The sequence below is a fragment of the Mesorhizobium sp. WSM4816 genome (assembly GCF_055811535.1).
The window spans coordinates 394,754-441,408 of sequence record NZ_JBVVQR010000002.1; the positions used below are offsets into that span (position 1 = coordinate 394,754).

A 46,655-nucleotide genomic window follows, 5' to 3' on the forward strand; every position below is an offset into this window, starting at 1 on the left:
TGACGCATCTCAAATCAGCAAAGCTCACGCCTCAGCATAAACGCCTAGCCCGGCCAATCGAACGTCTGGGCAGCTCGGACCATTGCCGCAGTCGCCGGGCTATAGGGCCGGCCGGGAATGCTAGCCAGGGACACCGTGCGTGCCACCGCGGGTTCGATCAGCGGACGCTGCAAAAGTTCAGGCGATGTCACCGAATATTCAGGCATGAAGGCGAAGCCGATCCGCGCCAGCACCATTGATTGGATCCAATCCTCGCGCTCGGAACGAAAGCGGGCATAAAGGCTGACGTTTCTTTCCCGGCACGCACCCATTACCAGGTCCCGCATTTCGCAGGACAGACGATCGACATAGGGTTCTTGAGAGAGATCGACCAACTTGATTGCATTGAGGCTCGCAAGCCGATGATCCGGCGCGAATACGACGACGTAACGCTCACTGTAGAGATCATGGACGCGGAACGCCGCTCCCAATCCCTCCAGCGGATTGAGAACGGCAACATCGAGATCGCCTTGCTCGAGCCTGTTTTTCAGTTCCTGGACGCTCGCCTCGCTAACTTCAAGCTCGACGCCATGATAGTCGCGCTGGAACTTTGCGAGGAACCGGGCGAGTTTCCCATGGCCGATGGTCGACATGACGCCGAGGCGGATCGGCACCTGGTTGAGCAGCCTGAAATTGTCGGCAAGCGTTCTGGTTGCGTGGGCCTCCTGCATGATCTGCTGAAGATGCGGCAGAATGGAGCGCCCGAACTCACTCAGGAGGACGCGCTTTCCCTCGCGGTGGAACAAAGGCGCGCCAAGCTCATCCTCGAGCGTCTTGACCGCTTTGGTGAGCGCCGGTTGAGAGACATTGCAATCGGTGGCGGCCTTGGTGAAGTTCAGCATCTTCGCGGCGGCAAGCACGTAGCGGACCTGAAACATCTCCATGGCGAGCCCTCCCGAGGCGGTTCCACGAAACGACATTGTAATCCTTTCATCGATAACTGTCGGCTATCGATCGATAGAAAAAATGTCGTTCTCTTTCGCCCGCAGCTGCGTTCAACTCCTGTGGTCACTTTTCACAGGAGGAGATCTGGAAATGACTGTCTACATGGTGGAACGCGACCTCAAGGGCATCAGCATGGAAACTCTGGGAGATGCGCAGAAGGCGGCGATCAGCAAAGCCGCTGAGATGACCTCCAACGGCACCGACATCAGCTATCTGCGCTCGACCTTCGCACCGGAGGACGGGCGCTGCATGTGCCTGTTTGACGCTGCCTCTGATGTCGACGTGAAGCGTCTAAACGACGATGCGGGGCTGCCCTATCACAGAATCGTGCCGGCGCTCGATCTTACCCCATAGGGCCGGCGCGACCGGGCTCGTGGTGGCTATCCGGGCCGGTGTTCTTGCGGAGTTATGCAGCGCGTCAGTTTGAATCTTTGGAACGACGGAAGGGCCAAGTCGTTCGTGCTGCATCCGCCAGCCACACGCGTTGCCAGGAGAGTCGGAGCATGTTTGGCAATTCGGGCACCCTTCCTCTGCCTCGCCCGCTTGGGCGTCGTGTGGACAATCTTGCGCAGTCGTTCATGCGCCAGCGGCTCGGATCGCAGATGGACTTCTCGACCCCGCAGGGCGAGCCGGCGCTGTTGCCGCCCAACTCGGTGTCGTGGCGTATTTTCAAGAACCCGGTTGCACTGTTCATCGGCGGGGTTACGGCGGTGCTGCTCGAATTGGCAGAGCCGCGGGTTCGCGACGCCATTTGGCAGCACAGCACATTCCGCTCCGACGCGCTCCGACGATTACGGCGCACTGGCCTCGCCGCCTTGGTCACGGTCTACGGTCCCCGCACCAAGGCCAAGGCCATGATTGAAGGTGTGGTCAGGATGCATGGGCGCGTTTCAGGCCGAACCAGCGAAGGTGAGCCATACGACGCCACCGACCCGGAGTTGCTGGACTGGGTGCAAGCGACGGCCGGGTTTGGTTTCATGGAGGCCTATCACGTCTATGTGCATCGACTGCATTTTTTCGAACGGGATGCGATGTCCGCCGAGGCTCGCCCCGTCGCGCTTCTCTATGGTGCGGTTGACGCGCCCACGTCGCAGGCCGAGCTTTACGCGCTGTTCGACGCGATGAGGCAAAGACTCGTCGCATCGCCGATCGTCCTGGAATTCCTGCAGATCATGGAAGACGTTCCCGTCTTGCCGGGAATGGCTCAACCGCTTCAGCGGCCATTTCTGAAGGCGGCTGTCGAGATCCTGCCCCGCTGGGTCCGCAAGCGGTTGGCACTCGGCGACAACTGGACGTTGAAGCCGTGGGAGCGTGCTCTTGTGAAGACGACGGCTGCAATCTGCGAGCGCATCGTGCTCCCTTCATCTCCGGCCGTCCAGTCGTGCCGTCGCCTCGGTCTTCCCGAGAACTATCTCTATCGCCGACAGAAGGCACCTAGACACGAGCAACACGGTCGCGATCATGCGGGATTTGATGCCCGCATAAGGGAAAGCGACGGGTTAAAAGTGCGGCAATGGCCGCCCTAAGGGCGCGTATCTCGCGTCGGGGAATGTCCAGCAAAGGGCCCGAAAGCGACGATCAGCGGAGCCGGAACTTCCGATCATTTCGACCTGGCAGGCTGTCGGACATGCTCCGCTGGTAGCCGCCCAGCAAGTTCCCTCGCGATCCTGTTCAGGGCGTCGCGAGGCCGGTCCCGCGACGGGCCGCATCGACGCTCCACGCGCCGCCTCCCGCGAAAAAGAAGTACAGGAAAATGAAGCAGTAGAGGATCGACGAGTCGCCCTCGTTGACAACCGGAAAGAAGTTTTGCGGCGCATGCGCCATGAAATAGGCGACCGCCATGTTGCCGGACAGAATGAACGCGACGGGCCGGGTGAAGAGTCCGAGGGCAAGCAGCGCGCCTCCGATCAGCTCGATCAATGCCTGGGCCACAATAAGCCCCGACAGTTGCATCGGCTCGGGAGCGGGCGGAAAATTGAAGAGCTTTTGAGTTCCGTGCTCCAGAAACAGCAGCGCCGACATGATCCTCACGACGCTTAACCACACTGGAGCCCAGGCAGAAATCTTGTCGAAATTCATCAGCTGGGCCTCCATCATGACCCGGTGATTCCGGCCAGCAGGCTGAATATCAGCGGGTCAGCTCTTCGCACCGATTTCGCGAAGTCGGTATGATGCACAGCGCGAGCCGTAAACCAATACTCCCAGTTCACAGTCGCGTGACCGCCGGTCGTACTTTTGATGGAGTGCCGAGCCGCGGGAGCTGAGACCTTCGATGTGCTCCAGCGGGTGCCAATCGCCAGGCTCATGCCGCCCAAAAAGGGCAGCGGTTTTGGGACAACGACATGAATAAGATCAAGCCCGGGTCAGCGGATACTGTTCCTTCAGCGTCCTCAGCACCTGATCGCCGGGCATCGGCGCGCCGAACATGAAGCTCTGCACATATTCGCAGCCCATCTGGCGCAGTTCGAGCGCATCGCTTTCGTCCGAAATGCCCTCGGCCACGACCGAAAGGCCGAGTTCATGCGCCATGTTGACCATCGATTTGAGCAGCACCGCGCGCTTCGGTGTCTTGTCGTCGACAAAGCTCTTGTCGATCTTGATCGTGTCGAAGGGAAAGCGCGTCAGATAGGCCAGCGATGAGTAGCCGGTGCCGAAATCGTCCAGCGACAGGCCGATGCCAAGCTTCTTCAGCTTGTTCAGCACATGGGCTGTCTGCTCGGGATTGTCCATCACCAGCGATTCGGTGAGCTCGAGCCGGAAACAGCGCGGCTTCAGATTGGCCCGCGCGATCACCGAGCGGACGTCGCTGACCAGATCGCGGCGGATGAGCTGTCGGCTGGACAGGTTGACCGAAACCGACAGCGGCGCGTCGCCGATCTGCTTTTGCCAGCCCGCCAGATCTTCGGCGGCCTGTTGCATGGCGAACAAGCCAAGCTGCACGATCAGGCCGCAGCTTTCGGCGACCGGGATGAAATCGCCTGGCGGGATCATGCCGCGACGCGGATGATCCCAGCGCAAAAGCGCCTCGAAGCCGGCAACACTGCCGTCTTCCAGCCGCACGATGGGCTGGTAGGCGAGTGTGAATTCGCGCCGTTCGATGGCGCGGCGCAGGTCGGACTCGAACTGCAGCCGGTCGGTGCCGACGGTCCGGAAGGCGGGTCGGAACGGTTCGATCCTGTCGCCGCCAAAACGCTTGGCCTGGTGCATGGCAAGCTCGGCGTCCTTGACCATGTCCTCGGCCGAACTCTGCGCCGAGGTCCAGGTGACCAGACCGATCGAGGCGGTCAGCACGATCTCGCGCTTGGCAAAGGTAATCGGATTGTTGATCGCATGCTTGATGGCGTCGGCAACGGCTGCGATGCGGGCCGGGTCCTGCTCGGAAAGCAGCATCAGCGCGAACTGGTCGCCAGCAAAGCGCGACAGCGAATCCTTCGGCTTGAGCAGCCGGTGCAGCCGGCGCGCAACAGTGAGCAGGATGGTATCTCCGGCCGAGATGCCGAGCCCGTCATTGACCTGCTTGAACCGGTCGATGTCGATGACGAAGACGGTGGGACGGACCTTCTCTTCGGTGCGCGCGATCGAGATGATCGCCTCCAGCCGGTTCATAAGCAATTCGCGGTTCGGCAGGCCGGTCAGATTGTCGTGCACGGCATCGTGCAACAGCCTCTCCTCGGACTTCTTCTGCTCCGTCACGTCGACCATGGTGCCGACGCAGCGGATGACCTCGCCGTCCGATCCGATCACCGGCCGGGCGCGCAGCGAAAACCAGTGATAGTGCCCGTCGGCGCCGCGCAGGCGGAAATTCTGCGACACCCGGCCGCGCCGGTGTTCGAGCACCACGTCGAGCGTCGTACGGAAGGTGTCGCGGTCGTCGGCATGGAGTACCGGCAGCCAGTTGCGGGCAGCGCCGCCCAGGCTGTCGGGCGCAAGACCCAGCTGGATGCTGACATCCGGCCTGGTGACGACGCGGTCGCGCATCACGTCCCAGTCCCACACCGTGTCGCCCGATCCGGCCACGGCCAGCGCCTGCCGTTCGAGATCGGAGAAAAGGCCCTGATGCAGCGCACCGCCGGCAAAGGCGTGCTGCATGACGGTGAAGCCGATGAGCAGGATGATGAGGATCAGCCCGCCGCCCAGTGCCGGCTGGGCCATATCGTTGTCGAGCATGCCGGTGATCGCCATCCACGACCCGCATAGCCACAACAGGACCATGACCCAACTGGGCACCAGCATGATGGCACGGTCGTAGCCGCGTATGCCGAGGAAGATGATCAGGCCGAGGCCGGTCAGCGCGGTGGCGGCGAAGGACAGCCTGGCGATGCCGGCGGCGACCGCCGGGTCGACGATTGCAACGCCGGCGATCAGCAGCAGCCCCAGAATCCAGACCAGAGCGCCGTAGCTGAAATGGCCGTGCCATCGGTTAAGGTTGAGATAGGCGAACAGGAACACCACGAAGGTCGCTGCAAGCGCCACCTCCGTTCCGGCCCGCCACATCTGCTCGTTGCCGGGCGATATTTCCAGGACCTTGTTGAGAAAGCCGAAATCGATGCAGATATAGGCGAGCACCGCCCAGGCGAGCGCTGCGGTTGCCGGGAACATCGAGGTTCCCTTGACGACGAAAAGGATGGTCAGGAACAGCGCCAGGAGGCCGGCGATGCCGATGACGATGCCGCGAAACAGCGTGTAGGAATTGACCGAATCCTTGTAGGATTCCGGCTCCCAAAGATAGACCTGCGGCAGTTTGGGCGACGCCAGTTCGGCAATGAAGGTGATCACCGTTCCGGGGTTCAGCGTCACCCGGAACACATCAGCGTCGGGGCTGCTCTGGCGGTCGAGCGCGAAGCCCTCGCTGGGCGTGATCGCGGCAATGCGCGTCGAGCCGAGATCCGGCCAAAAGATACCGGAATTCACCAGCCGGAAATGCGGTGCGACGATCAGCCTGTCGAGCTGCTGGTCGGTGGTGTTGGCAAGCGCGAACACCGCCCAGTCGCCGGTCGAGCGCGCATCATTGGCCTCGACCTCGATGCGCCGCACGATGCCGTCCGGTCCCGGAGCAGTCGACACCTGAAAATTCTCGCCCTGGTTGCGGTAGATTTCGACGGCGCCCGAAAGGTCGAGCGCCACATCGTCGCGGGCAATCTTGATCGGTTCGACGGCGAAGGCCGAAGACGCCGCGCAGAGCACGACGATTGCCGTCAGCACAAAGGCGAACAACGACCCGATTCGCAGGAAATTCGTCAAAATCAGTCCTTCGTTTCCGCGCCCGGTGGATCGTCCTCGATCCGGGCGTAGAGGTAGTGGTCCTGCCAGATGCCGTTGATCCTGAGATAGGATCGGAGAAGTCCTTCGCGCCGGAATCCGGCTTTTTCAAGCACGCGGATCGACCGGGCGTTGTCGGGAATACAGGCAGCTTCGATCCGGTGCAACCTCAGCGTATCGAAGGCGAAGCGCGTCACCACCTTGACCGCGTCGGTCATCAGGCCACGGCCGCTGTAGCGCTCGCCGATCCAGTAGCCGATATGGCCGCTTTGCGCGACGCCGTGGCGGATATTGCCGAGGGTGATTCCACCGACAAGCTTGGCGTTGCTTTTGTCGAAGATGAAGAAGGCTATGGCCGTTCCCTGCGCATAGTCTTCGCGATAGCGGCTGAGGCGATGCCGCCAGGCCGTGCGGTCGAGCTCGTCGGGGTTCCAGCGCGGCTCCCACGGCTCCAGGAAGGCGCGGCTTTCCCCGCGCAACACCGACCATTCCCGATAGTCGTTGGTCAGCGGCACGCGCAGCGTGACCCGGTCACCCTTCAGTGCCGGCAGGTCACGGCGAAAGAAAGGGAGCGCGAACATGACGCTTTGATGGACTTAGCCGGCGAGCTTTCGGGCCGTGGTCTGCGTGCCCGAAAGCGACTCGAGGACCGCCTCATAGGGAGCGAGCGTGCCCACCGGTCCGACGGCAGTCAGCGTCGGCTTGGTCGAAAACAGCCGTGACGAAAGGTCCGTCAACCGCTCGACCGTCAGCGCCGACAGCCGTTCCATCAGCTCTTCCTTGGCGATCGGCCGGCCGAACAGAAGCATTTGCCGGGCGATCTGCGAGGCGCGGCTGGCTGGGCTTTCGGCAGACATGATCAGGCCTGCACGGTACTGGGCGCGTGCCCGGTCGAGTTCCTCCTGCAGGATGGTCTCGCCGACCTTCTGCAACTCGCCGATGACCACCGGCACCAATTCGGCGATGTCGCTCTGCCCGGTCGCGGCATGGACGCCGAATATGCCTGTATCGGAAAAACCCCAGTGGAAGGCATAGACCGAATAGCACAGCCCGCGCTTTTCGCGGACCTCCTGGAAAAGACGCGACGACATGCCGCCGCCAAGGATCATCGACAGGACCTGCGAGGCGTAGAAGTCGCGTACATGATAGGCGCGGCCCTCGAACCCCAGCACGATCTGCGCGTCCATCAGGTCGCGGTCCTCGCGGAAATCGCCGCCGACATATTGCGCATATTGCGGCATGGTGTTGTCGGACTTACTGCGGAAACCGCCGAGATGCTTCTCGACCTCGCGCACGAAGTTGTCGTGCTTGATGTCGCCGGCGGCAACGATCACCATGCGCTCGGCGCCATATTGCCGTTCGATGAATTTGTGCAATTGCTTCGAGGTGAAGGACTTGACGGTTTCCGGCGTGCCGAGGATGGAGCGGCCGATCGTCTGGTGGCGGAAGGCCGTCTCGGTGAAGTGGTCGAAAACGACGTCGTCGGGCGTATCGTGTGCGGCGCCGATCTCCTGCAGGATCACATGCTGCTCGCGCTCCAGCTCCTGCGGGTCGAACTCGGATTCCTGCAGGATGTCGGACAGGATATCGACGGCCAGGGGCACGTCGTCGCTCAGCACCCTGGCATAATAGGAGGTGGTCTCGACACTGGTGGCGGCATTGATCTCGCCGCCGACATCCTCGATTTCGGAGGCGATCTCGAAGGCGCTGCGCCTTCTGGTTCCCTTGAACGCCATGTGTTCAAGCAGGTGGGCCATCCCGTGCTCTTCGCTACGCTCATTGCGGGCGCCTGATTTGATCCAGGCGCCAAGAGCGACGGATTCGAGGCTTGGAAGGGTTTCGGTGGCGACTGTCAGGCCGTTCGACAGACGGCTTACCTCAACACCCATATAGCTGATACTCCCTAATTTGCCGCCCGCGTGTGGCGGCTAACATAATCTTCCACCATTTTCAGGTCGGATGGAAGTACCGTGTATTTTTCCTCTGAAGTCATCAACCCGCCTAGCCATGCGGGCAGGGCAGGCGACACGCCGCTGGACGCTTCGACGGCGGCCGGGAACTTTGCCGGATGGGCGGTGCCCAGCACCACCATGGGCACGGCATTGGTGGCTCTTGCAACCGCAACGTGCATGGCCGCGGCCGTGTGCGGGTCGAGCAGATAGTTGCTGGCTGCGAGCGTCGAGCGGATCGTGGCGGCGACTTGATCCATGGTCGAACGGCCGGCGTCGAATTCGGAGCGGATCCTGGCGATCTCGTCCGCTTCGATGGTGAAGGCGCCAGACTGCTTGAGGCCGCTCATGTAGCGCCGCACGGTAGAGGCGTCGCGGCCGGCCGCCTCGAACAGCAAGCGCTCGAAATTCGAAGAGACCTGGATGTCCATCGACGGCGACGTGGTCGAAAAGACGCCTTTCGTGCGGTACTCGCCGCTCGACAGCGTGCGCGCCAGAATGTCGTTGTCGTTGGTTGCAATGATCAGCCGCTCGATCGGCAGCCCCATCTTCTTGGCGGCGTAGCCGGCGAAGATGTCGCCGAAATTGCCGGTCGGCACCGTGAACGAAATCGGCCGGTCGGGCGCGCCGAGCGACAGCGCCGATGAGAAGTAGTAGACGATCTGGGCCATGATGCGGGCCCAGTTGATCGAATTGACGCCGGACAACGAGACCCGGTCGCGAAAACCGTGATCGTTGAACATGTCCTTCACCAGGCCCTGACAATCGTCGAAATTGCCTTCGACCGCCAGCGCATGGACATTTGCGGCGATGGACGTCGTCATCTGCCGCTGCTGCACCGGCGAGACCCGGCCGTGCGGGAAAAGAACGAAGATGTCGGTGCGGTTGCGCCCGGCGAAGGCATCGATGGCGGCCCCGCCGGTATCGCCGGAGGTGGCGCCGACAATGCTGGCGCGCTGGTCGCGTTCGGCAAGCACATGGTCCATCAGCCGGGCGAGAAGCTGCATGGCGACGTCCTTGAAGGCAAGCGTCGGGCCATGGAAGAGTTCCAGAACGAACATGTTCGAGCCGGTCTGCACCAGCGGGCAGACCGCCTCGTGACGGAACGTCGCATAGGCTTCGCGCACCAGGCGTTCGAACACCGGCATCGCGATCTCGCCGCCGAGAAACGGCGACAGCACGCGGATGGCGAGGTCGGGATAGGCAAGGCCGCGCATCGCGCGGATCTCAGCTGCCGAAAACTGCGGCCAGGTTTCAGGGACATAAAGTCCGCCATCGCGCGCCAAACCAGCCAGCACAGCGTCGGAAAATCCAAGCACGGGCGCTTCCCCGCGGGTACTCACATAGCGCATCGTCATGTTCCATTGCTGCCGGGCGGTATTGTCCGCGGCAAAGTGGTTAATTTCCGTACTTGCTCAGTCGCATTTTTGCCGCGCGGTTGATATACGTCACCCGCTTTGCGAGAGGGAAGTGCAGTTCATGGCGTTTCATACATTTAACGGTCGTTTTGTCGCGGGTCTGGCGCTCGCCGGCTTTATGCTTACCGCCGCCGGCTGCCAATCAGGCGGCAGCAGCATGCTGGGCTTCGGAAAGAAGGACACGACACCGCCACCACCGCCGGACCCCAAGGTTCTCGCCAGCCAATTGCTGGCCTATTGTCCGAAAGTGACGCTGCGCGACGGCACCGCCTTCTTCAACACCTATGCCAAGGGCAGTCAAAAACCCAAGAAAAAAGCCGCCACCCTGGATGCAGAAGCTGCCGCGCTTGACGCGAGCAGCGGCCAGCAAGATGGTTCCGCCAAGATCGTCTATCAGGCTTCGATCACCGATGTGACCCGCGACTGCCTGCGCGCCAACGGCTCGCTGACGATGAAGATCGCCGTCGCCGGCAAGGTCGTTCCGGGACCGATGTTCAGCCCTGGCACCATCACCATGCCGATCCGTATCGCTGTGATGCATGGCAAGGAGGTCCTTTACTCGCAGCTTCACCAACATCAGGTCCAGGTTACCAATCCCTCGAGTGCCACCCAGTTCGTCTTCACCGATTCGAACGTTGTCGTTCCCGAGCCCACCGCGCGGGACTATCAGGTGTTCGCCGGCTATGACGAAGGCCCGCCGAAGAAGACCGACAAGAAGGTTGCCGCGGCCGAATAGCCGCGGTTTTGGATCTGCGCGTCCATTTGGTCGCCTGCTTCACGCATCCGCCGACCACTCCGACAGGGCGGAGATCACGCTTTTCAGTTCCGCCCAGCGGCGGATGACCGTTTCGGCGCCGGCCTCGGTCAGCGCGTCGGCATGCCCGGGATAGCTGTGCGCCGCTCCGGTGAAGCCGATCACACGCATGCCGGCTGTCCTGGCGCCGGTCACGCCATGCACGGAATCCTCGATGACGAAGGTGTTCGCCGGATCGGCCTGGAGCGTTGCCGCGGCAAAGAGAAACACGTCGGGCGCCGGCTTGGATTTCCCGCTTGGTGTTTCCAGCGAGGAAAAAATCCGGCCGCTGAAAAACGGCAGCAGATGCACCTTCTCCAGCATGAATTCGATCCGCTCGGTGCGCGAATTCGAGCAGATGCAGCGCGGCGCCGTCACCGCGGCGACCGCCTCGTGCACCCCGTCGACGGCGCGCACGTCGCTGCGCAGCCGGCGGTCGACCAGGTCTTCGGCGCGATCGATCAGCGAGGCCTGGAACGGGACGCGGGATTTTTCCTCGACCCGCATCATGATGTCCTTGAAGGTCAGCCCGGCATAGGTCTCGGAAATCTCCTCGGCCGATATCTCGTAGCCGGCCGACGTCAACAGCTCGGCTTCGATGCGCGCGGCGATGATCTCGGAATCGACGAGCACGCCGTCGCAATCGAAGATGACAAGGTCTGGCTGGGGCATAGCGATCCGGAAAGCGGGAGGGAGGAGGCTGGGACGGTTCAGGCGGCGCGGCATACACCAACAGGCCGATCTTCGCAAATTACCCGGGGTCCGCACCCCAGGCCTTCACCGAATATTTACGCTGATCGGTAACCATAACAGGGAGTAAACAGTAACGCGTGCTTTGGGTGTAACAATGTCTGCCGTGCGTCTTCTCGACGAGCTTTCCCATGCTCCCCAGCAATCCGAATGGCTGGATACGATCCTGAAGGGCGATTGCGTCGCCGCGCTCGACCGGCTGCCCGAAAAATCCATCGACGTGATCTTTGCCGATCCGCCCTACAATCTGCAGCTCGACGGCGATCTGCACCGGCCCGACCAGTCCAAGGTCGATGCCGTCGACGACGACTGGGACCAGTTCGCAAGTTTTGAGGTCTACGACGCCTTCACCCGGGCCTGGCTGCTGGCGGCGCGCCGCGTGTTGAAGCCCAACGGCACCATCTGGGTCATTGGCTCCTACCACAACATTTTCAGGGTCGGCGCCAAGATGCAGGATCTGGGGTACTGGATCCTCAACGATGTCGTCTGGCGCAAGACCAATCCGATGCCGAATTTCCGCGGCCGCCGCTTCCAGAACGCCCATGAGACGATGATCTGGGCCTCGCGCGATCAGAAGGGGAAGGGTTACACCTTCAACTACGAAGCGCTGAAGGCGTCGAACGACGACATCCAGATGCGGTCCGACTGGCTGTTTCCGATCTGCACCGGCGCTGAGCGCCTCAAGAACGAAAATGGCGACAAGCTGCATCCGACGCAGAAGCCCGAAGCGCTGCTCGCCCGCATCATGATGACCTCGACGAAGCCCGGAGATATTGTGCTCGATCCCTTCTTCGGCTCCGGCACCACCGGCGCCGTGGCCAAGCGCCTCGGCCGCCATTTCGTCGGCATCGAGCGCGAGCAGGCCTATATCGACGCCGCCAACGAGCGCATCGACGCAGTCCGGCCGCTGGACGGCGCTGCTCTTACCGTGCTTACCGGCAAGCGCGCCGAGCCGCGCGTTGCTTTCGTCAGCCTCATCGACACCGGGCTGATGCTGCCGGGCGCCACGCTCTACGACGCCAAGAAGCGCTGGGCGGCCAGGGTGCGCGCCGACGGCACTGTGGCGGTCGGCGGCAGCGCCGGATCGATCCACAAGATCGGCGCGGAAGTGCAGGGGCTGGATGCCTGCAACGGCTGGACCTTCTGGCACTATGAGCGCAGCGGCGGCCTGACCCCGATCGACGAGCTTCGCCGCATCGCCCGCCTCGGCATGGAGCGGGCAGGGGCCTGACGATAACCGCTACAGAGGTCTCGTTGCACATCGTCCCGGGGGGAAGCAGGACCGCGCTTGGCCTGTCCTTTCGCCGGGTTGCTCCTTGATGCCGCACACACACCTGTGCTGAGAAGAGCAGCGCTCGTCGGTTGGAATCTCACGATCATGCAAGTCGCAGACCGCAGACCGAGGTAACGAACCATCGGGTCTGGCCGTATTGCGGAGATGACCGATTCACACGGGACTGTCGCGATCATCGCTGCTGATCGGGCGAACGGCCTTCCCGCATGGCCTCAAGATCGCCATCCCAGCCGGCGCCGGCAAGGGCGGCGATAGCCGTATCCTGCCGGTGCTGGCGCACCAGAGCGCGCAGTACCGCCTCAATCGTCGCTTTCTTGGTCTTGAGACCGGAGGCGGCCATGGCCTCCGCAATCAGTTTGTCGTCGAGTTCAATGTTGGTTCGCATGGCTGCGCTCGATGTGTATGAACTGGACTAAGATATATACATTCTGCTCCTGACCCACAAAGCCGTCACAAACGAAAGCCGCCCTCGGAGGGATCACGGTGAGCGATTCCCGAGGAAGAGTTATTGACCTTTGCCCACCGTTTCTCGAATGCTCGATTCTCTTATCCAATGGAGACCAGATCCATGAAAGCTCTTGCCTCGCCGTTTGTCGCCGCCCTCGTCATGGGTTTGTTGGCCTCTCCGGCGATTGCCCAGAACACCGGCGCAGAAAACCAGCTTGATGCGGTTATCAAGAACGGCAAGCTGCGCGTCTGTACGACCGGCGACTACAAGCCCTTCACCTTTCATGACAAGCCCGCGAACAACTACCAGGGCATCGATATCGATCTCGCAACATCTCTGGCAAGTTCACTAGGGGTCGAGGCGGACTTCGTGGCGACTACCTGGAAAAAATTGCTTGCCGATTTTACAACCGGCAAGTGCGACATCGCGATGGGCGGTATTTCGGTGACCCTGGAACGCCAGAAGCAGGTGTTCTTCAGCGAGCCCTATCTCGTCAACGGCAAGGCACCGATCGCGCGCTGCGAGGACGAGGCGAAATTCCAATCGATTGCCGACATCAACAAGCCGGATGTGACTGTGATTGTTAATCCCGGCGGGACCAATGAGAAATTCGTGCGTGAAAAACTCAGTGACGCTAAAATTGAGATCTACCCGGACAACGTCACGATCTTCCGCCAAATCCTTGACGGCAAAGCCGATATCATGATCGCCGAATCGGTCGAAACCGAGTTGCAGGAGAAACTTCACCCCGGCCTTTGCGCGATCAACCCCGAGAAGCCGCTCCAATATGGCGAAATGGGTTATATGCTTCCTGAGGGTGCCGTTGTCTTCAAGGCCTATGTCGACCAATGGCTGCATCTTGCCAAGGCGACGGGTGAGTTCGATCGCATCTACGCCTCACACGTCAAGTAGCGCCCGAGAAGGATCCAATGGCAGCGCCGTGGACCGCGCGTCTCAGCGACTGCGGTCAGGCCCGTCACAGTGATCACACTCTGACCCCCAGGCGATCGAGGTCCGCCTCGAGCGTCTTTGCGTCGGTGAACAGCACCGACTGCCAGCCGGCCGCCTTGGCGCCGTCGACATTCTTCTGACTGTCGTCGATGAACAGCGTGGCCGCGGGCTCGAGGCCGAACGCGGCGACGTGATGGTCGTAAATGCCGCGATCGGGCTTGATCATGCCGATCTCGCCCGAAATGGTCACACCGCGCGGGCGGTTGAGGAAGTCGAAACGCTGCCGGGCTTCGGCAAGCGTGTCTGACGCAAAATTGGTCAGCATGGTGACGTCGTGGCCGCTCTCGATCAGCTTGTCCATGAGTTGGACGCTGTCATCGTAAGCGTGCGGAACCATCTCGTGCCAGAGGCGGCGGAAGTTGCGGATGTTTTCGGCGTGGTCCGGGTGTTCGGCGATCAGCAACGCCTCGGCCTCTTCCCAGGTGCGGCCGCGGTCCTGCTCGAGGTTCCAGTCATGCGTGCAGACATTGTCGAAAAACCACTTTCTCTCCTCGGCATCCGGAATGATACGGCTGAATGGCAGGTTCGGATCGTAGTGGATCAGCACTCTGCCGATGTCGAAAACGATGTGGCGGATTTCGGTCATTCTTGTCCTCGTTCAACGCAGTTCAAATGGGGCGACGTGGGCGATTCAATGTGCGCGCTGCTTCTTCGTCGCGCCCGGTATCGCTGCTTCGATTACCTTTTTCATGACGGTGGGCAGTGCTTCGCCGGAAATTTCGTCGGCCAGCGACCAGAAATGACCCGCTGGGGCGGCGACATCGGCCATCGCTTTGAAGATTTCGAGTTCGAGCGCAAAATGGGTGAAGACATGGCCAATCTTCCCGGCTGGCCGCCAGTTGCCGGGGAAGGGCGCCGCCGCCGCTGTGGTGCCGCCGTCGATCCGCGCGGTCCAGCCGGTCGTCGGCACTTCGGTCATGCCGCCGAGCAGGCCCTTATCCCCACGTTTGCGCAAAAGGATGGCGCCATCGCCGCGTACGGCAACGAAAGCAGCCCCGCGCCGCAATGGTTTCTCGCCCTTCGGCAGGCGGACAGGGAAGCGTTCGGCATCGCCGGAAATAATGGCGCTGCAATCCTCACGCAGCGGGCAGAGCCCGCAGCGCGGCCGCCGCGGCGTGCAGATCGTCGCGCCGAGATCCATCATCGCCTGGGCGAAATCGCCCGGTCTGGTCGCTGGAACCATGCGCTCGACATAGGTGCGTATGTCGCTCTTGGCCTCGCTCAGCGGCGTGACGATCGAAAACAGCCGGGAAACCACCCGCTCGACATTGCCGTCGACGACCGCGGCGGGCTGGTCGAAGGCGATCGCGGCGATCGCCGCCGCCGTGTAGGCGCCGATGCCGGGCAGCTCTCTCAAGCCAGCTTGCGTATCCGGAAACCTGCCGCCTTGCCGCGCGACGAGGTCGGCGCAGGCCTTGAGATTGCGCGCGCGGGAATAATAGCCGAGTCCGGCCCAGGCCTTCATGACGTCTTCTGTCGGTGAAGCGGCCAACGCCTCGATATCGGGCCATTTCTCGACAAAAACCCGGAAATAGGATTTTACGGCTTCGACCGTGGTCTGCTGCAGCATGACTTCGGAAAGCCAGACCCGGTAGGGATCGGGTCGAATGCCGCGTGCCAACTCGCGCGGCGCAATGCGCCACGGCAAGTCGCGGTGATGCCCGTCGTACCAAGCGAGCAGGCGGGACGCGATCTCGCCGCTGTCTCCGGATGCGGCTTTGCCGCTGTCGCAGGATGCGGTCTTGCGGGTCTGGTCGTGCAGTGCCATTGATCGAGGACTGGCCTAACCGATGTATGGTGAAGGTCGTGACTGGAGAACGCACATGGCAGGGAAAAGGCCCTTCGGCAATCCCGTTCCGGTGAGTGATCTCGCAACCCAGATCCTCGATCCGGTGCTGCGCAAGCGAGCCGGCATGTCGATCGGGCTTGTCCAGTCATGGGAGGAGATTGCCGGGCCGCGGCTTGCCAGCCGTTCGCGCCCTGAAAAGATCCAGTGGCCGCGCCGCATGCATGAAGATGATCCGTTCGAGCCGGCGGTGCTGGTCATCGCCTGCGAAGGCATGGCGGCGCTCCATCTGCAGCACGAGACCGGCGAGATCATCAACCGGGTCAACGCCTTCCTCGGCTTCAACGCTATCGGCCGGATCAGAATCGTGCAAAAGCCGGTCACGGTTGACAAAGGCCGGCTTAAACCAAGTATCCGGCCGCTGACCGCGGCCGAGAAGGTGAAGCTGTCAGGCACCGTCGGAATGATCGAGGATGATGGGCTGCGCGCCTCGCTGGAGCGGCTCGGCGCCACCATTCTCGGTCAAAAGAAAACATAATCTCGCGCTTTCGTGATCGCGTAGCCAAGTTTTGGCGATTGGAATGGGGACGGCGATGCCTTAATTCGCGCCAACTCTCGCCTTTTCTAGCCTTTGCATTGCAAAATCCAACCATTGTCAGGTGATTCGTATGCCCCGTCTTTTGTCCCGCAGAAACCTCCTGTCGTCACTGGCCGCCATTCCGGCGGTGGCTCTGCTCGCCGCCTGCAGCGACTCGGGCGAGAAAGCCGTGGCGGAGGATGTGAAGCCTGCGGCCCCCGCCGATGCGATGAAGCCGGCCGATCCGGCAAAGCCGGCCGCTCCGGCCGCGGCCAAGGCGCCTGAGGCCCAGGGCACGGTGGACATGGCTGCCTTGCTGAAGCCCGGCGCAGTGCCCGACATGCAGCTCGGCAAGGACGACGCGAAGGTCGCCATCGTCGAATATGCCTCGATGACCTGCCCGCACTGCGCGCATTTCCATGAAACCACCCTCCCGGCGCTGAAGACGAAATACATCGATACCGGCAAGGCCCGCCTTATCCTGCGCGAGTTCCCCTTCGATCCCAGCGCCGAGGCCGGTTTCATGCTGGCGCGCTGCTCCAAGGACAATTATTTCCCAATGGTGGACGTTCTGTTCAAGCAGCAGGCGAACTGGGCAGGTGTCGCCAATACCAAGGACGCCCTGCTGCAAATCTCCAAGATGGCCGGTTTTACACAGGAGTCGTTCGAGGCCTGCTTGACGGACCAGAAACTTCTGGACGATGTGAGGTCGGTCCAGAAGCGCGGCGCCGATGAATTCAAGGTCGACTCGACGCCGACCTTCTTTATCAACGGGAAGACCTACAAGGGGGCGCTGTCGATTGAGGAAATCTCGGCCATTATCGACCCTCTGCTTTGACGTTTCGGCAGCGCCGAAGCGGCTGCGCTTCGGCGTGCGCAACTTTTTGTTGCGCCGCGAGTTCTTGTCGCCAAACCGCGGAACACTTTTGCAGAACCCGCTTTTGGGGCGGCGCGAATGAAATTCTCGCGCCTTCGCCTGCTCGGTTTCAAGTCGTTCATCGAACCCGGTGAGTTCGTCATCGAACGCGGCCTGACCGGCATCGTCGGCCCCAACGGCTGCGGCAAGTCGAACCTTGTCGAGGCGCTGCGCTGGGTGATGGGCGAAAGCTCGTACAAGAACATGCGCGCGTCCGGCATGGACGACGTCATCTTTTCCGGTTCCGGAACGCGTCCGGCCCGCAACACCGCCGAAGTCACGCTTTTCCTCGACAACAGCGACCGTAGCGCGCCCTCGGCCTTCAACGACGCGGACGAGTTGCAGGTTTCGCGTCGCATCGAGCGCGAGGCGGGTTCGCTCTACCGCATCAACGGCAAGGAAGCCCGCGCCAAGGACGTGCAACTGCTTTTCGCCGACCAGTCGACCGGCGCCCGTTCGCCCTCGATGGTCGGGCAGGGCCGCATCGGCGAGCTGATCCAGGCCAAGCCGCAGGCGCGTCGCGCGCTGCTGGAAGAGGCGGCCGGCATTTCGGGTCTGCACACACGTCGCCACGAGGCGGAACTGCGTCTGAAAGCGGCCGAACAGAATCTGGAACGGCTGGACGATGTCGTCGGCGAGCTGGAAAGCCAGATCGAAAGCCTGAAGCGCCAGGCTCGCCAGGCCTCGCGCTTCAAGAACCTGTCGGCCGATATCCGCAAGGCTGAAGCGACGCTGCTGCATCTGCGCTGGACGCTGGCCAAGACGCAGGAAGGCGAGGCGCGCTCGGCGCTGGCGATCGCCACGGCACTGGTCGGCGACCGCGCCGCCGCCCAGATGGCTGCCGCCAGGGAGCAAGGGATCGGCGCCCATCGGTTGCCGGACCTGCGCGACGCGGAAGCCGCCGCCGCTGCCGCCTTCCAGCGCCTGTCGATCGCCAAGACGCAGATCGAGGAAGAAGCGGGCCGCATCCGCGCCCGCCAACTGGAGCTCGACCGCCGGCTCCAGCAGCTCGACGGCGACATCGTCCGCGAGGAGCGGATGGTCCGCGACAATGCGGATATTCTTAAGCGTCTCGCCGCCGAAGAAACTGCGCTCAACACCGAGAACGCCGGCGCCGCCGACCGCGAGGCCAGCACCCGCGCGGCGGTCGAACAGGCTGCGTCGACGCTTGCCGCCAGTGAAGCCAAACTCGCCGGGCTGACCGCCGAACGGGCGGAGGCCGCCGCTTCCCGCAACCAGATCGAACGAACGCTGCGCGACACCGCGGAGCGCCGCGACCGTTTCGCCCGCCAGCTCGCCGATGTCGACCGGGAATTGTCCGATATCGCCTCCAGGGTCGCCGGCCTGGCCGATCCCGCCGAGAAGCAACTTCTGGTTGAACAGGCGCTGGCGCTGCTCGAGGAAACCGAAGCCGCGGCGATTGCCGCCGAACAGGCTGTCGCCGAGGCGCGCGCGGCGGAGAGCGCCGCCCGCCCGCCGGTTCAGGATGCAAAGGCCGAACTGGCGCGAATCGAAACCGAGGCCCGCACGCTGGCCAAGATCCTGAATGCCGCGAGCGGCGACCTCTTCCCGTCCGTGCTGGAGCAGATCAGCGTCGAGCGCGGCTACGAGACGGCGCTGGGCGCGGCCCTTGGCGAAGATCTCGACGTGCCGCTCGACCGCAGCGCGCCGGTGCATTGGGGCCAAAGCGAGGTCCAGCCCGGCGACGCCGCTCTGCCCGAAGGCATCAAGAGCCTTGCCAGCGTCGTCCGCGCGCCGGCGCAACTCGCCCGCCGATTGGCGCAGATCGGCATCGTCGACGCCGGCGACGGAAAGCGGTTGCAGGCGCAGCTTGCTCCCGGGCAGCGGCTGGTCAGCCGCGAAGGGGCGCTCTGGCGTTGGGACGGATTCACCGCCAGCGCCGACGCGCCGACCGCCGCCGCGCAGCGGCTGGCGCAGAAAAACCGGCTGTCCGAGCTCGACGCCGAGGCGGTCCACGCGAACCGCATCCTGCGCCAGGCCGAAGAGGCCCTTGCCGATGCCGAGCAGGCGCTTGCCCAGGCGAGCGAGGCCGAGCGCAACGCCCGTCAGGCCGGGCGTGATGCCCAGCATGGGCTGGACGCCGCCCGCAACGCGCTGGCCGAGGCCGAGAAGGCCGGCGGCGAGCTGTCGAGCCGGCGCGCCGCACTTGACGAGGCGCGCGCGCGCGTCGTCGACAGCCATGAAGAGACGGCCGCGGCTTTCGTCGAGGCCGAGATGCTGCTGCAAAGCGCTCCCGATCTCGGTGATCTGCAGTTGCAGCTCGAACAGTCGGCCGCCAACGTCGCTCGCGACCGCGCCACCCTTGCCGATGCCCGCGCCGTCCATGAAGGCTTGAGGCGGGAAGCCGAAGCGCGCTCGCGCCGCCTCGACGCCATCGGCGCGGAACGCCGCAACTGGCTGGAGCGCGCCGAAAACGCCTCAACGCAGATCGCCGCACTCGGCGAACGCAAGGCCGAGGCCGAGGCCGAACGCGAAAGGCTGGCCGACGCCCCCGACGAGATCGACGCCAAGCGGCGCGCCTTGCTGTCGCAGCTTGCCGAAGCCGAAAGCCTGCGCCAGGCCGCCGGCGACCGGTTGCAGGAAGCGGAAAACAAGCAGTCCGAACTGGACAAGGCCGCGACATCAGCGATCCAGTCGCTGGCCGAGGCGCGCGAAACCCGAGTTCGCGCCGAAGAGCGGCTGACCGCTGCCGATGAAAGACGGCTGGAGGTCGAGGCGCGCATCCAGGAAACGCAGAACACCCCGCCGCATCTGGTCATCCGCCACACCGGCCTGGAGGCCGACAGCCCGATGCCGGAGATGACTGAGATCGAGCGTCAGCTCGACCGGCTGAAGATCGAGCGCGAGCGGCTCGGCGCCGTCAATCTGCGCGCCGAGGAAGAGCAGAAGGAACTGTCCGACCGGCTGGAGACCATCGTTTCCGAACGTGAGGACATCATCGGGGCCATCCGCAAGCTGAGGCAGGCGATCCAGAGCCTGAACCGCGAAGGCCGCGAACGGCTTCTGGCTGCCTTCGACGTGGTCAACGGCCATTTCCAGCGGCTGTTTTCGCATCTGTTCGGCGGCGGCACGGCGGAACTGCAACTGATCGAGTCCGATGATCCGCTCGAGGCCGGTCTCGAAATCCTTGCGCGGCCACCCGGCAAGAAGCCGCAGACGATGACGCTGCTTTCCGGCGGGGAGCAGGCGTTGACGGCGATGTCGCTGATTTTTGCCGTGTTCCTGACCAATCCCGCGCCGATTTGCGTGCTCGATGAGGTCGACGCACCGCTCGACGATCACAATGTCGAGCGTTTCTGCAATCTGATGGACGAAATGGCGGCCACCACCGAGACGCGCTTCGTCATCATCACGCACAACCCGATCACCATGGCCCGCATGAACCGGCTGTTCGGGGTGACCATGGCCGAGCAGGGCGTCAGCCAACTCGTGTCGGTCGACTTGCAGGCGGCCGAGGCCCTGCGCGAGGCGAGCTGACGCGTCGACGCACAGCTTGTCGGTAGCGCCTATTGGGGCTTTCGGCTAAAATACGAATTGGACTGGGTCGGTTCCGTTCATTCTGATAAGCGTTTTGATGTTGCGCATGATCCTCTCCGAAATCGATCTCGATTTCGCGATCATGTGCCAGCATATGCGTGGAGAACCTTGTTGCCTGTACTTGTCACGGGAGCCGCAGGATTCATCGGCAGCCATGTTTGCCATCATCTCCTGAGTAGGGGGGAAGCGGTCGTCGGCGTCGACAACATGACCGACTATTACGACCTGGCGCTCAAAAAGGGGCGCCTCGCCCGCTTGCAGCCTTACAAGGATTTTTCATTTCACCAGATCGACATCGCCGAACAGGGCGCTCTTGCCGACGCTTTTGCTGGGCAAGGCATAGTCAGGATCGTCCATCTCGCCGCTCAGGCGGGTGTGCGCTATTCACTCGACAATCCGAGGCTCTATGTCCGTTCCAATGTTGTCGGCCATCTCGAAGTGCTCGAATTCTGTCGCGCGCAGCCCGCATTCGAGCATCTGGTCTATGCGTCGTCGAGCTCGGTCTATGGCGGCAACCGCAAGGTGCCGTTCAGCGAGACCGATCAGGTCGATAAGCCCGTCTCGCTCTACGCCGCCACCAAGAAGTCCGATGAATTGATGAGCCACACCTACGCCCATCTCTTCGGGGTGCCGCAGACCGGCTTGCGATTTTTCACCGTCTACGGTCCCTGGGGCCGGCCCGACATGGCCTATTGGATATTCACCAAGGCGATGCTCGAAGGCAAGCCGATCCGAGTGTTCAACAATGGCGAGATGTGGCGCGATTTCACTTATGTCGAAGATGTGGTGAGAGCTGTCGTTGCCGTGCTCGACAAGCCGCCATCGGCTGAAGTTCCGCCGAGCAGGCTCTACAATGTCGGCAACAACCGGCCGGTGCGGCTCGGCGATTTCATCGACACTCTGGAAAGACTGCTCGGTGTAAAGGCGATTCGCCACAGCGAGCCGATGCAGAGCAGCGACGTCGAGCGCACCTATGCCGACATGACTGCGCTGGAGCGCGATTTCGGTTTCAAGCCGAGCGTTTCGACAGAAGATGGGCTGAAGAAATTCGTCGACTGGTACCGGTCCGAATGGGCTAAGAGATCGCCGACAACGTGACTGCGGCCTGCGGGTCGTCGCCTGCGGGTCTCCGCGTTTGCGGCCCAAGGCCGCAACTTCGCTCCAGTCGCCGCTCGATCATCGCCTCAGCCCGGCCATAAAAGACTTTACTCGGGCGGGGTCGACCTGGTTCCACCAGACGCCGTCATGCTTCAGCGCACTGGCAATTATGATCCCATCGACGATGCCAAGGATATCGTTGGCATTGTCCGGCGTCACGCCGCTGCCGACCAGCGTCGGTAGGCCGGCGGCCTCTTTGATCATGCTGATATAGCTCAGATCCGCAGCGTGCCCGGTGCGTTGACCGGTCGCAATGATGGCGTCGGCGTCGAAGAAGACCAGATCCTTGACCAGTTCCTCCACCGGGCGGTCGGCAACGATCGCGTGCGCGCCGTGCTTGACATGAGCATCGGCGAAAACGCGGATGCCGTTGGCGCGAAGCTTGGCGCGGTAGCGTGCTGCGCGACCCGACTCCCCCTCGACAAAACCCTCATTGGCGACATAGGCATTCGCCCATTGATTGACGCGGATAAAGCCCGCGCCGGAGGCGCTGGCGATCGCAAGGGCAGGGATCGCGGCGTTAGCGAGCACATTGATGCCGACCGGCTTGCCGAACTCGCGGCGGATACGGTCGGAGATAACAGCCATATAGGCCGCTGTCTCCGGTCCGATGTCGTCAGGTTTGGCAAACGGGATGTCGCCATGATTCTCGACGATCACGCCGTCGCATCCGCCATCGAGATAGGATCTCGCATCGTCCAGACCGCGCTGATAGATCGCCTCGACCGCCTCGCCGTCATAGCGCGGGGCGCCGGGAAGCGGCGACAGGTGAACGACGCCGATCACCACCTTGGTGCGGCCGAAAAGTTCTACGAGCGCGTCGCCGCCTGATTGACCGAGTTGGGTCATGAGAGCTCCGTTTGATCGATGAGCGCCGCCATTTCAGACGCGGAAGGACAGGATATCAATGTGCCCGGGCGAGTCACCGCAATTGCGGCAGCCGCGAGCGCGAACTTCAGCGCTGCGGCAACCGACATTTCCTTGGCAAACCCGCCAGCCAGACAGCCGCAAAACACATCGCCGGCGCCGCTGGTATCGAGCGCCTCGACTTGTGGTGCCGGCAAACGAAACCATCCTCCCTGGTCCGGGCCCAGGGCGAGACAGCCTTCCGCACCAAGGGTGATCACGACTGTCCCGGCGCCTTTGGCCACAAGCGCGTCGGCGGCGGCTGACATGTCAGCCTGGCCGGTCAGCGCTTTCGCCTCGGATTGATTGACCACCAACACCTCTGCCAGACCGAAATCAGGCAGAGCCGCCGCATCGATAGGGCTGGCATTCAGGACGGTGCGCGCGCCATTTTCCCGTGCTGCCCGTAGGCAGGCATCTATCGCGGCGCCTCGCAAATTTCCTTGGCAGACAACGATGTCGCCAGAAGCGATCCGGCGCGCAAGTGCGGTTTGCGTGATCGGATCGAACGCGTCGCTGCAGGCGACGCCGCTGACGATGAAGTTCTCGCCGCCGGGCTCAATGACGATGGTCGAGCGGTCGCTTGGCAGGTCGAATTCAACCGCCTCGAGGTCAGACAACTCCCTGTCGAGGCGGCTCCTGATCCATGCGCCTGCACGGTCCTTGCCGAGCGCCGTCCAGAACGTTACCGCAGCACCCGTGCGCGCGGCCGCAACAGCCTGGTTTGCTCCCTTGCCGCCGAGGCCGTCGGCGTAGTTGCTGGCGTTCAAAGTCTCGCCGGCGGTAGGGAAGCGGCCGACGCGAAACATCGTGTCGACGCAGGCATTGCCGACGACATGGACATGCATCGCTCAGTTCTCACCGGTCGCCCAGCTCAGCATCTGCTCGAACAGGGTTTTGTAGCCTTTCCAGGCGATGAACTCCGGTGGCAGCCAATGCGGCCCGACATCGGACGTCCAGGCCACAGTGCGGCCCTTGCCGTAGTGGCCGGTGACGAGCAGCGGCAGCGAGCCATAATCCGACGACACGGTTGCCAGCACTTCCGCCCCGTCTTTCGGCGTCACTTCGTTGAAGCCGAGCAGGATTGGCCAATCCGAACCGAGACCCCTGAGGATCGGATGGTCCGAGGAGCCTTTCAGGACAGGCGAAAACCCTTCCGGCACCTCGACACGGTCGTCGAACGCGAGGCAGCTCACCGGCAGCACTTCTTCGACCGGCGTCTTGCGATAGCGCGCGCCGCCATTGATGCCCTGGAAGCTATAGTAGCCGCCGAACATCAAAAACCCGCCGCCGTCGCGCACATAATCGCGCAGCAGACGCAGACGGTTCGGCGTCGGCTTGGAGTGAACCCAGGTGTCGGGATGCAGAAGCAGCGTGTTGGCGCCGATGTCGGAGAGCACCACCGCATCATAGGCCGAAAGCGCCTCCCTTGTTTGCGGAAAGCTGCGCTGTGCCTCATGTGCCGGCATGAAGGTCACGTCGAAGTCGGTCGCCTTCAGCGCCGTCAGCAATTCGTCGGCGCCGGTGTGGTAGGTGACCGTCGGAAACTGGTCGAAGCCCTTGATATGGGTCGCGGTCGACACCCAGGATTCACCGGCAAGCAGGATTTTTTTCTTGGACATTTGAACTCCGTCGTAAGTCTCAGCCGCAAAGTCTCACCCGCGAGCCTGGGCTTAAATCTGCCGCGAGAACACGGCTTTCGGATTGGCGATCAGCATGCGGTCGATGGCTGGCTGCTCGACGCCATGCCGTTTCAGGCGCGGTATGAAATGCTTGAGGATGTAGCCGTAGCCGAAACCGCCGAAGCGGGTCAGCATGATCTTGAGGAACACATCTTGCGACAACAGCAGGCGATCGCCGACGCCGGCCTCGACAAGTGCCGCGATTGCTCGCGCGTTCTCTTCGTCGGAGGGCGATTGCGCGTCCTGATCGGCATAATAATAGTCCATGCCGATCATATCGTATTCCAGGAACGCGCCGCGCCGGGCGAGGCTTGTCTGGTAGTCGAGATCGTTGTGACTGGGGTTCATGTGACAGAGCACAGTGTGGCGAAGATCGGCGCCCTCGGCCTCCACGACATCGAGCACCTCGTGCGCCAGCCGCTCCCAGCCGGGCAGGTGGATCGACAGCGGCACGCCGGTGATGCGCGAGGCTCTTGCGGAAGCTCGCAGCGACTTCCGTTCCTCTGAAGTAAAATCCTTACTGACGCCAATCTCGCCGATCAGGCCGGCCAGGATCGGCGGCAGCGTCTCGCCGCCGCCGACGTCGTTGACGATGAACTCGGTCACTGCGTCGACGTCCATCGCTTTCAGCCATTCGGGATGGGTGTGTTCCAGATAAAAGCCTGTGCCCATGACGATCTTCAGGCCGGACATGCGGCCGATGCGGGCGAGCTTTTCCGGCTCGCGGCCGATGCCGATATTGGTCGCGTCGACGACGGTATGGCCGCCCAGCGCGCGATAGCGTTGCAGCTCAGACAGCGCCAGGTCACTGTCGTCGAGCGAAACATTGTCGCGGTTGACGTAAGGGTTCATGCGCAATTCGCCGATGATCTCGATGTTCACCGGCTGCTCGGCGAGCGCCATGTCGTCGGGATGACAGGGACATTTCCAGCTGCGCGCGCCGTCGAGCAAGATGTGCTCGTGCATCAGCGTGACGCCCATTTCTTCGACCGGAACGGGGCCGAGAACGGTCATCACATGGCCGGTTTCGACTCCGATCGCCAGCCTCTGCCTGGGAGCCGCGTCATCGAAAAGATCACTCATGGGCTCAACGGCTCCGCACGGCGCCGCGGAACAGGCGGAAGTTCAGCCAGATGGCGATCAGGATGATCGTTCCGGTGACGATCGGCGTCAGGAAAGGCGACAGATGCGCCAGGATCAGGCCATTGCCGATGACGGCCACGGTAAGCGCGCCGAGAACGGTGCCGACGATCGTTCCGCGGCCGCCGAACAGGCTGGTGCCGCCAAGCACGACGGCGGCGATCACTTCGAGCTCAAAGCCTTGCCCGGCATTCGAGGATCCGGATCCAAGCCGGGCGGCAATGATGATCCCCGCAAGTGCTGCCGCGGCCGCGGAAATCACGTAGACGAAAAGCGTCGTCAGCCGCGTGTTCACGCCGGCGCGCCTGACCGCTTCGGCGTTGGCGCCGATGCCGGTCACGTAGCGGCCGAACGGCGTCTCGTTGAAGGCGATATAGGCGATCGCCAGGATCGCCAGCGCGATCAGCGCCGGCGCCGGCACGCCAAGCAGCCAGGCGCGGCCCAGCACCGTGAAAGGGCTGCCCGGCTCGATGGGGATCGAGTAGCCGCCGGTGATCAGCAGCGCCACGCCACGGATCACCGAAAGCCCGGCAAGTGTGACGATGAAGGCCGGGATGCCCTCATAAGCGACGAAATAGCCCTGCACCGCGCCAAGCAAGGCGCCCAGCGCAAGCATGGCGAGGATGACCAGCGGCCATGGCAGGCCCAACTGCAGCAATGTCGCCGACAACGTTGCCACCAGCGCCAGCACGGAGCCGACCGAAAGGTCGATGCCGCCGGTGGTGATGACGAAGGTCATCGCCGCGGCGACGATCAGCAGCGGTGCCGACTGCCGCAGGATGTTCAGCAGGTTGGGCGACGTCAGAAAGGCGTCCGTCGCCACCGAGAAGATGACGCTAACGATAAGAAAGAACAGCGCGATCGACACGACACTGCCGTTGGCGAGCACCGCATCTCGCCATGTGGATTCGCGGACCCTTCGAGACTGCGCGGAGCGGGTCGAAGTCGCTTCGCTCATGCTGGCGCTCCATCGCGATAGGCGTTGGTGGCCGAACGAGCGTTGAACTTGCGGCCCACGATCAGGTTGACGACATCCTCGATATTGGTTTCGCCGATCAGTCGCTCGGCGACGTTGCGTCCTTCGTACATGACCTGAATGCGGTCGCATACGAGGAACAGATCCTGAAGCCGGTGGGTGATCAGGATGACACTGACGCCGCGGGCGCTGACGGTGCGGATCAGGTCCAGCACAGCCTCGACCTCGGCGACGGCGAGCGCCGCCGTCGGCTCATCCATGATCAGCACGGACGGCTCGAACGAGGCGGCGCGGCCGATCGCGATCGACTGTCGCTGTCCGCCGGACAGGTTTTCGACCTTGAGCCGCGTGTCTGATATAACGATGCCGAGACGGTCGAGCATCTGGCGCGTTTGCTCGTGCATGCGCTTCTTGTCGAGAAAGGAAATGCCGGCGATGCGGCGGCGCGGCTCGCGGCCGAGAAAGAGATTGCCGGCGACGTCGACCGTGTCGCAGAGCGACAGATCCTGATAGACCATCTCGACGCGCGCCGCACGCGCGTCCGCCGGCGAAGTGAAGGTCACCGGCATTCCATCGATCTCGATCGTGCCGGCATCGGGAACCACGGCTCCCGACAGCACCTTGCTCAACGTCGACTTCCCGGCGCCATTGTCGCCGACAAGCCCCAGGACCTCGCCCGGCCTCAGCACCAGCGACACGTCATCGAGCGTCTGAATGGCATTGTAGCGCTTTGAGATGCCGCTCATCCGCACCCGATAGGTCTCGCCACTGCTCATCTTGGATCCCACGGGATTGCAAAGCGTCCGCGGCGTAGCCCTTCGCGGCGCCGCGGACGGGTCATCGATGCAGTCTACTGGAACATCGCGCGGTATTGTTCGACATTGTCCTTGGTCACGATCGTCACCGGAATATTGATGATCGGCTCGACCGTTTCGCCCTTCTTGAGCTTGACCAAAGCTTCGACAGCGGCCTTGCCTTCGCCGGCCGGGTCCTGCTGGACGACTGCCACCACCCAACCATCGTCAATGCCCTGAATGACCTGCTTGGTCAGGTCCCAGCCGAACACCTTGACGTCGCCGGTGCGGCCTTGGCTGGTTACGGCCGAAACTGCGCCGAGCAACGCCGGCTCGCCGGTCGCGTATAGCGTCGTCATGTCCGGATTGGCGGTCATCAAATTTTCCGAAGCGCTCATTGCGGTCTCCTGGACATTCTGGCCGTCGACCGTGTCGAGGAAGGTGATATCAAGGCCGCTGTCGGTGACCGCCTTCTTGAAGCCGTCGAGCCGCTGGTTCTGGATGAACGAATTGAGCGCGCCGACAATGCCGATCTTGGCGGTGCCGCCCATCTCCGACTTGACATAATCGGCATAGAATTTGCCGATATCCTCGCCGGCCTTGGCGTTGTCGACGCCAATGAACGCAACGTTGTCGCCGTCGGGGATCTGCGCGTCGATGGCGATCACCGGGATGCCGGCCGCCTTCGCGGCGGTGATTGCAGGCTTGACGCCGTTGACGTCGATGGCGACCAGAATGATGCCGTCGACCTTTTGTGTGATGTAGTTCTCGATCGCGTCATTTTGCGCGCTCGGCACGTTGTTGGCATTGAAGATGACCAGCTTGGCGCCGGCGGCGTCGGCAGCCTTTTGCGCGCCCTCGTTGATCTGGTTGAAGAACAGGGCCTGCTGATTGATGTTGACCAGAGCGAACGTATCGGCGAACGCCGATCCCATCGCCGTCGAGCAAATGGCCAGGACGGCGGCGCAACGGAAGAGAAGCTTGAACGGACGCATTTTCGGTTCCCCTTGCTTGCGGGCCAATCCTGTTAGGCCGGCCCATTGGTGCTACAGACACAAGGCAAACATTCAAGAGACTTGAATACTTGTCAACGAATTTGATCTCACAGCAGCCGTCAGAAGGTCGCTGGTGTGTTGACCCAAAAAATGCTGGCTCTCTCCTTGCCGATGTTGCGGTAATGGTGCGGCAGCTCCGACCTGAATACGAACGCATCGCCGGTGGCGAGATCATGGCTCTTGCCATCGACGATCAGCTTGATCCGGCCGGCGAGCACGTAGCCGACTTCCTCGCCGACATGCTGGATGGGACCTTCGCTCTCGCCGTCTGCCTCGATATGATGGATGCTGCACTGCAACAGGTGTCCGGGCGAATATGGAATGATGCGTTCGAGCGAGATGCCCTCGCCGCGCCTCAGCGCGTCGAGCGAGATCAATGGCCGCGCGCCTGCGCGGAACACGATCGCCTCGTCATCGTCGACCTGTTCGAACATCCAGCCGATATTGGTCTCCAGAGCTTCGACCAGGCGGTGAAGCATGGGCAGGGATGGCGAAGCCTTGCCGTTCTCGATCTTGGACAGAAGGCTTTCAGAGCAGTGCGCAGCTGTCGCCAGCGTCTTCAGCGTCATGCCCCGCGTCTGGCGGGCGAGGCGCAACCGCGTTCCAAGCCGCGCGGCATTTACGGTGGCGTCCGTTTCGGACTCCGGCCGTCGCCGATCGATTTTGTTCATCCGTTCGCCAACCATTCAACAGTCATGGGACAACTGTCGCGCGAGCAAAAGACAGCCGCGACCGATTTGCAAGTGGTGATCTGTCAATTTCGACCTGGCCGTCCCCCGACCGGTTTTTGATAGCACGGATAAAGCAACCCAGCGTCAAATACTCGTCGTCCACAGCGACATCGGCCGTCCCTCGATCGAACACGGCGCCGACTGGAACAAAAAGCGTTCCTGCGTTGCTCCCCAACCGTCCCCAATGTTCTAAGGGGCTGGGTTCATACGCCGGCCAAGGGCAATCCTCGCGGCGGGCGCTCGGCGGGCACTCAAGGCAGGTAAGGGGTGCAAGGGCGTTTTGCGCGGACGAAATTCGCGCGATTCGAATTCTCGTGATCTGAACTTGACGAGGCAACAGACGGTAGCGTAGCTGTTCGCTAGAATAACGTCCTGGCCGAAGTGTGATCGACGATGTGCCGCTTTGAGGCGATGGGCAGCGTATTACGTCTCACGAGCGCCGGAAACAACCTGACTTGAATGACGGACGGGAAAGCATGCAAGCCTGTGACGCGAAAGCGTTGTCGCGCTCGTCAAGCTGAGCATTGATGGCGGCTGTTGTGGGCGTATCCGAGATATCGACGGGAGAGCGAGATCGTTGTGACCAAGAACGTGCCGCCTCACGCAGTTGTTGCCGGAAAACCACGGGGATTGATCCAGCATATGGTTTCTCTCGATGCCTGAAGCGGCCATGACTTGGGAAGACGCCGTCCGCTGGTGCATGAGCGAGCCTTCGATGAAAGAGCTCGCCCGCGCCGCCTATGCTGCTGTCCGACATTCCACTGCATCGCGAGCAGGCGCCGGAATCGCTCTTCTTCGCACCCGATAGTGCAGAAGCGCTGGCGCAGCGACTCCTCGAAGCTGGGCAGCGTCCACGCTTGGCCCGCGACAGTGTCGCCGTGCTGCAAAGTCGGCAACAAATGCGCCGCCGATAGTATGTGGCGGCACTCCTTGCATCGTTTTGAAAATGTCAAAAAGTTAAAGGTGTCACCCAGATGACCGAGCGGATCGTAAGTTTTGTCATGAGTGGCGGCGTTGGCTCACGGCTGTGGCCGCTGTCGCGCGAGGACAATCCCAAGCAGTTCCATGATTTTTCCGGCGATGGCTCGATGCTGGTCAAGACGTTGCGGCGGCTGACGGCGCGGCCGGATGGTGAAACGCCGGTCTTCCTGATTGCCTCGGAGCGGCACGCCGACCGCGTTCACGCCGATCTCGCCGGCATCGACCTTTCCGGCGGCGGCCCCTTGTTCGAGCCGACCGGCCGCAACACTGCCGCCGCAGTCGCCCTGGCGACGCTGCGCACCCTCTCCGAATTTGGCGACAGCCTGGTGCTGGTGGTGCCGTCAGATCATGAGATCACGACCGCGCAGCAATTCTGGCACAGTGTGGAAAACGGCACCGCGGCGGCGCGTGCCAGCCGGCTGGTGGTATTCGGCATCAAGCCAAGTCAGCCGGAGACCGGCTACGGCTATATCGAGGTCGCCGGCGAGACCGATGGCATCTACGATGTCTCGCGTTTCGTCGAAAAACCGGACCTAGTTACCGCGCGGAGCTATCTGGCGGCCGGCAACTTCTACTGGAACACCGGCATCTTCCTGTTTCGCGCCAGCGCCATGCGCGACGCCTTCACGGCTTTCGAGCCCGAAATCTGGAAGGCCACCGAAAATGCCTATCAGGCGGCGACGTCAGATCTTTCCGGTCTCTATATGCCTCTGGAACTCTACGCCGCCATTCCGTCGACGTCGATCGACTATGCGATCATGGAGCGCGCCAGCCATATCGCCATGGTGCCGGCCGGCTTCCGCTGGAACGATCTCGGTTCCTGGCAATCGCTGCTCGATGTCGGCCCCTCCGACAATGACGGCAATGTCATCGTCGGCGATGTCGTCGCCATCGACTGCGAGAACTCCTACATCCGCAGCGACAGTCGCCTGCTCTCGGCCATTGGCTTGAAGGACGTTGCCATCGTCTCGACCGCCGATGCCACCTTCGTCGCCCCGGTCAGCCGCAGCCAGAACGTCAAGAAGATCGTCGAGCAGCTCGAAAGGAGCGGCCGGCTGGAAACCAGGTTCACGCCCGCCGACGACCGCGTCATCGAAAGCGGCGCCTGGCGCCGTCGTGTGCACCACTGGCTGTTTGAAGAGACGGTGCCGCTATGGTCGACGGTCGGGGTCGATGAGCGCCATGGCGGTTTTCACGAGGCGCTCGGCTTTGACGCCACACCGCTGAAGAAGCCCAAGCGCATGCGCACCATGGCCAGGCAAGTCTACGCCTTCGCTGTCGCCAAGGCGCGCGGCTGGGACGGGCCCGCCGAGCGGTTGATCGGCCACGGCCTCGAATTCATGGCCAGGAACGGCCGCACCGACAATGGCGGCTGGGTGCGCACGCTCAATGTCGACGGCACGGTGGCCGACGCAGCCGAGGATGCCTATGATCATTCCTGCGTGCTGCTGGCGCTGGCGCATGCTCATATGGTCGGCAATCCTGATGCATTGCGGCTTGCCGAAGAAACGTTTTCGTTCCTCGACGCGCATCTCGAGGATCACCGCATGACCGGCTTTCTCGAAACGTCGAGCGGCGTTGGCGAACGCCGTTCCAACCCGCACATGCATCTGCTCGAGGCTTTCCTGGCCTGGCATCAGGCGACTGGCGATCTCGCCTATCTTCGTCGCGCCGCGCGCATCGTCGACCTGTTTCGCAGCCATTTCTTCGATCCTGAAAGCTGGACGCTGGGCGAATATTTCGATGCCGAGTGGAGGCCGGCGGAGGGCGAGAAAGGTGCATGGACGGAACCCGGCCACCATTTCGAATGGGCCTCGCTGCTGGTCGACTTCGCCGGGCGCAGCGGCCAGAGTGACCTGGCCGGCTTTGCCAGAAAGCTCTATGCCTCGGCCATCGCCAACGGCCTCAATCGCGCCACCGGCCTCGCCTATGGCGCCGTCTCGCGGCAAGGCTTGCCGCTCGACCTTGTCTCGCGCAGTTGGCCGCAGGCCGAAGCAATCAAGGCGGCGATTGCACTGGACGGTTCGGGCGGACCTGACCTCAAGCCCGAGATCGAAGCGCGTGTCGGCCGCCTCTTCCGTTGGCACATCAATCCGGCGCCGCTCGGCCTGTGGATAGACCGGATCGACGAGCGAGGCCGCTCGCTGGCGACCGATGTGCCGGCAAGCATCTTTTATCATCTGGTTTGCGCGCTGACCCAATATCTTGACAGCACCGCCAGCGAAGCACGATAGGGCAGTTGACGGAATTTCTTCGATTGAAATGGATGCCAGGCGACGATAAGTCGTCCGAACGTCTCCGCCAGAGGTGATAGATACACGTGCTTGGCCGCGGCGGGAGTGAGGATTTTTGTCGTTCAAGAAGATAAGCTTGCTGGCACTCGTGGCCCTGGCGTTTGCGGTTGGCTTCCTTGCCATTGTCGTGAAAAAAGGGACGCCTGTTCGCCCGCCAAAGCCGCAAGCGGCACTTGAGCCGTTTGACGGCAAGCTCTCCATCCAGGCGGTCGATGATCTTCGCGTCGGCAACCGCAAAATTGTGCTATGCGGCGTTGCGTTTACCAAGCCTCAATCCCTGCGTGCCATCATAACGGACGCGGCGCGCCGGGACTACCAGGGGCTCGCCCTGACTTGCAAGCCGGTCGGCATGGGTACGCCTTGCGACGGCAATGTCGCCTCAAAGTTTGGTGATGCCATCGTTGTACAATGCCTCACGTCCGATGGCGCGGATTTGGCCGCCAAACTTGCCGAGAATGGCATCTTGTGCGGACAGCCGGCGCAGGCCGGTTCGACCTACAAATCTTGCTTATCAGGCTCATAGTTCACGCCGACTGCCCGTCATAAAACGAAAGACAGAATATGCGATAACGCCCACGTTAAACAGAATCGACCACAAGCATTGGCGCGATGCCCCTCAAACGCCACGAAATAAACTTGCCTTTCCGACAATTTCCACAGGGGCCGGCACGAAAATGGTAGATGCATGCGAGTGTGTCCAATGAAACACAGCAGAAACCAAAAATTCACTTCGCACATGCGAAACAGTTGGACTCAAAGCAATAAGCTGTTACGCGCTTGTTCAACATCTTAGTGCCTGGGCGGGGCCGAGGTGCGGCGGAACAAAAAGGATCGAAACGAATGAACCTTACAGTAAAAGTTGCGTTGGCTGGACTTGTCGCCTCGATCGGTTTCGGCCCGGTTTCGTCTTTCGCTCAGGATGCGTCTTGCACCTGCATGACACCCTATCAGGGAGCGGCGAGTTCGATTGGTTCCATCGGGCAGGCCAATGGCGACGTAATGGTTTCGCAAGCCGCCGGCTATGGCCCGGCAAAAGCGGGAAATGCGCTGGATTTCGGCAGCCGCGTGGTTGTCGGTGCCAAGGGGGCGGCCTCTGTTAATGTCGGTGGCTGCAACCTGGATGTGCCTGCGAATTCAAGCCTCGACATTTCTCGTGTCGAGAATAATATCTGCCTGAAAGTTGTGGGCTCCGAGCAGACGGCTGGCGCCGTTAGTTCCGAGCATACGGGTCAGATTCCCCCGGGCGACAACAACCGGTCCAACACTCCGCTCTTTATTTTTGGCGGCATGGCAGGTGCGGCTGGTATCCTTGCTGCAACGCAGGATGACGGCAAAGGCGGCGGCGGCGTCAGCCCTTAAGCCCCCCAGTAGACAATATAGCAGGGCGGGTGACTCCCTCTGCTGTATTGCCGGTGCCGCAGTGCCTTCGCGCACTGGCTGGAGCTGGAGGTGTTGATGGAATTCATTCACCATACCGCTCGCTGTCAGCGAATAGCTTGAATCTGGCATCTGCCGCATCGTATGGACCTGACGAATGCGTCATTCGCTATCGTGCGGGTGGCGCATTTACTTTTTATTCGGGAGAAATCGTCACGTTGCTTCAGTGTGGCCACAAACGTCAATGATCGACCTGCATTCCCATATCTTGCCCGGTCTTGACGACGGCTCGCCCAGTCTTGCTGAATCGCTGGAAATGGCGCGGCTGGCGGTGGCCGATGGAACGACGCATATGGCGTGTACGCCGCATATCGTGCCAGGCATGTACGAAAACGGATCGGCAAATATCGCCCGCGCAGTTCAAGAATTGGAACAGGCGCTGCGCCGCGCCGCAATACCGCTTGCTCTTTACGTTGGCGCCGACGTGCATATAGCGCCGGATCTGCCGGAGCAATTGGCGCTGGGCAGCGTGCCGACCTTGAACAGATCTCGCTATTTTCTATTGGAGCCGCCGCATCACGTCTTGCCGCCCAGGCTGGAAGATTTCGCTCTGCGCCTCATAAACGCCGGGTTCGTTCCGATTCTTACGCATCCTGAGCGGCTGACATGGATCAAGGCAAATTACGAAATTGTCGAGAAATTGAATGCAGTGGGTTGCCTGATTCAACTTACCGCAGACTCGATTGTCGGTGCTTTTGGACGCACGGCGCTTTACTATTCGGAAAAGCTGATTGACGAGGGTAGAGTAGATATTATCGCTTCGGACACCCATGGCGCCACCCGCCGGCGCCCTGGGCTTTCGCAGGCGGTTGCCGTTGCCGCGAAGCGATGTGGGGAAGATGAGGCCCGCAATATGGTGTTGAAACGTCCAGGCGAAATATTGGCGAACCGGCCCTTCGAGCCGGTCGGAAAGGCACGCTCGAAGAAGCCAAGCCCCGGCACCGTCGGTCGCTTTGCAGGATTAGGGCGCATGTTGAAGGGTGGGGCAGCGTAATGGGCGGGTTTCATTTCGCAAAAAATTATGCGGGCGCGATATGTGCCTTGCTCGCTTCGCTCTCGATGTCTGCCTGCACGAGCACCTCGTCGACGACATCATCGTCTTCGCCGACATCGGTTGATGCGCTGCAACTGACGTCATCGTCGGCGCCGCTCTCCGGTGGCGGCGCCCTGCAGGTCGTAAAGGAACTGCCTGGGCCACAGAACAGCCAGAACGGCAACGAGCAGCCCTTGTCGCCTAACGATGTGCTGGAGGTGAATGTGTTCCAGGTCGACAATCTGAACAGAACCGTTCAAGTCGACGCTGGCGGGCAAATTTCGCTTCCACTTATCGGAACCGTCACCGCGGCGGGGAAAACCATCCGTCAGCTGGAGCAGGAAATCGAAACCGCCTACGGCGCCAACTATCTCCAGTCGCCCGACGTGTCGGTTTATGTCAAGGAATCGATCGGACAGCGTATTACCGTCGACGGCGAAGTCGCCAGGGCCGGTATTTTTCCGGTATCGAGCAATTCTTCTCTCATCGATGCGATCGCCCTTGCTGGAGGGTTCAATGCCGTTGGCGATGCGAAAAAGGTCTTTGTCTATCGCAATGTCGGCCAAAATACTCTGGTCGCAAATTACAATGTGGAGCAGATTCGCGCCGGCAAGAGCCGCAATCCACGCATTTATGGTGGCGACAAGATTGTCGTCTTCGCCTCGAAATCGAAAATTGCCATGAACAACCTCAAGGACGCTCTCGGCGTCGCCTCGAGTGCAGCCCGAATTGCTGTAATCCCGTGATTCTAGATCGCAGCCAGTCAGACAAACGTAGGATTACCTCGCGCCATGCTTGATCGTAACAGACAGCATCAAATTGGGGGGCCAGGACATGGCCAAGCCTTGTCTGCTGACCTGTATTATGACGGTGCGCAAAACTATAGCTCGTACGGCCGCGATTACGCGGAGCAGGACGAGGGCTTCAATCCCCTCAAGCTGTTTTTTTACGTTGTTCAGTATCGGTGGCTGATCGTCATGATGGCGGCTGCCGGGCTTGTCGCTGGCGTCGTCGTTACCATGATGCAGACGCCAAAATATCGGGCAACAGCGCAATTGGAAGTGCTGGTTCCTTCCGCCAAGGTCTTCCAGGACATTGAAGTGGTTTCTGAAAACAGCGACCTGCGGGCCTTTCAAACCGCCCGGGAAAAGCTGAAAAGCCGCGCATTGGCCCAGCGCGTGGTTTTCCAACTGGGTCTCAGTGAAAAGCCGGATTTCCTGTTTCCGACGCCGAGCTTTTCGCCTAGCAACATTTTCTATCGTGCATTCGGAATTTCCAAATCGCCCTCCATTGAAGAGAAAACCCCGGAGGAGCGTGAGAAGATTGCGATCAGTCGCGTTCTAAATGACCTCACTGTAAGTTTGGTCACCAACACGAGCCTCTTGTCGATCACATTTGCCGACCAGAAACCGAAGTATGCAAGTGATATAGCGAACCAGGTCGCGCAAAGTTTTATCGATCAACGCCTCGATCAGACCAGCGAAACCTCGGACCTGGCACGGCAATTCATCCAGGAGCAGGTTTTGCAGGTAAAGCAAAAGCTTCAGAAGTCCGAAGAGGAACTCGTCGCCTATGCAAAGGATGCGGGCATCACGATAACCGGCGAAGAAAAATCGCTGATAGGGTCGAATATCGAGACTCTCAACACCGCTCTCGCGACAGCAATCCAGGAACGTCTCGATGCCGGGCGCATGGTGGACCAGATAGACAAGGGCCGCGGATCGAGCCTCGGCCCGGTCCTGGAGAGCGAGGGTCTGCAGAAAATCACCGAGAAGCTGTCGGATTTGACCAGCCAGTACCAGCAGAAGTTGGGCATATTGAAGCCCGGTTTTCCAGAGATGCAGCAGCTTCAGGCGCAGATCAAGGAACTGCAGCGGCTTTATGACAACGGCGTTTTGAATATTACCGATTCACTGAGGCAGAAATACCAGGAGGCTCAGAACAAGGAATCCGACCTTAAGTCAAAACTTGCCGAGATGGAGATGCAGCAAGTCATCTTCAACGATAAAAACATTAAATACACCATCTTGAAACGGGAAGTTGATTCAAACCGCTCGCAATATGATAACCTGATTGCCAAGCTGAACGAAGTTGGCGTCAGCTCCGAGCTCAAGTCTCAAAACGCCGCAATCGTTGATTTCGCGACGCAGCCTGGTAGCCCTTATTCTCCGCGCCTGAGCATCAATCTTGCGATCGCGCTTGGCCTCTTCATGGCTCTGAGCGCGTCAATTATTTACGTGATCGAGCTGTTGAACAACACCTTTACCAATCCCGAGCAGATCGAAAAGGAATTGGGATTGGCGATGCTCGGCATCTTGCCGCTTGTTGATGACCGGGAGTTGATTGCCAGCATCGCCGATCCAAAATCAGGACTGTCCGAGGCCTACCGTTCGCTTCGAACGTCATTGCAGTTCTCTGGCGCCGAAGGCGCGCCGCGGTCGCTGCTGGTCACGAGTTCGGAACCATCCGAGGGCAAGTCGACCACCTCGTTCAAGCTCGGACAGGATTTTGCCGCGCTCGGTGCCAGGGTTCTCATTGTCGACGGCGATCTTCGAAAACCCAATCTTCACCGGCTGTTTGGTCTCGACAACACAATCGGCCTGAGCAACCTCTTGACGAACACCGTCCGCAAGGAGGATCTCGCAAGCATTTTCAGGGCGACGAAATATCCTAATGTGACCGTCCTGACTTCCGGAACGATCCCGCCGAACCCTGCGGACCTGCTCTCTTCACCAAAGATGGCGCTGATCGTTACCAATCTCGGCAAGCGCTTCGATCTTGTCATAATCGATGCCCCGCCGGTCGTCGGCCTTTCAGATGCGCCCATCCTCAGCCGGCTTGCCGAGGGCACATTGATGGTCATTTCTACCAATCAGGTCACGCGCAAGTCGGCGAAGGCGGCGTTGAAGCGCCTGAGAGCCGCCGGCGCGAACGTGGTCGGAGCCGCGATGTCGAAGTTTGCTGTGAACAAGTTCGACTATAACTACGCCTACAAATATATGAATTACCAGTATTACGACTACGGCACGAGTACCCCGAAAATTGAGGGCAAAGTCGATGATGGAGCAGACCAGCCCGCTTATGCGAAATCTCCGGCGTTCAGGCGTTTGGTTCGTCGCATCCGTTCTAGCGTTGGCGGCTTCGTCGATCGGGCTAAGTCGGTTTCTTGAGACCGAAACGCCAACCGTTTCCCTCGCGTTGGATCCGTTGAACGTCAATGCCTTGATAGGCGAGATTACCCACGACCTGAACGATACGAGCAACACTCCCGATTTCGATGCATTACTGGCCAAGGCCGAAGGGGCGCTTCTCTTTGATCTTGCCGACGCACGTCTTTACAGCCTGATCGGCGAGATCAAGTACCGACAGGGTGAAAAAGACCAAGCCTATGAGTTGTTCGATCAAGCTCGAAAATTATCCAAGACCGAAATCCACGCACTTCAGAGGTCGATTGGCCACTCGATTGAAACAGGCGATCTGTCAAAGGCTGTTGGCGAGATCGATATATTGCTGCGGCGCTGGCCGGATCGGTTTCCCGCTGTCGCCGAGGGTCTGCCGACAATCCTCTTCAACCCTGATGGATACCAGGCTGTGCTGGCAGCTATCAAGGCGGAGGCGCCTTGGAGAACCAATCTGTTCGCCACCCTTGGCAGAACTCCCGAAGGGCTTGATCCCGCGAACCGGCTGTTGCTCGATTTGACAGGGTCGGGCGCACCACCAAAATCGAACGAATTGTCCCTCGTGATCAATGGCTATATCAATCAGAAGCAATATGAACCGGCATACCGGTTGTTTCTTTTCAGCCTGTCTGATGAAGAACGGAAGTTAGGAGGGTATGTTTTCAACAGCACCTTTGAACCGGTGCCAAGCGGTAAGCCTTTCGATTGGCAAATTGGCGACCAGCCGGGACTGGAAGTTACATTTGCAGCATCTCGAGATGCAGTCGAAGGTGAGGGTGGGGCGACGGTCCGCTTCTTTAATACGCCGGTCAAGAACGCTGCTCTTCAGCAGTATATTGAATTGCCTCCCGGCTCGTACAAAATTTCTCTGATTGCCTCTGCAAGAAACCTGAAGCTTCCAAAGGAGTTGTTCTGGTCGATCAGATGCGTGGGGTCGGGCGGCGAAATAGCGCGGTTCAATATTCCGGAGGGTACATACAATCGCCAGGCACCCAGTCAGGATTTTTCGGTTGGATCGGCTGGGTGCCCCATGCAATTATTGAAGCTGGAAACTGCCGCCATTGCCGAGAGCTGGCGCTTTCGCTACGTCGGCACGTTGGTGATGCACAAACTGTCCATCGAGAGACTTTCATCTTGAGCGAACGACCCTCGGAATGGGATAAATATCTCCTTGGATCGGTTCTGTTTATAGCGCTGCTGATCGGCGGAGGGACTGCAAGCGGCCTCTATACAGATACGCTGATCGAGGTTGCGGCAATCATCTCGGCGGCGGCGGTCTTTTCACAGAGCTCCGGTCAGAGAATCCCCCGTTCTGTTCTGTGGTTGCTTATCTTTGCTGTGGCATTGGTGATTTTACAAACCATCCCGCTGCCTGCGGCGATATTCAGCGGATTGCGACCGGAGCTGCTGCTCGCAGACTCCGAGCTTGTAGGGGAATCCCAATTTCGTTTCGTCAGTGTCGGCGTTGGACGGACGATCGAATGTCTGTTGTATCTGGTGGCGTTGGCGGCGTTTTTTTTGAGTGTATTGCGTTTGCGTGTCGAGCAGGTCCATGCACTTCTGCCGTTCTTTTTTATGGGTGTTATCTGCAACGGCTTGGCAGGCGCGATTCAATATTCGCTCTCGGATAACATCGCCATCGAGGGATTGTTGCCTTTCACGATCAATGCCGGGCTTTTTGCCAACGAGAATCATTTTGCGGCGTTACTTTTTGTTTCTATCCCCTTCGTCGTTTATTATAGTCTGTTCCGAGGACATCTTTTGTCGGGATCGCTCGGGCTGGCCATACTTTTGCTGCTCCTTTTGGCCGTTGGTTCGCGTGCCGGCGTTCTGATCGGATTGGCCACTACCGTGCTATCCATAGTCTTTATTTCAACGCGTTCCAGGGTGAGTGGGATTGGCATCGTTGCCGTTTTCATAGCACTTTCAGTGTTTACGATAGGCGCATGGACGAAGATCGAGGCCGACGCGATTGATCCAGCTTTCGGGCGAGGAGAGTTTGCTCGCACCACCATTGAGGGGATCAAAGAGAATTGGGCAACGGGCGTTGGATTTGGGAATTTTCAGAAGGCCTATCAGATATACGAAAAGGAAGGAATGATTTATAGCAAGTATGTAAACCACGCCCACAACGAATACCTTGAAATAGCCTTCGAGGGAGGGCTTAATGCAATTATACTGATGGTCTTTTACTTTATGTTACTTGTTGGGGCGCTTATCAACGTTCGCCGAGATCCTCTTCAAAAGGCGGCGTTTCTCTCCGTGTCTTTTCTCCTCATCCATTCACTCGTCGATTATCCCTTGCGGACGGAGGCGCTTGCAATGACATTCGCCTTTATGAACGCCATTATCTTCCACAAAGGATATGCAGACCGTTTAGCCCAGAAGAACGAATTGATCGAGATCGACCATAACGGTGACAAGCTGTTTGTTCCCATCGGAACTTCGCCGTAGCAGACTGTGCATCCGCGACCGACATTTGCCGCAGCTTCATTCGGGTGGCACTGAACTCTTCGGCAAAAAAGCAATCAGATCCTGGTGTCGAATGCGTTGCACACCCCGACGCTCACCGCCACAGAGGTATTCGCACGACAGTTTTGCGTGAGGAGGGCGGGATGAATTTTCTGGTGACCGGAGGGGCCGGGTTTATCGGCTCAGCGGTGTGCCGGCATTTGTGCAGCAATCCGGCCTACCGGGTGACCAATATCGACAAGCTCACCTATGCGGGAAACCTTGCCTCGTTGCGGCCAATCGAGAATGCCCACAACTACAGGTTCGAGTACGCCGATATCTGTGACGACAGGACTATTCTGGAAGTGCTGCATCGTGACGACATTGATATCGTCATGCATCTTGCCGCCGAAAGCCATGTCGACCGGTCGATCGACGGGCCCGCCGCCTTCATCGAAACCAATATCGTCGGCACCTACCGAATGCTCAATTCGGCGCTGGAATATTGGTGCAGACTTCCCGACGAGAAAAAAAGCCGGTTTCGGTTCCACCATGTTTCGACCGACGAAGTGTTCGGTGATCTGCCCTTCGACAGCGGCATTTTCACCGAACAGACGCCCTATGCACCATCTTCTCCCTATTCGGCGTCGAAGGCCGCTTCCGACCACCTGGTGCGAGCATGGCACAACACCTACGGCCTGCCGGTCGTCCTGTCGAACTGCTCGAACAATTACGGTCCGTACCATTTCCCCGAAAAGCTGATCCCGCTCGTCATTCTGAACGCGCTGGACGAAAAACTGTTGCCGGTCTACGGCGCCGGCGCAAACGTGCGCGACTGGCTTTTCGTCGAGGATCATGCGCGTGCCTTGGCGATGGTCGCGACCCAGGGCGCTGTCGGCGAGAGCTACAATGTCGGGGGAGGCGCGGAACGCACCAATCGGGCGGTGGTCGAGGCGATTTGCGACATCCTCGACAACAGGCGGCCGCGATCCGCCGGTCGGCGCTATCGCGATCTCATCACCTTCGTTGCCGACCGCGCGGGCCATGACCGGCGCTACGCAATCGACGCTTCAAAGATCGAGCGCGATCTCGCCTGGACGCCGCGCGAGACCTTCGACAGCGGCCTCGCCAAGACCGTGGACTGGTATCTTCAGAACGAGTGGTGGTGGAGTCCGATCCGCCGCGAGCGCTACGCCGGCGATCGAATGGGGGAAGCGCGGAACGGTGCGGCGTGAGGCTTGTAGTCACTGGATGAGAGGCCTAGCATCAATGTAAAAGGTTGCCGGGCATCTTTGCTAACCAGGGCAATATTTCTTGACGTTCGCAACGCCATCAACCCGGCGAGCAGGAATTTCCGAGTTGTGGTCCCTGCGTGGAAAATTCATTCTCGAACCACTCCCGCGCAGGCCTGTCTTGCATTGTTATAGACAATGGCGATCTGCTAGAACGCCTGCACGAAAAGAACATCGTCCAGAAGTGAAGCTTGGACGGGCCGCTGAAAAATTGCGCCTGATGCATCGATGCAAGATCCGGGCGGCACGAGAGAACGCTTAAAGTCCATGAACATCGCGCTTACGCATCTGCAGCGGCTTGAAGCCGAATCCATCCATATCTTTCGCGAGGTTGCGGCGACCTTCGCCAAGCCGGTCATGCTCTATTCGGTCGGCAAGGATTCCTCCGTGCTGATGCATCTTGCGATGAAGGCGTTTTATCCGGCCAAGCCGCCCTTTCCCTTTCTCCACGTCGACACAACCTGGAAATTCCGCGAGATGATCGCCTTTCGCGATCAGATGGCGCAAAAACTCGGCTTCGATCTCCTGGTCCATGTCAACGGCGACGGTGTGCGCGATAATATCAATCCCTTCGACCATGGCTCGAACACCCATACGCATGTGATGAAGACCGTGGCGCTGCGCCAGGCGCTCGACAAATATGGCTTCGATGCAGCCTTCGGTGGGGCGCGGCGCGACGAGGAGAAATCGCGCGCCAAGGAGCGGATCTTCTCTTTCCGCAATGCCCAGCACGTCTGGGATCCAAAAAACCAGCGGCCGGAGATGTGGAAGATATTCAACACCCGCATCGCGACCGGTGAATCGATCCGGGTCTTTCCGTTATCGAACTGGACCGAACTCGATATCTGGCAGTACATTCTGCAGGAAGACATCCCGATCGTGCCGCTCTATTTCGCCAAGCAGCGGCCGGTCGTCGAACGTGACGGCATGCTCATTCTGAGGGATGACGACCGCATGCAGTTGCGTCCCGGCGAGACGGTGGAGAACCGGCTGGTGAGATTCCGCACGCTCGGCTGCTATCCGCTGACCGGTGCGATCGAATCGGCCGCCGACACGCTGGAGGCCATTGTCGGCGAAATGCTCACGGCGCGCACCTCCGAACGGCAGGGCCGCCTGATCGACCGTGATGAAGCCGGCTCGATGGAAAAGAAAAAGCGCGAGGGGTATTTCTGAGCATGCGCCACAGCACGGCCGAGAGCCTCGCCCCCACCGACGGCATTCGCGATTATCTGGCGGTGCAGGAACAAAAATCGCTGCTGCGCTTCCTGACCTGCGGTTCGGTGGACGACGGCAAGTCGACGCTGATCGGGCGCCTGCTTTCGGACACCAAGCAGATTTTCGAGGACCAGCTTGCCGCGCTCGAGCGTGATTCCCGCAAGCACGGGACGACGGGCGACGACGTCGATTTCGCGCTGCTGGTCGATGGCCTCGAGGCCGAGCGCGAGCAGGGCATCACCATCGATGTCGCCTATCGCTTTTTCGCCACGCCAAAACGCAAATTCATCGTTGCCGATACGCCTGGCCACGAACAATACACGCGCAACATGGCGACGGGCGCGTCGACCGCCGATCTGGCCATCGTTCTGATCGACGCCCGGCAAGGCGTGCTGCGCCAGACAAGGCGCCACTCGATCATTGCCTCGCTCCTGGGCATCCGGCACATCGTGCTCGCCGTCAACAAGATCGATCTCGTCGGCTTCGACAAGGCGGTGTTCGAACGGATCATCGCAGACTACGCGCAGTTCTCACGTGAACTCGGTTTCCAGTCGATCGTGTCCATTCCGATGTCGGCCCGCTATGGCGACAACGTTACGGGCCGTTCCGATAGAACAGAATGGTATTCCGGGCCGACGCTGATCGAACATCTGGAAACCGTATCGGTCAATGAAGCCGTTGTCGAACTGCCGTTCCGTTTTCCGGTGCAGTATGTGAATCGCCCCAATCTCGATTTTCGCGGTTTTGCCGGCACGATTGCGTCCGGCTCCGTCTCACCAGGCGACGAGGTCGTTGTCGCCAAATCCGGCAAGTCCGCTCATGTCAGGCGCATTGTCTCGCATGGCGGCGATCTGAGCCAGGCGGTGGCCGGCCAGGCCATCACCCTAGTTCTCGACGACGAGGTCGAGGTCTCGCGCGGCAACATGCTGGTGTCGCCGGCGGCGCGGCCGCAGGTCGCCGACCAGTTCGCCGCCAACATCGTCTGGTTCGACGAGCACGCACTGCTGCCGGGCCGCTCCTATATCCTGCGGACCGAGACCGATCAGACCAGCGCCACCGTCACCGACCTGAAATACCGCGTCAACGTCAACGATTTTGCCCATGAGGCGGCCAAGTCGCTCGAAATGAACGAGGTCGGCATTTGCAACATCTCGACGCGGGCACCGATCGCCTTCGATATTTTCGCCGAGAACCGCACGACCGGCGCCTTCATCCTGATCGACCGCATCACCAACGCCACGGTCGGCGCCGGCATGATCCTGCATTCGCTGCGCCGCGCCGAGAACATCCACTGGCAATCGCTCGATGTCGGCAAGCACGGCCGCGCCGATCTGAAGAACCAGCGGCCCGCAGTGTTCTGGTTCACCGGGCTCTCTGGCTCGGGCAAGTCGACCATCGCCAACCTTTTCGAGAAGAAGCTGTTCGCCACCGGCCGCCACACCTACATCCTGGATGGCGACAATGTCCGCCACGGGCTCAATCGTGATCTTGGCTTCACCGACGCCGACCGCGTCGAAAACATTCGCCGCGTGGCCGAAGTGGCGCGCCTGATGGCCGATGCCGGGCTGATCGTCATTGTTTCCTTCATTTCGCCATTCAGCGCCGAAAGGCGCATGGCCAGGGAATTGATGGCCAGCGGTGAATTCGTCGAGGTGTTTGTCGACACACCTTTTGAGGAATGCGCCAGACGCGATCCGAAGGGCCTCTATGCGCGGGCGTTGAACGGCGAAATCAAGAATTTCACCGGCGTCGATTCACCGTATGAAGCCCCGGAAAATCCCGAAATCCATCTCAAGACACTCGGCAAGTCGGCCGAGGAGATGGTAGAGGCCCTGGAACTCTGGCTGAACGAGCGCGACATTGCCGAAAACCAATACGATAGCGGCGGCGGCATCTGACGACGAAGCGATGCTCGGGGGGTTCGAGCGCCTTGCCCTGGCGGCGGGGCGAGAGGTGATGCGTGTTTTTGATGCCGGCTGCGCGGTCGATCAGAAATCAGACGCCTCGCCGGTGACCGAAGCCGATCGCGAGAGCGAAAAGATCATTCTCGCCGGGCTGCGCGCCGCCTTCCCCGATATCCCTTGCGTGGCTGAGGAAGAGGCATCGGCCGGCATCGTGCCGCCCGACCTCGATGATGCCTTCTTCCTGGTGGACCCACTCGACGGCACCAAGGAATTCGTCAACCGCAGGACCGACTTCACCGTCAACATCGCGCTCGTTCGCCACGGCGTGCCGGAGATCGGTGTGGTCTTTGCGCCATGCACCGGACGCTTCTTTTCCGGCCGGCCGGGCAGGGCGGAAGCAATCGATGTCAATGGCGATTACCAGATCATCGGCCGTCGGCCGATTTCGGCCAGAACGGGCGTGGCGCCACTGACCGTCGTCGCCAGCCGGTCCCACAATACGCCCGAGACCGAAGCCTATATCCGCACGGTGGGCGCTGCCGAGATCGTCTCGGTCGGCTCGTCGCTGAAATTTTGTCTTGTCGCCAGCGCCGAGGCCGACGTCTATCCGCGCTTCGGCCGCACCATGGAATGGGACACCGCGGCGGGTGACGCGGTGCTGCGCGCCGCAGGCGGGATGACGCGCTCGCTCGATGGTCAGCCGCTGGCCTACGGCAAGCGCAACCAGAGCGATGACGTGGATTTTGCCAATCCGCATTTCATCGCCAGCGGGAAGAGCGCGGGCCAACCTGACGCCGTGCGAGCGCGTCCTCGAAATTGACGGAAGCGCTCCCACAAAATCTTATGCTCTCCTGATGGACGGTTGCCATCGCGTGTTGGCGTTGTTATATTTACGTCTACACGGGGAAATTGGCTAATGCCGCTCAACATTCGCAGTGAAGAGGTAAACGTGCTTGCCGAAAAACTGGCAGCACGCACGCGCTTGAACAAGACGGCTGCCGTGAAGCTGGCCCTGGAGAACGAATTGCGCCGCGCCGAAGAGGCGATCCCACTGTGGGAGCGGCTGAAGCCTTTGCGCGCGAAGATTGCGGCCTATCCGGACACCGGCCTTGCGGCGGACAGGGCGTTTTTCGATGACCTCAGCGGCGACTACTGATGTTCGTCGATGCGTCTGCAATCATCGCCATTATGACGGAAGAGCCTGACGCCGAGAACCTTGCGGCCGCGCTGGATGCCGCACGCTCTCCACGGCCGATCACATCGGTCGTGGCTGCATGGGAGGCGACAGTTGGGCTGTTTCGCAAAAAGCGCATTCCCATGGCAGAAGCTGAAGCGCGCGTGCAGGAGTTCCTTGAAGCGGCCGGGGTCCAGCTTATGGCGATTTCGAGCCGTGAGTTGACCGTCGCGCTGCAAGCCTTCGACCGCTATGGACGGCACCGCTATCCGGACGCTGAACGGAATAGTGCGCTCAATCTTGCCGACTGCTTCCATTATGCCACGGCGAAATCCTACCAGGCGCCGATCCTGACCATCGATGCGGGATTTGCGCTTACCGATGTCACGACTGTGGGTATCAAAACCTGATATTTACGCTGGAGCGCTACCGGCTAGAGCACGTCCCGTGATCGATGAATCGATTGTGATGTGACGACGAGCTTCTCCGGTGATTCAACATCCACCTTGA

Annotated in this window: 43 protein-coding genes; 24 read left to right on the forward strand and 19 right to left on the reverse strand. The window is 60.8% G+C overall.

The annotated features are described in order from the left end of the window. Window positions 1-44 precede the first annotated feature (44 nt). Entirely contained in the window at window positions 45-923 is an 879-nt protein-coding gene (locus AC0L3H_RS04020; RefSeq protein ID WP_473491739.1) for a LysR family transcriptional regulator, read from the reverse strand. 151 nt (window positions 924-1,074) lie between these two features. On the opposite strand from AC0L3H_RS04020, the gene AC0L3H_RS04025 reads away from it, so the two are divergent. Both AC0L3H_RS04025 and AC0L3H_RS04030 read left to right on the forward strand, forming a co-directional pair. Next, window positions 1,075-1,338, forward strand: a complete 264-nt coding sequence (locus AC0L3H_RS04025; RefSeq protein WP_473584580.1) for a DUF4242 domain-containing protein — start codon at window positions 1,075-1,077, stop codon at window positions 1,336-1,338. 149 nt (window positions 1,339-1,487) lie between these two features. After that, a complete protein-coding gene (locus tag AC0L3H_RS04030) occupies window positions 1,488-2,510 on the forward strand; it encodes an oxygenase MpaB family protein (protein WP_473584581.1) in 1,023 nt (340 codons plus the stop codon). Between the two features lie 145 nt (window positions 2,511-2,655). Here AC0L3H_RS04030 and AC0L3H_RS04035 read toward each other — a convergent pair whose 3' ends face one another. From AC0L3H_RS04035 to thrC, 5 genes are all read right to left on the reverse strand, one after another. Then, on the reverse strand, window positions 2,656-3,066 hold the full coding sequence (locus AC0L3H_RS04035; RefSeq protein ID WP_473584621.1) for a DoxX family protein: 411 nt from the start codon (window positions 3,064-3,066) through the stop codon (window positions 2,656-2,658). Between the two features lie 270 nt (window positions 3,067-3,336). Further along, entirely contained in the window at window positions 3,337-6,225 is a 2,889-nt protein-coding gene (locus AC0L3H_RS04040; RefSeq protein ID WP_473584582.1) for an EAL domain-containing protein, read from the reverse strand. A gap of 2 nt (window positions 6,226-6,227) precedes the next feature. Further along, window positions 6,228-6,824: a GNAT family N-acetyltransferase gene (locus AC0L3H_RS04045; RefSeq protein WP_027152377.1), complete on the reverse strand. Its 597-nt coding sequence runs from the start codon at window positions 6,822-6,824 to the stop codon at window positions 6,228-6,230. Between the two features lie 15 nt (window positions 6,825-6,839). Further along, complete coding sequence (locus AC0L3H_RS04050; RefSeq protein ID WP_287217482.1) at window positions 6,840-8,132, reverse strand: M16 family metallopeptidase; 1,293 nt, start codon at window positions 8,130-8,132, stop codon at window positions 6,840-6,842. Between the two features lie 14 nt (window positions 8,133-8,146). Further along, window positions 8,147-9,544: a threonine synthase gene (gene thrC / locus AC0L3H_RS04055; protein WP_473584583.1), complete on the reverse strand. Its 1,398-nt coding sequence runs from the start codon at window positions 9,542-9,544 to the stop codon at window positions 8,147-8,149. 127 nt (window positions 9,545-9,671) lie between these two features. On the opposite strand from thrC, the gene AC0L3H_RS04060 reads away from it, so the two are divergent. Then, window positions 9,672-10,346: a hypothetical protein gene (locus tag AC0L3H_RS04060; RefSeq protein ID WP_287217480.1), complete on the forward strand. Its 675-nt coding sequence runs from the start codon at window positions 9,672-9,674 to the stop codon at window positions 10,344-10,346. Window positions 10,347-10,385: 39 nt separating this feature from the next. On the opposite strand, the gene AC0L3H_RS04065 is transcribed toward AC0L3H_RS04060, so the two are convergent. After that, window positions 10,386-11,075, reverse strand: coding sequence for an HAD family hydrolase (locus tag AC0L3H_RS04065; protein ID WP_287225922.1), 690 nt, complete (start codon window positions 11,073-11,075; stop codon window positions 10,386-10,388). 175 nt (window positions 11,076-11,250) lie between these two features. Between AC0L3H_RS04065 and AC0L3H_RS04070 the strand changes: the two genes are divergently transcribed. Then, window positions 11,251-12,384: a DNA methyltransferase gene (locus AC0L3H_RS04070; RefSeq protein WP_473584584.1), complete on the forward strand. Its 1,134-nt coding sequence runs from the start codon at window positions 11,251-11,253 to the stop codon at window positions 12,382-12,384. A 235-nt stretch (window positions 12,385-12,619) separates the two neighbouring features. Here AC0L3H_RS04070 and AC0L3H_RS04075 read toward each other — a convergent pair whose 3' ends face one another. Further along, window positions 12,620-12,832, reverse strand: coding sequence for a type II toxin-antitoxin system VapB family antitoxin (locus tag AC0L3H_RS04075; protein WP_473584585.1), 213 nt, complete (start codon window positions 12,830-12,832; stop codon window positions 12,620-12,622). 183 nt (window positions 12,833-13,015) lie between these two features. On the opposite strand from AC0L3H_RS04075, the gene AC0L3H_RS04080 reads away from it, so the two are divergent. Beyond that, window positions 13,016-13,807 (forward strand): transporter substrate-binding domain-containing protein, encoded by a 792-nt coding sequence (locus tag AC0L3H_RS04080; RefSeq protein WP_473584586.1) that lies wholly within the window; start codon window positions 13,016-13,018, stop codon window positions 13,805-13,807. Window positions 13,808-13,880: 73 nt separating this feature from the next. On the opposite strand, the gene AC0L3H_RS04085 is transcribed toward AC0L3H_RS04080, so the two are convergent. Then, window positions 13,881-14,492, reverse strand: a complete 612-nt coding sequence (locus tag AC0L3H_RS04085; protein ID WP_473584587.1) for an HAD family hydrolase — start codon at window positions 14,490-14,492, stop codon at window positions 13,881-13,883. 45 nt (window positions 14,493-14,537) lie between these two features. Further along, window positions 14,538-15,674, reverse strand: a complete 1,137-nt coding sequence (gene mutY / locus AC0L3H_RS04090) for an A/G-specific adenine glycosylase (protein ID WP_473584588.1) — start codon at window positions 15,672-15,674, stop codon at window positions 14,538-14,540. Window positions 15,675-15,729: 55 nt separating this feature from the next. Between mutY and AC0L3H_RS04095 the strand changes: the two genes are divergently transcribed. The 4 genes from AC0L3H_RS04095 to AC0L3H_RS04110 all read left to right on the forward strand — a co-directional run bounded on the left by AC0L3H_RS04095 (window position 15,730) and on the right by AC0L3H_RS04110 (window position 21,841). Continuing rightward, a complete protein-coding gene (locus AC0L3H_RS04095) occupies window positions 15,730-16,230 on the forward strand; it encodes a DUF721 domain-containing protein (protein WP_023802726.1) in 501 nt (166 codons plus the stop codon). A gap of 130 nt (window positions 16,231-16,360) precedes the next feature. Further along, window positions 16,361-17,107, forward strand: a complete 747-nt coding sequence (locus AC0L3H_RS04100; protein WP_473584589.1) for a DsbA family protein — start codon at window positions 16,361-16,363, stop codon at window positions 17,105-17,107. Window positions 17,108-17,224: 117 nt separating this feature from the next. Further along, on the forward strand, window positions 17,225-20,683 hold the full coding sequence (smc, locus tag AC0L3H_RS04105) for a chromosome segregation protein SMC (protein WP_473584590.1): 3,459 nt from the start codon (window positions 17,225-17,227) through the stop codon (window positions 20,681-20,683). Between the two features lie 171 nt (window positions 20,684-20,854). Beyond that, on the forward strand, window positions 20,855-21,841 hold the full coding sequence (locus tag AC0L3H_RS04110; protein ID WP_473584591.1) for an NAD-dependent epimerase/dehydratase family protein: 987 nt from the start codon (window positions 20,855-20,857) through the stop codon (window positions 21,839-21,841). Between the two features lie 78 nt (window positions 21,842-21,919). Here AC0L3H_RS04110 and AC0L3H_RS04115 read toward each other — a convergent pair whose 3' ends face one another. The 8 genes from AC0L3H_RS04115 to AC0L3H_RS04150 form a co-directional block, all read right to left on the reverse strand. Further along, the gene (locus tag AC0L3H_RS04115) at window positions 21,920-22,750 is read right to left on the reverse strand and encodes a BtpA/SgcQ family protein (RefSeq protein ID WP_473584592.1); all 831 of its coding nucleotides are present in this window, start codon (window positions 22,748-22,750) and stop codon (window positions 21,920-21,922) included. After that, the gene (locus AC0L3H_RS04120; RefSeq protein ID WP_473584593.1) at window positions 22,747-23,655 is read right to left on the reverse strand and encodes a PfkB family carbohydrate kinase; all 909 of its coding nucleotides are present in this window, start codon (window positions 23,653-23,655) and stop codon (window positions 22,747-22,749) included. Before AC0L3H_RS04120 ends, AC0L3H_RS04115 begins: the two co-directional genes overlap by 4 nt. Window positions 23,656-23,658: 3 nt before the next feature. Beyond that, a complete protein-coding gene (locus AC0L3H_RS04125; protein WP_473584594.1) occupies window positions 23,659-24,429 on the reverse strand; it encodes a glutamine amidotransferase in 771 nt (256 codons plus the stop codon). 51 nt (window positions 24,430-24,480) lie between these two features. Next, complete coding sequence (locus AC0L3H_RS04130) at window positions 24,481-25,572, reverse strand: phosphotriesterase family protein (RefSeq protein ID WP_473584595.1); 1,092 nt, start codon at window positions 25,570-25,572, stop codon at window positions 24,481-24,483. 4 nt (window positions 25,573-25,576) lie between these two features. Next, on the reverse strand, window positions 25,577-26,587 hold the full coding sequence (locus tag AC0L3H_RS04135; RefSeq protein ID WP_128172070.1) for an ABC transporter permease: 1,011 nt from the start codon (window positions 26,585-26,587) through the stop codon (window positions 25,577-25,579). Beyond that, window positions 26,584-27,381: an ATP-binding cassette domain-containing protein gene (locus tag AC0L3H_RS04140; protein WP_473584596.1), complete on the reverse strand. Its 798-nt coding sequence runs from the start codon at window positions 27,379-27,381 to the stop codon at window positions 26,584-26,586. Before AC0L3H_RS04140 ends, AC0L3H_RS04135 begins: the two co-directional genes overlap by 4 nt. 74 nt (window positions 27,382-27,455) lie before the next feature. Beyond that, a complete protein-coding gene (locus tag AC0L3H_RS04145) occupies window positions 27,456-28,394 on the reverse strand; it encodes an ABC transporter substrate-binding protein (RefSeq protein ID WP_292407422.1) in 939 nt (312 codons plus the stop codon). Window positions 28,395-28,513: 119 nt separating this feature from the next. Continuing rightward, window positions 28,514-29,125, reverse strand: coding sequence for a cupin domain-containing protein (locus tag AC0L3H_RS04150; RefSeq protein ID WP_473584597.1), 612 nt, complete (start codon window positions 29,123-29,125; stop codon window positions 28,514-28,516). A gap of 800 nt (window positions 29,126-29,925) precedes the next feature. Between AC0L3H_RS04150 and AC0L3H_RS04155 the strand changes: the two genes are divergently transcribed. The 5 genes from AC0L3H_RS04155 (at window position 29,926) to AC0L3H_RS04175 (ending at window position 34,891) form a co-directional block, all read left to right on the forward strand. Then, the gene (locus tag AC0L3H_RS04155) at window positions 29,926-30,099 is read left to right on the forward strand and encodes a hypothetical protein (protein ID WP_287351945.1); all 174 of its coding nucleotides are present in this window, start codon (window positions 29,926-29,928) and stop codon (window positions 30,097-30,099) included. A 60-nt stretch (window positions 30,100-30,159) separates the two neighbouring features. Continuing rightward, entirely contained in the window at window positions 30,160-32,400 is a 2,241-nt protein-coding gene (locus tag AC0L3H_RS04160; protein WP_473584598.1) for an AGE family epimerase/isomerase, read from the forward strand. Between the two features lie 115 nt (window positions 32,401-32,515). Then, the gene (locus AC0L3H_RS04165; RefSeq protein WP_287191653.1) at window positions 32,516-32,983 is read left to right on the forward strand and encodes a hypothetical protein; all 468 of its coding nucleotides are present in this window, start codon (window positions 32,516-32,518) and stop codon (window positions 32,981-32,983) included. A gap of 317 nt (window positions 32,984-33,300) precedes the next feature. After that, the gene (locus AC0L3H_RS04170) at window positions 33,301-33,819 is read left to right on the forward strand and encodes a hypothetical protein (RefSeq protein WP_473584599.1); all 519 of its coding nucleotides are present in this window, start codon (window positions 33,301-33,303) and stop codon (window positions 33,817-33,819) included. A 262-nt stretch (window positions 33,820-34,081) separates the two neighbouring features. Then, window positions 34,082-34,891, forward strand: coding sequence for a tyrosine-protein phosphatase (locus AC0L3H_RS04175; protein ID WP_473584600.1), 810 nt, complete (start codon window positions 34,082-34,084; stop codon window positions 34,889-34,891). A 25-nt stretch (window positions 34,892-34,916) separates the two neighbouring features. Here AC0L3H_RS04175 and AC0L3H_RS04180 read toward each other — a convergent pair whose 3' ends face one another. Then, window positions 34,917-35,114, reverse strand: coding sequence for a hypothetical protein (locus AC0L3H_RS04180; protein WP_292544244.1), 198 nt, complete (start codon window positions 35,112-35,114; stop codon window positions 34,917-34,919). Between the two features lie 40 nt (window positions 35,115-35,154). Between AC0L3H_RS04180 and AC0L3H_RS04185 the strand changes: the two genes are divergently transcribed. From AC0L3H_RS04185 to AC0L3H_RS04230, 10 genes are all read left to right on the forward strand, one after another. Then, a complete protein-coding gene (locus AC0L3H_RS04185) occupies window positions 35,155-35,676 on the forward strand; it encodes a polysaccharide biosynthesis/export family protein (protein ID WP_473584601.1) in 522 nt (173 codons plus the stop codon). Window positions 35,677-35,721: 45 nt separating this feature from the next. Continuing rightward, window positions 35,722-38,100, forward strand: coding sequence for a GumC family protein (locus AC0L3H_RS04190; RefSeq protein WP_473584602.1), 2,379 nt, complete (start codon window positions 35,722-35,724; stop codon window positions 38,098-38,100). A 37-nt stretch (window positions 38,101-38,137) separates the two neighbouring features. Then, window positions 38,138-39,247 carry a tetratricopeptide repeat protein gene (locus AC0L3H_RS04195; RefSeq protein WP_473584603.1) on the forward strand — a complete coding sequence of 370 codons (1,110 nt, stop codon included), beginning with the start codon at window positions 38,138-38,140 and terminating at the stop codon, window positions 39,245-39,247. After that, a complete protein-coding gene (locus AC0L3H_RS04200) occupies window positions 39,244-40,563 on the forward strand; it encodes an O-antigen ligase family protein (protein ID WP_473584604.1) in 1,320 nt (439 codons plus the stop codon). Before AC0L3H_RS04195 ends, AC0L3H_RS04200 begins: the two co-directional genes overlap by 4 nt. Before the next feature lie 161 nt (window positions 40,564-40,724). Then, a complete protein-coding gene (gene rfbB, locus AC0L3H_RS04205) occupies window positions 40,725-41,795 on the forward strand; it encodes a dTDP-glucose 4,6-dehydratase (RefSeq protein WP_473584605.1) in 1,071 nt (356 codons plus the stop codon). A gap of 324 nt (window positions 41,796-42,119) precedes the next feature. Continuing rightward, window positions 42,120-43,025, forward strand: a complete 906-nt coding sequence (gene cysD, locus AC0L3H_RS04210) for a sulfate adenylyltransferase subunit CysD (protein WP_128172081.1) — start codon at window positions 42,120-42,122, stop codon at window positions 43,023-43,025. Between the two features lie 2 nt (window positions 43,026-43,027). Further along, window positions 43,028-44,965, forward strand: coding sequence for a sulfate adenylyltransferase subunit CysN (gene cysN / locus AC0L3H_RS04215; protein WP_473491670.1), 1,938 nt, complete (start codon window positions 43,028-43,030; stop codon window positions 44,963-44,965). A gap of 10 nt (window positions 44,966-44,975) precedes the next feature. Continuing rightward, window positions 44,976-45,791, forward strand: a complete 816-nt coding sequence (gene cysQ / locus AC0L3H_RS04220; protein WP_473584622.1) for a 3'(2'),5'-bisphosphate nucleotidase CysQ — start codon at window positions 44,976-44,978, stop codon at window positions 45,789-45,791. A 96-nt stretch (window positions 45,792-45,887) separates the two neighbouring features. After that, window positions 45,888-46,127 carry a type II toxin-antitoxin system VapB family antitoxin gene (locus AC0L3H_RS04225; protein WP_473491668.1) on the forward strand — a complete coding sequence of 80 codons (240 nt, stop codon included), beginning with the start codon at window positions 45,888-45,890 and terminating at the stop codon, window positions 46,125-46,127. Next, window positions 46,127-46,555: a type II toxin-antitoxin system VapC family toxin gene (locus tag AC0L3H_RS04230; RefSeq protein WP_473491667.1), complete on the forward strand. Its 429-nt coding sequence runs from the start codon at window positions 46,127-46,129 to the stop codon at window positions 46,553-46,555. The genes AC0L3H_RS04225 and AC0L3H_RS04230 overlap by 1 nt, the downstream gene beginning before the upstream one ends. Window positions 46,556-46,655 lie beyond the last annotated feature (100 nt).

What these genes read in the sequence shown, in the direction of transcription:
- AC0L3H_RS04020 (WP_473491739.1), bottom strand. Translation starts at nt 923, where the DNA reads ATGGAGATGTTTCAGGTCCGCTACGTGCTTGCCGCCGCGAAGATGCTG.
- AC0L3H_RS04025 (WP_473584580.1), top strand. Translation starts at nt 1,075, where the DNA reads ATGACTGTCTACATGGTGGAACGCGACCTCAAGGGCATCAGCATGGAA.
- AC0L3H_RS04030 (WP_473584581.1), top strand. Translation starts at nt 1,488, where the DNA reads ATGTTTGGCAATTCGGGCACCCTTCCTCTGCCTCGCCCGCTTGGGCGT.
- AC0L3H_RS04045 (WP_027152377.1), bottom strand. Translation starts at nt 6,824, where the DNA reads ATGTTCGCGCTCCCTTTCTTTCGCCGTGACCTGCCGGCACTGAAGGGT.
- AC0L3H_RS04050 (WP_287217482.1), bottom strand. Translation starts at nt 8,132, where the DNA reads ATGGGTGTTGAGGTAAGCCGTCTGTCGAACGGCCTGACAGTCGCCACC.
- thrC (WP_473584583.1), bottom strand. Translation starts at nt 9,544, where the DNA reads ATGCGCTATGTGAGTACCCGCGGGGAAGCGCCCGTGCTTGGATTTTCC.
- AC0L3H_RS04060 (WP_287217480.1), top strand. Translation starts at nt 9,672, where the DNA reads ATGGCGTTTCATACATTTAACGGTCGTTTTGTCGCGGGTCTGGCGCTC.
- AC0L3H_RS04065 (WP_287225922.1), bottom strand. Translation starts at nt 11,075, where the DNA reads ATGCCCCAGCCAGACCTTGTCATCTTCGATTGCGACGGCGTGCTCGTC.
- AC0L3H_RS04070 (WP_473584584.1), top strand. Translation starts at nt 11,251, where the DNA reads ATGTCTGCCGTGCGTCTTCTCGACGAGCTTTCCCATGCTCCCCAGCAA.
- AC0L3H_RS04075 (WP_473584585.1), bottom strand. Translation starts at nt 12,832, where the DNA reads ATGCGAACCAACATTGAACTCGACGACAAACTGATTGCGGAGGCCATG.
- AC0L3H_RS04080 (WP_473584586.1), top strand. Translation starts at nt 13,016, where the DNA reads ATGAAAGCTCTTGCCTCGCCGTTTGTCGCCGCCCTCGTCATGGGTTTG.
- AC0L3H_RS04085 (WP_473584587.1), bottom strand. Translation starts at nt 14,492, where the DNA reads ATGACCGAAATCCGCCACATCGTTTTCGACATCGGCAGAGTGCTGATC.
- mutY (WP_473584588.1), bottom strand. Translation starts at nt 15,674, where the DNA reads ATGGCACTGCACGACCAGACCCGCAAGACCGCATCCTGCGACAGCGGC.
- AC0L3H_RS04095 (WP_023802726.1), top strand. Translation starts at nt 15,730, where the DNA reads ATGGCAGGGAAAAGGCCCTTCGGCAATCCCGTTCCGGTGAGTGATCTC.
- AC0L3H_RS04100 (WP_473584589.1), top strand. Translation starts at nt 16,361, where the DNA reads ATGCCCCGTCTTTTGTCCCGCAGAAACCTCCTGTCGTCACTGGCCGCC.
- smc (WP_473584590.1), top strand. Translation starts at nt 17,225, where the DNA reads ATGAAATTCTCGCGCCTTCGCCTGCTCGGTTTCAAGTCGTTCATCGAA.
- AC0L3H_RS04115 (WP_473584592.1), bottom strand. Translation starts at nt 22,750, where the DNA reads ATGACCCAACTCGGTCAATCAGGCGGCGACGCGCTCGTAGAACTTTTC.
- AC0L3H_RS04120 (WP_473584593.1), bottom strand. Translation starts at nt 23,655, where the DNA reads ATGCATGTCCATGTCGTCGGCAATGCCTGCGTCGACACGATGTTTCGC.
- AC0L3H_RS04125 (WP_473584594.1), bottom strand. Translation starts at nt 24,429, where the DNA reads ATGTCCAAGAAAAAAATCCTGCTTGCCGGTGAATCCTGGGTGTCGACC.
- AC0L3H_RS04130 (WP_473584595.1), bottom strand. Translation starts at nt 25,572, where the DNA reads ATGAGTGATCTTTTCGATGACGCGGCTCCCAGGCAGAGGCTGGCGATC.
- AC0L3H_RS04135 (WP_128172070.1), bottom strand. Translation starts at nt 26,587, where the DNA reads ATGAGCGAAGCGACTTCGACCCGCTCCGCGCAGTCTCGAAGGGTCCGC.
- AC0L3H_RS04140 (WP_473584596.1), bottom strand. Translation starts at nt 27,381, where the DNA reads ATGAGCAGTGGCGAGACCTATCGGGTGCGGATGAGCGGCATCTCAAAG.
- AC0L3H_RS04145 (WP_292407422.1), bottom strand. Translation starts at nt 28,394, where the DNA reads ATGCGTCCGTTCAAGCTTCTCTTCCGTTGCGCCGCCGTCCTGGCCATT.
- AC0L3H_RS04150 (WP_473584597.1), bottom strand. Translation starts at nt 29,125, where the DNA reads ATGAACAAAATCGATCGGCGACGGCCGGAGTCCGAAACGGACGCCACC.
- AC0L3H_RS04155 (WP_287351945.1), top strand. Translation starts at nt 29,926, where the DNA reads ATGCTGCTGTCCGACATTCCACTGCATCGCGAGCAGGCGCCGGAATCG.
- AC0L3H_RS04160 (WP_473584598.1), top strand. Translation starts at nt 30,160, where the DNA reads ATGACCGAGCGGATCGTAAGTTTTGTCATGAGTGGCGGCGTTGGCTCA.
- AC0L3H_RS04170 (WP_473584599.1), top strand. Translation starts at nt 33,301, where the DNA reads ATGAACCTTACAGTAAAAGTTGCGTTGGCTGGACTTGTCGCCTCGATC.
- AC0L3H_RS04175 (WP_473584600.1), top strand. Translation starts at nt 34,082, where the DNA reads ATGATCGACCTGCATTCCCATATCTTGCCCGGTCTTGACGACGGCTCG.
- AC0L3H_RS04190 (WP_473584602.1), top strand. Translation starts at nt 35,722, where the DNA reads ATGCTTGATCGTAACAGACAGCATCAAATTGGGGGGCCAGGACATGGC.
- rfbB (WP_473584605.1), top strand. Translation starts at nt 40,725, where the DNA reads ATGAATTTTCTGGTGACCGGAGGGGCCGGGTTTATCGGCTCAGCGGTG.
- cysD (WP_128172081.1), top strand. Translation starts at nt 42,120, where the DNA reads ATGAACATCGCGCTTACGCATCTGCAGCGGCTTGAAGCCGAATCCATC.
- cysN (WP_473491670.1), top strand. Translation starts at nt 43,028, where the DNA reads ATGCGCCACAGCACGGCCGAGAGCCTCGCCCCCACCGACGGCATTCGC.
- cysQ (WP_473584622.1), top strand. Translation starts at nt 44,976, where the DNA reads ATGCTCGGGGGGTTCGAGCGCCTTGCCCTGGCGGCGGGGCGAGAGGTG.
- AC0L3H_RS04225 (WP_473491668.1), top strand. Translation starts at nt 45,888, where the DNA reads ATGCCGCTCAACATTCGCAGTGAAGAGGTAAACGTGCTTGCCGAAAAA.
- AC0L3H_RS04230 (WP_473491667.1), top strand. Translation starts at nt 46,127, where the DNA reads ATGTTCGTCGATGCGTCTGCAATCATCGCCATTATGACGGAAGAGCCT.